Source organism: Marinimicrobium sp. C2-29 (assembly GCF_038419845.1).
In the GTDB taxonomy this organism is placed as follows: Bacteria; Pseudomonadota; Gammaproteobacteria; order Pseudomonadales; family Cellvibrionaceae; genus Marinimicrobium.
This window is the reverse complement of record NZ_JBCAQT010000016.1, coordinates 1-57,671: the sequence shown is the minus strand read 5'-3', so window position 1 is coordinate 57,671 and position 57,671 is coordinate 1. Positions and strand designations below refer to the sequence as shown.

Genomic DNA, 57,671 nt, shown 5'->3' with positions numbered 1-57,671 from the left:
GATGAGTCTGTTGCGCGGTATTGCCGATGATCTGCCGCTCAAGGAGTGGCTCCATGACCATATCTGGCCGGCCGAAGGTCAGTGGGTGAATGAGGACATGGTGCGCGACGGGACGGAGCTGGCGATGGCGGAGATGATCCGCAGCGGGACGACCTGTTTCAGTGATATGTACTTTTTCCCGGAGCAGGCGGCGCAGGCGGCTCAGCAGGCGCATATGCGGGCGCAGATCGCTTTTCCGATCCTGGACTTTGCCACAGCCTGGGGCAGTGGTCCGGAGGAGTATTTTCGCAAGGGCCTGGCGCTGCACGACGATTTCCGCGCCAGCAATCTGATTACGGTCGGTTTTGGGCCCCACTCGCCCTACACGATGTCCGACGAGCCGCTCAAGCGGGTGGCGACTCTGGCGCAGGAGCTGGACGCGCCCATTCATATCCATCTGCATGAAACCGCCAAGGAGGTGGCCGAGTCGCTGGAGCAGCACGGCAAGCGCCCGACTCAGCGGCTGGCGGACCTGGGGCTGCTCTCGCCGCTCACCCAGTGTGTGCACATGACGCAGGTGGATGACACGGATGTCGCGCTGTTGAGTGAGTCCGGTGCCCATGTGGTCCACTGCCCCGAGTCGAATCTGAAGCTCGCCAGCGGTTTCTGCCCGGTGCAGACGCTGCTGGATGCGGGGATCAATGTGGCGCTCGGGACCGATGGCGCGGCCAGCAACAATGATCTGGATCTGATGAGCGAGATGAAAACCGCCGCACTTCTGGCCAAGGCGGTCTCGGGCCGGGCCGAGGCCCTGGATGCCCACAGCGCTCTGCGCATGGCCACCCTGGGTGGCGCCCGGGCGCTGGGACTGGAAGACCAGATCGGCTCACTGGAGGTGGGCAAGGCGGCGGATATTACCGCCGTCGAATTGAGCGAACTTGCGGCCCAGCCCGTATACAATCCGGTGTCGCAGTTGGTCTATACCAACAGCGGCCACCGTGTCACTCACGTCTGGGTGGCCGGGCGCGCGGTGCTGCTGAGCCGGCAGTTGCAGACGCTGAATGAACGCGAACTGATCGGCAAGTCGCGCTGGTGGCGCCAGCAGATCAGCCAGTAGGGATCTAAACTGTGGAGCAACCAACCCGATGAGCAATGTTGATAACGCGGAAATAGCCAAGTTCGAGGCCCTGGCCAGTCGCTGGTGGGACCCGGACAGCGAGTTCAAGCCGCTTCATGAGATCAACCCGTTGCGCGCCAACTTTATTGATCAGCACTCCCCGGTCGCGGGCAAAACCGTGCTGGATGTGGGCTGTGGCGGCGGCATTCTGACCGAGGCGCTCGCCCAGCGCGGCGCGGTCGCCAGCGGCATCGACATGGGCGAGGCGCCCCTGGCGGTGGCCCGCCTGCATGCCCAGCAGAGTGGTCTGGACATCGACTACCGGCAGATCACCGCCGAGGACCTGGCTGAGCAGGAGCCCGGCCAGTACGACATCGTCACCTGCCTGGAGATGCTCGAGCATGTGCCCGACCCGGCCTCCATCGTCGCCGCCTGTGCCCGGCTGGTGCGCCCGGGGGGCCACGTTTACTTCTCCACCATCAATCGCAACCCCAAGTCCTATGTGTTTGCCATTCTGGGCGCCGAATATGTGCTCAAGCTATTGCCCAGAGGCACCCACGATTACCGCAAATTCATCCGCCCCTCGGAGCTGGGGCGCTGGCTGCGTGCTTCCGACCTGGAACTCAAGACCCTGACCGGTATGACCTACAACCCGCTGACCCGGCGCTACAAGCTCACGAGCGGGGACGTAAGCGTCAATTACCTATTGCATGCACAGCACGCCGGCTAGAGACGCACCCATGAAACGAGACATCCGCGCCCTGGTGTTCGACCTGGACGGCACCCTACTCGACACCGCTCCGGACTTTGTGGTGGTGGTGAACAAACTGCGGGCGGAATACGACCTCCCGCCCCTACCAGCCGAGACCATCCGCCGCAGTGTGTCCAACGGGGCTCGCGCTCTGGTGTGTCTGGCCTTCGACATCACCCCGGAGCACACCGATTTTCTGCCCCTGCGCGAGCGATTGCTGGAGATCTACAGTGACAATCTGGCGACCCACTCCCGGCTGTTTCCGGGCATTCAGGCCGTACTGGACCGACTGGAACAATGGGGCCTGCCCTGGGGCATCGCCACCAATAAACCGGCAACCTACACCCTGCCCCTGATGAAGGCCCTGGACCTGAAGCCGGCGCCGGAGAGCATCATCTGCCCCGACCATGTAGCGGAACGCAAACCCCATCCCGAGTCGCTCTATCTTGCGGCCAAACATCTCGGCTGCGAGCCCGAGCATATTCTTTACCTGGGCGATCATCAGCGCGATATCGAATGCGGCCAGCGGGCCGGCTCGGTGACCCTGGCGGCCGCCTATGGCTATATTGAAGAGGGGGATGATATCGATGCCTGGGGGGCGGACTTCCGTGTGGAGCATGCCTCGGAGATTCTGGGGATTGTCGAGAGTCTCAGAGAGTAGCGGAAGAGCATGGGACGTTTGCCTCGGTGGGCGGAGCCCACCCTACAGAAACTGGGGATTGTGGAAAGTCTCAGAGAGTAGCGGAAGAGATGGTAGGGTGGGGTTTCCCCACCGGGTTTTTGGTGGGCGGAACCCACCCTACGGAAATGTTTAACCGAATCGAGAGAAGAAGAGCCTTTTTATGGAATTACCGGATCAATACCAACCCGCCCCCAGTCTGCTGAAAGACAAGATTATTGTGGTGACCGGGGCTGGCGACGGGATTGGCCGGGTTGCCGCCAAAACCTTTGCCGAGCACCGCGCCACCGTGGTGTTGCTGGGGCGCACCCTGGCCAAGCTGGAAAAAGTCTACGACGAAATCGAGCAGGCCGGCGGCCCCCAGCCAGCCATCTACCCGATCAATTTCGAAGGCGCGGTGGAAAAAGACTACCGCGATCTGTCCGATGCCCTGAACGACGAGTTCGGTCGGGTGGACGGGCTGCTGCACAACGCCAGCGACCTGGGAGAGCGCACGCCCATTGCCAACTACGCGGCCGACGCCTGGCTGCGGGTCATGCATGTGAATGTCAACGCGCCCTTCATGCTCACCCAGGCACTGCTGCCGCTGCTCGAGCGCGCCGACCACGCCAGCATTGTGTTTACCAGCTCGGGCGTCGCGCAGAAAGGCCGGGCCTTCTGGGGCGCTTATGCCGCCTCCAAGGCCGCCCAGGATAATATGATGGAGACCCTGGCGGAAGAGCTGGAAGGTACCGGTCCCGTCAGGGCCAACAGTCTGAACCCCGGTGCCACCCGCACGCGCATGCGCGCCTCGGCCTACCCGGCGGAAAACCCCGCCAGCGTGCCGCCGCCCGAGGCGCATATGCCGCTGTATCTGTATTTGATGGGGGATGATTCGGTGGGGGTTAACGGGCAGGTGTTTTCGGCGTAGGGTGTTTTCGGCGTAGAGTGTTTTTCGGTGGGCGGAGCCCACCCTACGGGTCTACGGTTTTCGGTGGGGGGACCCCACCCTACCGGTGTTCCTGCATTGCCTGCAGCAGGGAGGCTTCGGCCCGGGAGAGGCCGCAGCGGCGGGAGACTTCTTCCACATCCATACCCATGCGAAAGAGTTGGTTGGCCTCGGTATAGGGCTGGTCTGAAGGGCCAGCGGCTGAATCGCTGAGGCCACCGCCCTGCTGCACCCGTTTTTCCATGGAGAGCAGGCGATTGCCCATACCGATGGCGGCGCTGTTGACCACCGCGAGCTCGCTCTCCAACCGCCGGTGACTGCTCTTCAGCTGGTCCACCTGACGGTGGCTCGCCCGCAGCGCCACCAGCGAAATCGCCAGCGCCAACACACTCAACAGGGCACAGCCCGCCAGGGCCAGGTGAATCCAGTTCATGCCGGGTTAAATCTCATCCAGCTCGGCCCACTCTTCATTGGTGAGCAGCTTGTTCAGGTCAATCAGAATCAACAGTTCGTCGTTTTTGTGGCAGACGCCCTGAATGAACTTGGCACTCTCTTCGTTACCCACATTGGGCGCGCTTTCGATCTCGGACTGGTTGAGATAGACCACCTCGGCGACACTGTCGACCATGATGCCGATCACGTGGTTGTCGGTTTCGATGATCACGATGCGGGTGTTATCGGTCACCTCCCCGGCGGGCAGACCAAACCGGTGGCGAGTGTCGATCACGGTCACCACGTTGCCGCGCAGGTTGATGATCCCCAGCACGTAGGAAGGCGCGCCGGGTACGGGGGCAATCTCGGAGTAGCGCAGCACTTCCTGAACCTGCATCACGTTGATGCCATAGGTCTCGCCGTCGAGCCGAAAGGTGACCCACTGCAATACCTGATCGTCAGTGTCTTTGTTGGGTTTGCCGCGAGTGTTGGTCGCCATACGTCAATTCCTCATTACAATCTGTTGCTTACTATAGCCGATTGGCCCGGTCTGCGCCTAACTGCTACCGAAAAACAGCCGGCTGACACAGGGTTCAGGCCCGGCGGCGCGTATCCGCTTCCATTAACAATTGTCCAACGCGCGGTATATCCAGCAGCGCGCACATGTGTTCTTTGACCGTGCCGGCCAGCCAGGGACGGCGGCTGCGCTCGGAGCGCCATTTGACGTCCTCCGGATCCAGGCTGATGGGCTGATTCACGGTATCCACCGCCAGCCCCCAGGGAACACCATCAATGGAGATCACGTACTGGGCGGTGCGCACAAAGCTTTCATCGTAGCGCTCGGGCATCACAAATTTGGCGGTATTCACGGTGCGTATTTTCCCCATGGAGGTGGGCAGCAGGCCCATGAACCAGTCCGCCTGGCCAAACAGCGGTGTCAGCTCATCGGTCATGGGGTGAATCTGCCCCAGGGCAATCAAAGGGACGGCCAGGGTCAGGCCCGAGACCTTGAACAGCAGGACATCAAAACGCTTCTGCGCCCAGGCGGGCCGACCGTTGTCGAGCCACTCCAGATCTTTGGCGCGAAACGCCATCGCCTCCGGCTCGGGCAGCTTTGCCTCAGGCTCTTCCAGTAGCGCCTCTGGTTCCTCGTACTCGGGCTCTTGCTTTGGCTCCGGCTCGGCCCGAGTGACCACTTCAATGGCCGTGTGCTCCTCCCTGACTTCCCGCCGCGTCACTTCGGGGGCAAACGACTGAACGTTGGGCCGGGTCCGGGTTTTGACCTCCGGCTCCACCACAACAGGGGCCGGAATGGGCTCCGCCGTCGACTCCCGCAAGGAGGCGCTGTAGAGCAACTTCTGCAGACGCTCGCGCTGCTCTTCAAGCGGATCGGCGTAGCGGTGCGGCTCCGGCTCTTCCGAACTGGTGAGCAGCTCGTCCAGATAGCTCTGCAGCACCGCCTGGGGCCGGTCCGGGTGCTGGCGGCTCACGCGACACCTCCCCGGGCCAGAACGCCGGGCTCTCTTTTCATGAGCCAGCGATAGAGCGAGCGGTAACTTTCCACCCCGCGACTCTCGGGTTCGAACAGATGGGGTGGCAGGCCCACGCGACTGGCATCGCGAAACTTGGTGTCGACCGGAATCATCCCCGGCCAGACGGTTTTCGGGTAGGTGTTGCGAATGGTGAGCAGACTGCTGACCGAGGCCTGGGTGCGTCGGTCAAACATCACCGGCACAATATGATATTCCAGTGGGCGCTTGCGTGACCGGCTCATCATCTCCAGCGTATGGACCATCCGTTCCAGTCCCTTCAGGGCCAGAAACTCGGTCTGCACCGGCATGATCAGCCGCTGAGCGGCGGCCAGGGCGTTGATCATCAGCACACCCAGCAGCGGGGGCGTATCCACCAGCACCAGGTCGTAGTCGTCGTACACTTGCGCCAGGGCCTTGGTCAGTACCAGTCCCATGCCCTCCTGCCCCACTGAATGACGCTCCAGCGTGGCCAGGGCCGTGGCCGAAGGCATGAGGTGCAGATTGTCACAGCCGGTTTCCAGAATGAGCTCGCGCACCCGTTCGGGCGAGAGATTTTTACGCTCCTCAAACAGGGTAAACACGCTTTTCTGGACGCTGTCGGGATCTTGACGAAAGTAGGAGCTCAGGGAGCCGTGCGGATCCAGATCCAACAGCAATACCCGTCGCCCCTGCTCGGCGGCCAGCCCGCCCAGGGCAACGGTGGTCGTGGTTTTACCCACGCCGCCTTTCTGGTTCGCTATACTCCAAACGCGCAAAGCTCAGGGCCCTCAGTTGTCCCAATGTGGCAATATTTTGGCGACGGTCGGTGTTGACCACGCATAAGGTAAACGATGAGCAACGATCGTGCCGCCCACTAGGGGCGCTCTCTGGGCAGATCGGGGTCGCTGCTGAACAGCAATCCACCCCCTTCGAGCTCAACCGCTTCAATACCCGACGACCCTGAAGAGTTTTCGGCACCAACGGCGGTTTCTTGAGAGCCCTCAGCGGTGGGCAATAAAGAGCCCTCAGCGCTGTTGGGTGAAGAGCCATCAGCGGGGGGCAATAAAGAGCCATCAGCGCGGTTTAGTGAAGAGCCATCAGCTGGGTTTAATAAAGAGCCATCAGCACCGGAAGCATTACTCTCCGCTGGTGCCGCCGGCAGCGGCAAGGCCTCACTGCTGCGCTCATCGAGCGCCGCGCTGGGCCGCTCGACCGCCTCACGCGCAATCATCAGGGTCACCCGCCGGTTCCGCGCCCGGCCTTCCGCCGTGGCATTGCTGGCGCTGGGTTGGTGCTCGCCATAGCCCACCGCCGACAGCCGCCTGGGCCCGACCCCCTCACTCTGCAGCAACTTGACGATGGCGCTGGCCCGGGCCGCCGACAGTTCCCAGTTACTGGGGTAGCGCTGGTTGCGGATGGGCTGATCGTCGGTATGGCCTTCCACCTGAACCGGATTGTCGTATTCCACCAGCAGACCCGCCATGTCCGCAAACAGGTTCTCCGCGCGTGGGCTCAGCTCCGCGCTGCCGGAGTCGAACAGGATACTGTCGCGTAGCTCGATCTGCAGCCAGTATTCATTGGCGTGCACCGCCAGAAGATCGTCTCCGACCAGCCCGGAGAAGCGCTCGGTGATGCGCTGCGCCAGATCGGTCAGCTCAGCCATGGCCGCCGATTCGCCGATTTCCGGCTCGGCGGTATCGCCCCGGTCGTCACCGCGGATATCAATGGCGGAGGTCGAGGGGGCGCGGGCGGGATCGCCGACCTGAATCGGGCGGAGTGCCCGGGCCGGTTCGAATGCTTCGGTCAGAGTGTTGGACAGCACCCGGTACTTGCTTTCGTTCACCTGAGAGACGGAGTACATGACCACAAAAAAGGCAAACAGAAGGGTAATGAAGTCGGCGTAAGAGACCAACCAGCGCTCGTGATTCACATGCAGTTCAGCAGGTCGGCGACGGGGCATAAAGTGACTCTACTTATACTTGTGATGCTACTTGTGAAGGTAGCCGTTGAGCTTCATCTCGATCGCGCGCGGATTCTCACCGTCGGCGATGGCGATAATACCTTCAATCATCAACTCCCGATACTGAGAGCGTTCGTTGATGCACATTTTCAGTTTGTTGGCGATGGGCAACAGGAACAGGTTGGCCAGCGCAACGCCGTAAATGGTGGCGACAAAGGCCACCGCAATCCCCGGACCCAATTGCTCCGGGTCTGCCAGGTTGCGCATGACATGGATCAACCCCATGACCGCGCCGATAATACCGATGGTCGGCGAGTAACCGCCCATGCTTTCATAAAACCGGACCGCGTCCTGATCGCGCTGCTCGCTCAGGATCAGCTCGTTCTCCATGACCCGCCGAATGACCTGGGGCTCACTGCCATCGACCATCAGTTGCAGGCCTTTGCGGGCAAAGGGGTCTTTTTCGCTGTCGGCTACCTGTTCCAGCCCGAGCAGCCCCTGCTTGCGCGCTGTCACGGACCAGGCCACCACCTGGTCGATGCCCCGGCGAAAAGCGTACACCGGTGGCCGGAAGATCCAGGGGAAAATCACCAGCGCCCGTTTCAGGTGCACCTTGGGCGTCTGCAACATGGCCGCGCCCAGAGTGCCACCAATCACAATCAGCGCCGCCGGGCCGTTGAGCAAAGAGGAGAGTGATCCACCCTCAATGAAGTTACCGCCGATCAGTGCCGCGAAGCCGATAATAACCCCGAGGATGCTCAGAATATCCATATCAACTCACCTCGCGCGCCAGACGCGGCCCGATGTCTTTGAGGCTGAGCACCTTGTCGGTCAGTCCCGCTTTGGCGACGGCCATGGGCATACCGTATATCACGCAGCTCTGCTCGTCCTGGGACCAGATGGTGGCGCCGGCGGTTTTGAGCATGCGCGCGCCCTCCCGGCCATCCGAGCCCATCCCGGTCAACACCACACCCAGCACCGCGTTACCATACTGTTTGGCGGCGGAGCCAAAAGTGATATCCAGAGAAGGCTTATAGGTCATACGTGCGTCGTCCACAATTCTGATGCTGCCGCCATTGCGACTGTCGAGCATCAACTGCCGCCCACCCGGAGCCAGCAGAGCGAGCCCCGGCTCGAGCGAATCGCCTTCCGCCGCTTCGCGCACGCGGATCTGACACTGGCGATCCAGACGTTCGGCAAAGGCGCGGGTGAAATTCTCCGGCATATGCTGGATCAATACGATGGGCAGTGGGAAGTTGGCCGGCAGGTTGACCAGTACTTCTGTCAGAGCCACGGGCCCGCCGGTAGAGGCACCAATGACCAACAGCTTCGGGCGAACCTGAGGCCCGGTCCGGCCTACAGGCTGGCGCTCACGCTCGCGACTCAACAGAGGCTCACGCGAACGGCTGTCAGCCGTTGTGGGGGCCGATGAAGGCCGGGCCACCGTGCTGGAGCGGGCACCCGCCGCCGAGGCCCGCGACTGGCGCCCCAGGGTCAAGAGTCGCTCGTGCAGTCTGTCGCGCAGTTGGTTGGCGTTGCGGGAGACCTCGCTGAAGTCTTTGGGCATGAAGTCGGTCGCACCGGCCGCCAGCGCATCCAGGGTAATGCGGGCGCCTTCATAGGTGAGCGAGGAGAACATCAGAATCGGCACCGGCCGCTCCGCCATGATGTGCTTCACGGCGGTAATACCATCCATCACCGGCATTTCAAAGTCCATGGTGATGAGATCAGGCCTGAGCGTGCGCGCCTGCTCAACGGCCTCGCGGCCGTTAGTGGCGGTGCCAACGACGGTCAGCTCCGGGTGTTGATCGATCATATCTTTCAGCCGCTGGCGAAAGAAACTCGAATCATCTACCACTAACACCCGCAATGGCATCGCTGGAAACTCCTGTGTTTGACTCTGTGGCCCGGTGACTCCGTAGCCGTGGGTTATCCGGTCAGACGCCACCCGCGTAGCGTTTGAGCAAACCGGGGACGTCCAGGATGAGCGCCATAGTACCATCTCCGGTAATCGTCGCCCCGGCCATTCCGGGCGTGCCCTGCAACATTTTTCCCAGAGGCTTGATCACCACTTCTTCCTGACCGATCAACTGGTCCACCACAAACCCCACTTTGCGCGTTCCGATGGCCACAATCACCACGTGGGCTTCGTGGCTTCGGTCTTCGCGAACGCCACTGATCAACCAGTCTTTGAGATAAAACACCGGAATCGCCCGATCCCGGATGGTGACGCACTCCTGGCCATCCACGGTGTGAGTTTTGCGCATATCCATATGAAATATTTCCTGAACGCTGGCCAGCGGCAAGGCAAAAGCCTGCTTGGCCAGCATCACCATCAGGGTGGGCATGATCGCCAGCGTCAGCGGTACTTTGATCTTCAGCCGGGTGCCCTCGCCCAGGGTCGACTGAATCTCAATGGTGCCGTTGAGCTGGCTGATTTTGGTTTTCACCACATCCATACCGACGCCGCGTCCGGAAACGTCGGAAATCTCGGTTTTGGTAGAGAAGCCCGGCGCGAAAATCAGGTTGAACGCCTCGGTGTCAGACAATCGCTGGGCACTATCGGCGTCCATGACGCCTTTGCTCACGGCAATCTGGCGCAGCTTGTCCGGGTCCATCCCCGCGCCGTCGTCGGTGATCGACAAGAGTATATGATCGCCTTCCTGCTCGGCCGCCAGGACCACAGTGCCCGCCCGGGGCTTGCCGGCGGCTTCGCGCGCATCGGGCAGCTCTATGCCGTGATCCACGGAGTTGCGCACCAGGTGCACCAGCGGATCGGACAGCGCCTCGACCAGGTTTTTGTCGAGGTCTGTGTCCTCCCCCACCATCTCCAGGCTCACTTCCTTTTTCAGGTTGCGGGCCAGATCGCGCACCACTCGTGGGAAACGACCAAACACCTTTTTGATGGGCTGCATCCGGGTTTTCATGACCGAGGATTGCAGGTCGGCCGTGACCACATCGAGGTTGGAGACGGCCTTGGCCAATGCCTCGTTCTGGATGTCATCGCCCAGGCGCACCAGCCGATTGCGCACCAGCACCAGCTCGCCCACCATGTTCATGATTTCGTCGAGCCGCTGGGTATCGACCCGGACCGTGGTGTCCGCCGCCGGCGCGGTAGCGCCTCCATCCTTTTCAGTGTTCTTCTTCTCCGGACCTTTCTTCTCTGGGCCCTTCTTCTCCGGACCTTTGCCTCCGGTTACGGGCGGTTTGGTGTTCGCGGGAGACTCGTTGCCACCTCCGCCACTGCTCGCTTTGGGCGAGCTTGCTGGTGCCGGTTCCGGTTTTTCAGCAGGCTCTTGTGGCTCGACCGCTGAGGCGGGCTCTGACTTGCCCGCCGGTTTGGCGCCCACGCTCGGGCCACGCCCCTGGCCGTGCAGTTCATCCAGTAGGGATTCGAACTCGTCATCGGAAATGACGTCATCGGTGTCACCACTGGCCGCTTTTTTGTTGCCGGACTCGGAAGAAGCCGTCGTCGCCGGTTTGGCTGCGCCCGCGCCGGGCCCCTTGCCCTTGCCGTGCAGCTCGTCCAGTAGCGCTTCGAACTCATCATCGTCAATTTCGTCGCTGCCCTGCCCCGCACCGGCATCGGCCGGTTTGTCATCCGGGGTCTTCTGGGAGCTTCCCGGGGCTTTGCCCTTGCCGTGAATTTCATCCAGCAGGGCTTCAAATTCGTCTTCTTCGATGGTGTCGTCGCTGGCCGATGAGGCAGGAGCCGGCTTGCCCGAGGCGGCCGGTTCGTCGGTAATGGCATCGAGCAGCTGCTCAAACTCATCGTCGGTGATGTCACCGCTGGCGGGAGGGGATTGTTCGCCGGTTCCCGGGTCCGGGTCGGCCTGGGCCTCAGAGTGACCGTCATTCGCGCCGGCGGGCTCGCCCTTGACCAGGCGCTCCAGGGTGAGAATCAGGTCGGGATCGGGGGGCGACATCGCCTCGCCCTGAGAAATGTCGGCAAATTGTTGATTGACGGTGTCGAGTGCTTCGAGCACCACGTCCATCAGCTCTGGCGTTACCTGGCGCTGGCCGTTGCGCAGCACATCAAACAGGTTCTCGGTCACATGGCAGCATTCGACCATGGGATCGAGCTGCAGAAAGCCGGCACCGCCCTTGACGGTATGAAAGCCGCGAAAGATCGCATTGAGCAAATCGGTGTCATCGGGGCGCTGCTCGAGATCGACCAGCTGCTCCGACAGTTTCTCCAGTATTTCCCCTGCTTCGACCAGGAAGTCCTGGAGAATTTCTTCGTCTTCACCGAAACCCATTCAGCGCTCCTAAAATACAAACAATGACAGGCGGCTAACGATCAAGCGCCAATATCAGCCACTAAAACCCGAGACTGGAGAGCAGGTCATCGACTTCGTCCTGGTTACTGACCACGTCGGCTTTTTCGCTGGCGTTGATCTGGGGTCCCTCGCCTGACTTGTTTCTGTTCTTGCGTTTCTCACTGCCGCCCTCTCCGGTATCGGCATCAAACTCAAAACCTGTAACGTCTTCCACCTGGGAGGCGATCCGTACCAGGCTCACCAGATCCTGCTCGACATCGTTGATCAGTCCGATCACCCGCTTGAGCACCTGTCCGGTCAGATCCTGAAAGCCCTGTTCAAGCACGATTTCCTGCATATTGCGGCCCAGCTGGTCGGTTCCGGTGACCATCTGGCCCAGAAACTCATCCATCCGGTGGTACAGGTCCCGGAACTCGTCCGGCGACATTTCGCGGCGCTTCAGCCGGGCCCACTCCTCACGCAGCGCTCCGGCCTCCTGACCCAGATTGGTCGCGATGGGCGCTGACTCATCCACCATGTCCATGGTTTTATCGGCCGCCTTCTGGGTCAGGTCGATGACATAGTTCAGGCGGTTGGAGGCGTCCCGTATTTCGGAGTTGGCAATATTGGGAGGTTCAGAGGTCAGGTCACCATCGACATTGAAATTGACGATGGCATCGTGCAGGCCACGGGTCAGTCGACCCACGGACTGAAAGATGTGTCGGTCACGCACTTCGGTCATGGCGTGAATCAGCTGGGATGCCTCTTCGTAGTGATCGCCCTGCAGTTTATCAACCAGGAGCTTGGCGCACTCTTTCAGTTCGGAGATGAACTCCTCGTTCTCATGCAGCTGGGATGGTGAAGCCATGGGAAAGCCTTATTATACCTGTAGCGCCGAGCGCCAATCAGTTGACGCGCTCGAAAATTTTCTCGATTTTTTCTTTCAGTGCGGCCGCGGTGAAGGGCTTGACCACGTAACCGTTGACGCCCGCCTTGGCCGCTTCGATTATCTGGTCGCGCTTGGCTTCAGCGGTCACCATCAGCACCGGGAGCGTATTGAGCTTCTCGTCTTCACGCACCGCCCTCAGCAGGTCAATGCCACTCATGCCGGGCATATTCCAGTCGGTAATCAGAAAGTCGAATTCGCCGCTGCGAAGCATGGGGAGCGCCGTAACGCCATCATCCGCCTCGTGAGTGTTGCTGAAACCCAGGTCTCTAAGCAGGTTTTTAATAATCCGTCGCATCGTCGAGAAATCGTCGACAATCAGGATTTTCATGTTTTTATCCAATGCAACCTCCATCTACTCTGGCGGGAGTCGGTTTAAGAGTTGAGTCTATGATAGCAGGGCCGAGCCTTGGACTCAGCAAGCAGCCGGGCAAATTACCCACAAATGCGCCCCAGGTCAATCTTCGCCGCGCCAGTCTGCCAGACGGGTGCGCAGGCGCAGAGCGGCCTGACTGTGAATCTGGCTGACACGCGACTCACTGACGCCCAGCACCTGCCCGATCTCCTTGAGGTTGAGCTCCTCGTCATAATAGAGCGCCAATACCAGTTTTTCCCGCTCCGGTAGTTGGGTTATCGCCTGCGCAAGCGAATGCTTTAGCGCCGAGCGCTGAATTCCTTCCAGGGGGCTGGCGTGGTCGCTACCGGTGCCGGCGGTGGAGATGCTGGTCTCGTCGTCCCCGAAGGCCTCTTCGTAACTGAACAGGCGGCTGGCACTGCTGTCGCGCAGCATGGCGAAATAGTCATTGATCTCGACCCCCAACTCGTCCGCCACCTCGGCATCCTGGGCGTCCCGACCGGTGCGGCTCTCCACCACCCCGATGGCTTCACTGATCCGGCGGGCATTGCGGTGCACCGAGCGTGGCGCCCAGTCGCCCCGGCGCATCTCATCGACAATCGCCCCGCGAATCCGGATACCGGCATAGGTTTCAAAGCTGGCGCCCCGCGAGGAGTCGTATTTCTGCGCGGCCTCCAGCAGACCGATCATCCCGGCCTGAATCAGATCATCCACCTGCACACAGGCGGGCATACGCAGCATCATGTGATGGGCGATCCGTTTCACCAGAGGGGCGTAATCTTCCACCCGAATCTGGCTGCCAATCTGTCTGGTTTTATCGTACATGGCTAATCCATCGGCTGCGGCCATTGTCAGTTACCTCCAAAGCCCGTTAACGGCCTTCGCTAGCGGCTGTTGGCGACCTGAAGCAGGCGCTCGACAAAAAATTCCAGACGGCCCGTAGGTGCGCTGGGCAGGGGCCATTGGTCCACCTCTCGCGCCAGCTCCCGGATGGCCTGAGACGCCTTGGCGTGAGGGGCAAACTCCAGCAACGATTTCTGTTTCTGCACGGCTTTGCGTACATTTTCATCAAACGGGATATGCCCGGAAAATTGAAGCGTAACATCCAGAAATCGCTCGCACACGCCATTGAGCTTGTTGAACATGGCCTGGCCCTCACGCGGCGTGCGGGTCATATTGGCCACCACCCGAAAGCGCTGCAGACCGTGATCGCGGTTGAGCACCTTGATCAGGGCGTAAGCATCGGTAATGGACGAGGGTTCATCACAGACCACCACCAGCACTTCGTTGGCCGCGCGCACAAAGCTGATGACGGTATCGGAAATACCGGCCGCCGTATCCACCACCAGCACATCCAGCTGATCACTCAGTTCGCTGAAAGCGTTGATCAGCCCGGCGTGCTCGCGCGGACCGAGCATGGTCATGCGCTGCACACCGGAGGCCGCCGGCACAATTTTCAGACCGGAGGGACCGGGCACCAGCACATCCACCAGGCTGTGGGTGCCCTCGAGCACGTCGGACAATGTGTGTTTGGCCTTCAGACCCAGCAGCACATCGACATTCGCCAGCCCCAGGTCGGCATCGAGCAGCACCACCCGGCGGCGCAGTTCCGCCAGGGCGATACTGAGATTGACGGAGATATTGCTCTTGCCGACTCCGCCTTTGCCACCGGAGACCGCGATGACTTGTACCGGACGCGCTTGACTCATGTGTGTTATTACTCCTCGAAATCCGCTGGCGGACTGTTAAAGACGGCGTTCAATACCGCCGGTCAGACCGCCCGGGATCGTGGCCGGACTGTCTTTTTGGCCGGTTGTTCAGGGTCGACGGATCGACGTTCACTGTGTGTCTGTTTGATCAGGGCCGCGGCTCGCGCCACCAGCTGATGCCCACGGGCAACGTCCAGATCGCGCGGGATATCCTGGCCGTGGGTAGTATAGACGATCGGCACCCCGCTCTGCATGACTACGCCCATGGCCTCACCCAGGCTCGCGCTCTCATCCAGTTTGGTCAGGATGCAACCGGCCAGCCCCGCGCCACTGTAGGCGTGCAGTGAAGCCTTGAGCATGGCTTCCTGACTGTTACAGGGCAACACCAGAAGATTTTCCACTTTGGGCTGAGATTCGAGCAGCGCCATCTGGGCGAGCAGGCGCGGATCGCCCTGACGGAAGCCCGCGGTATCAATCAAGACCAACGAGCAGCGACGCAGATTGTAGAGCACCGAGTCCAGGGATTGACGATCATCCACCACCTTGACGGTGATACCCAATATACGCGCCAGGGAACGCAACTGATCATGGCCGCCGATGCGATGGGTATCGAGCGTGACCAGTGCCACTTCGCTCGCCCCATGGGCCATCACATAGCGGGCGGCCAGTTTGCCGATGCTGGTGGTTTTGCCCGCACCAGTGGGGCCAACCAGTGCAAACACGCCACCCTTATCCACCCGATCGGCATTATCGACCGGCAGTTGCCGGGACAGTCGGGCCAGCGCATCGGACCAGCTGCGGGCCAGTGGCCCCTGACTGGTGGCGCCTTCCATCACGGCCTCCACAGCCGAGGCGGGCAGCCCCATACGGGCCAGGCGGCGCGAGATGCTGGCCAGTGCCGGCGGCTTGGGGGCATCGCGGCGCTCGCCCACCACCTGAGACAACTGCTCTTCGAGCAGCAGTCGCATTTCGGCCAGCTCTTCCTGCAACTCCCGAAGTTGAGGGCCCGAGCTGGGCGCTTCGCCACTGGCTGACGCGGCATAGGGGTTGCGGGTCGGTTGTTGGGCGGCCGGGCGCTGGGCGCGATCGCTCACTGTTTCATCGTGCAGCGGGTAGCGCTCGGCGGCCGACTGGAAACGCCGGACGTCAGAGACTCTGTCGTCGCTGCGTCTATCTTCACGGCGCGGCTCAGAATGATGCTGGACACTACCAGAGCCCGGGGCCCGGTCGGCACCCATGGCGGCGGCGACCCGGCCATGGCCGGCGGGAATGCCCGCGTTCACGGTCTGATTGGGTTTGAGGAATTCTTCGGCCGAGGCCTCGACGTCTCGCTGCAGCTGCTGGCGCTGACGGGCCTGTTCAATGGCCGCCGCCCGTTCTTTACCGGTTTGCGGTAGAGCCCTTCCCGCTTGCGGTATTGCCTGATCCGGTTCGGGGGCCGACATGGAGGGCTCAGGTTCGGGTGGCATCTCCGGCATGGCGGGAGTCGCCTTTGTAGTCAACAACTCCACCCCCTCTTTGGTCCGGTTACTGGACAGAATCACCGCATCGGGTCCCAGCTCCTGGCGAACCATTTCCAGGGCGCGTCGCATATCCGCCGCGAGAAATCGCTTTACCTGCATTGTCGTACTCCTCGTTTACTGCGCTGGTCGTTTACTGCGCAGGTCATTGACTACGCTGGGGTCTATACACTCAGCCGGGTCAGCTGGCCGGGCTAGCGGTTGTTTTTCTGGCCGGCACCGACGCTGGCCTCAATGGATATCTGTTTGTTCTCGGGCACTTCGGTGTAAGCCAACACATTCATGTCCGGGACACTGTTGCGGGCAAAACGCGCCAGCATGGATCTCAACGGCGCCGCCACCAGCAGAATCAGCGGTTTCCCCGCCACTTCCTGTTTTTGTGCCGCCTCTATCAGTGATTTCTGAAAGCGTTCGGCCAGACTGGGCTCGATAAAGGCACTGTCGTCGGCGCCAGATTTCTGTGCCTGCTGAACAGTGTTGAGCAATAACTGTTCCAACTCGGGATCCAGGGTGATCACCGGCATTTCCCGGTCGGAACCCACGATGTTCTGTACGATCTGGCGTGAAAGCGCCACCCGGGCCGCCGCGGTCAAAGCGGCGGGATCTTGACTCTTACTCGGGTTGGCCGCCAGGGCTTCGGCGATCGAGCGCATATCGCGAATCGGCACCCGCTCACGCAACAGGTTCTGCAGCACCTTCAGCAACACGTTCAGACTGACGGTGTTGGGCACCAGCTCTTCCACCAGCTTGGGAGAACTCTTGGCGAGCATGTCCAGCAGCTTCTGCACATCCTCATGACCCAGCAACTCCCAGGTGTGCTGTTGCAGAATCTGGTTAAGGTGGGTGGCCACCACCGTGCTGGCATCCACCACGGTGTAGCCCAGGGTCTGGGCCTTCTCTTTCTGGTTGGCATCGATCCAGACCGCATCCAGGCCAAAGGCCGGATCCTTGGTTTTGTTGCCTTCCAGTTCGCCGAATACCTGACCGGGATTGATCGCCATATCCCGGTCCGGGTAGACCTCGGCCTCGGCCACCGCGACGCCCATCAGGCTGATCCGGTAAGCGTTGGGCATCAGGTCCAGGTTGTCCCGGATATGCACCGAGGGAATCAGAAAACCCATTTCCTGGGACAGCTTCTTGCGCACCCCCTTGATCCGACCCAGCAGTTCACCGCCCTGCCCCCGATCGACCAGAGGAATAAGGCGATAACCCACTTCCAGCCCGATGATGTCCACCGGCTGGACGTCGTCCCAGTCGAGCTCGGCGGACTCTTTGGGTGCCGGCGGCAGAGACGCGGTCCCTCCCCCGGAGCCCCCCGCATCGATCGGCGGCTGACTGCCCCCACCGGGAGCCGAGCGGCTGGCCGGGGGCACATAGCCCTGATCCGCTTCCACCGCCTGGGGTTGCTGTTGACGCCAGTGAATGAAATACGCCAGCCCGCCGCAGAGAAAGCCCAGGCCCAGAAAGGCGACGTGCGGCATGCCCGGGATCGAGCCCATCAGAATCAGTACGCCCGAGGCAATGGCCAGTGCCTTGGGCGAGGCGAACATCTGCCCCATGATCTGCTCGCGCATGTCCTCGGAGCTGTTGACCCGGGTCACCAGAATGGCGGCGGAAGTGGACAGCAGCAGAGACGGAATCTGGGCGACCAGACCGTCGCCGATGGTCAGCAGAATGTAGAACTCAAGCGCCTGGGAAAAGGCCAGGTCGTGCTGGATCATGCCGATGCCCAACCCGCCGATGATGTTGATCACCAGAATCAGGATGCCGGCGATGGCATCGCCGCGCACAAACTTGCTGGCACCGTCCATGGCGCCGTAGAAGTCGGCCTCACTCGCCACGTCCTGGCGCCGGGTGCGTGCCTCGTCCTGGTCGATCAGGCCGGCATTCAGGTCGGCGTCAATGGCCATCTGTTTGCCCGGCATGGCATCCAGGGTAAACCGGGCACTCACCTCGGAGATGCGCCCGGCACCCTTGGTGACCACCACAAAGTTGATGATCATCAGAATCAGGAACACCACCAGACCGACCGCGTAGTTGCCCCCGATCACCACCTCGCCAAAGGCCTGGATCACCTTACCGGCGGCGTCGCCACCCTCGTGCCCATTGAGCAGCACCACGCGGGTGGAGGCCACATTCAGGGCCAACCGCAGCAGTGTGGCCACCAGCAGAATCGTCGGAAAAACGGCGAAATCCAGCGGCCGCATGGCGTAGACGCCCACCAGCAGCACGACGATCGACAGGGCGATATTGAAGGAAAAGAAAGCATCCAGCAGAAACGGCGGTACGGGCAGAATCATCATACCCAGCAACATCAGCAGCAACAGCGGCACACCCAGATTGTTCTGGCCCAGGCCGCGCAGCTGTTTGAAAGCGGCTCCGCGGTCGATATTGTTCAATTGGCTGAAGCTGGGTAAGGCCATGGATGGTCGCTTTTTTGACGGTTTTGGGTGCTAAAGTCGCGCTCTACCCTGCCATCGCAAAAAGCGTACCTGTTTTGCAAAAAATCGGGAAAACCGTCTATTTGTCAGCGCGTCAAGGCTGTACCCACTCTTCAGGGAGACAGTTATTCGCCACGCCTCAATCAAACTGCATATCGCGCGGAACCTTGATGTTGCGGGGGTAGCTGGGCCGCTCGCCGCGGCCGCGACGGTAGTTGCGGATCTGGAAAACATAGGCCAGGACCTGGGCAACGGCCATATAAAGGTCGGCGGGAATTTCCTGATCCAGATCGGTGGTGTGGTAAATGGCGCGCGCCAACACCGGTGACTCCATGATCTCGATTTTGTGGGCGCGGGCAATTTCCCGGATCTTCATGGCGGTCTGGTCGCCGCCCTTGGCCAGGAGGACGGGGGTGGCCATGTTGTCCGGATCGTATTTCAGGGCGACGGCGTAGTGCGTCGGGTTGGTGATCACCACATCCGCCTTGGGCACTTCGGACATCATCCGCCGCTGCGCCATTTCCCGCTGCAACTGGCGGATACGGCTCTTCACTTCCGGCTTGCCTTCGGTGTCTTTCGACTCGTCCTTCACCTCCTGCAGGGACATCTTCAATTTCTGCTGGTTGTCCCAGATCTGGAAGGGGATATCGATCATGGCGATCGCGATGGTGACAGCGGCCAGGGCCACGGCTCCGATCGCGCTCAACCAGACGGAATTCTTGATGGCGGTCACCGCTTCCTGATCCGACAGCCGGAGGATGTCCTGCTGCTGAATCGCCAGTAGCAGCACGGCGACACTCATGATCAACAGCACCTTGCCCAGTGCCTTGGCCAGCTCCATCAGCGCCTTGAGGGCAAACATGCGCTTGAGCCCCGCCAGTGGATCCATTCGGCTGGCTTTCGGGGCCATGGATTTGGCGCTGATCATCCAGCCCCCCAGAGCAATCGGGCCGGCAATGGAGGCCACAAACAGCAGCCCGAATACCGGCATGACGCTCATCATCCCGTGGTACAGCGAGGCGGTAAAGTGATGCACCATCGCTTCGGTATCAAAGATGACTTCGCGGCTCAGATCAAAGTTGTAGCTCGTCATGCCGGCCAGCTTGCTGGTCATGTAGGAGCCGAAAATGATCAGGCCAATGGTCCCCGCCAGCAGAATGAAGGTGGTGGTCAGCTCGCGCGAACGGGGAATCTGCCCCTCCTCGCGCGCTTTCTCCTGTTTTCGCGCCGTGGGGTCTTCTGTTTTTTCCTGACTGCTGTCGTTGTCTTCAGCCATTACTGAACCCCGATTATCCGACGCAGCGACACAAACCCTTCCTGCATGGTGACTTCAAACACCGGCAGAAAAGCCCCCAGAGAAAACCACATGACCAGCAGGCCGAACATCAACGTCATGGGAAAGCCCACAGTAAACACGTTCATCTGCGGCGCCGAGCGGTTCATGGCACCAAAGGCCATATTGATGATCATCACCGCCGTAAAGATGGGCAGCGCGATCACCAGCCCGAGACTGAATATCCAGGTGCCCATGCTGGCAATGGCCCAGAAGCTCCCCACCGGCAACCCGCCCGTCCCGATGGGCAGCGTCTCATAGCTGCGCACGAGCAGTTCGATCGCCATCAGATGGCCGTTGTAGCTGAGGAACAACAGCGTCGAGAGCAGCAGATAAAATTGTGACAGCACCGAGGTCGACACACCGGTCGAGGGATCATTCATGGCCGCAAAGCCCAGGCCCATTTTCATGGCCACCATTTCACCGGCCATCACAAAGACATGCAGTACGATCTGAAGCATGAAGCCCATGGCGACGCCAATCAGCAGCTCCTGCGCCACCACGACCATGGCCTGGATCGAGACCAGATCAATGTCCGGCATGGCCGGCAACAGGGGCGCAACCAGGATGGTCAGAAAGAACGCCAACACCACCCGCACCCGGGGCGTGACCGTTTGCGCCCCGATGACCGGCATGGCCAGGAACAGACCGCCGATGCGCAGCATCGGCCAGAGATACTGGCCGATAAACTGCATCAGTTGCTGCTCGCTCAACACCAGCTCGTTCATGGCCCTGTGCTCCCACACCCGCGCTTCATCATCCGGTCAACCAATCAGATTGGGAACATTGGTGTACAGGCGATTGAACAGATCCATGAATTCGCGCAGCAGCCAGGGGCCGGCAATCATCACCGAGGCCAGGGTGACCAGAAGACGCGGCAGAAAACTCAGCGTCTGCTCGTTGATCTGGGTGGCGGCCTGAAACATGCTGACGATCAGACCCACCAGCAGGCCGGGGCCCACGATCACCACCAGCATCAGAACTACAAGAAACAGGGCATCGGCAAACAGGTCCATTACCACTTCGGGGGTCATAGCGTCAGACTCCAAAGCTCGCGGCGAGGGTGCCAATCAGCATCGCCCAGCCGTCGACCAGCACAAACAGCATGATTTTGAATGGCAGGGAAATGATCAGGGGCGAGAGCATCATCATACCCATGGCCATCAGCACACTGGCGACCACCAGGTCGATCACCAGAAAAGGAATGAAGATGATGAACCCGATCTGGAACGCCGTTTTCAGCTCGCTGGTCACAAAGGCCGGTACCAGAATGCTGAAGGGAGTGTCTTCCGGGGTCTGGATCGGGCCATTGTCGGCGATCCCGACAAACAGTTCGATATCCGACTCGCGGGTCTGGGCCAGCATGAACGAGTGGAAGGGTTCGGCGGTGCGGGCCACCGCTTCCTGGGCGTTGATCTCCTCGTTGATGTAAGGCTGCAGCGCGTCTTCATTGATGACGCTCAGCACCGGTTGCATGATGAACAGGGTGAGAAACAGCGAGAGACCGATCAGAATCTGGTTGGAGGGCGACTGCTGCAGCCCCAATGCCTGCCGCAGAATCGCAAACACGATGATGATCCGGGTAAAGGAGGTCATCATCAACAGGACGGCCGGCAAAAACGTCAACGCAGTCATCACCGCCAGAATCTGCAGGGTGACCGTATAGTCTTCCGAGCCGTCCGGATTGGTGGTGACAGTCATTGCCGGCAGGCCGGGGATGGCCGGCAGCGATCCGCCGATCGCCTGCTCGGCCGGATTCTGTTGATTCTGCTGGCTCTGCGGGTCCTCCTGGGCCGATGGACTGGCCGCCGAAAACAGCAGAACCAGCATCAACAGTGATGGCCAGACGACGCGGCGGGTGAAAAATTGAAAGTGTCTCATCGCCGCCATCATCGCCCGCCGGAATTTTTGTGTTGCATGATGGCCATCAATTTCTGTTTGAAGTCCGCCGGGTGGGCGGTATCGCTGGTGTCAATCACGGGCGTTTCAAACACATGCAGCGTTCGGATCTGCTGCGGCGTAGCGCCCAACAGCAGTTGCTGGCCCCCGACGTCGACCACCAGCAGCCGCTCGCGGGTGCCCAGCGGCAGGGTCGCGACAATTTTCATGTCGCCCCGCTGCCCGAAACCGCCCTGCCCGAAGCGGCGCAGCAGCCAGGCCAGCGCAAAAATCAGCGCCAGGATCAACAGCAGGCTCAAGGCGACATTGAGCAGCTGGGAGGCCGCGCCGACCCGCTCGGGCTCGCTGGCCTCCGGCGCCGATTCCGACTGCGCCCAGGCGAACAGGGGCAGGGTCAGCAGAACGACAGAAAAACGGGTGAGCGCCGTGAGCATGATGGAATCCTAGCGCAGCTTTTTGATACGTTCGGACGGACTGATCACGTCCGTCATGCGGATACCGAACTTCTCGTTCACCACCACCACTTCGCCGTGGGCGATCAGGGTGCCGTTCACCAGTACGTCGAGTGGCTCGCCCGCCAGACGATCCAGTTCAATCACCGAACCCTGGTTCAGTTGCAGCAGGTTGCGAATACTGATGGAGGTGCGCCCCACTTCCATGGAAATGGACACCGGAATATCCAGAATTACATCCAGATCCGGGTTGGTGTTGGGCTCTTCGTCCTCGGTCAGCTCGTCCAGCGGGACGCGATCGGCATCAGAGCGCTGGTCATAGTCGGCCGAGTCATCACCGCTGTCGTCATCGTCGGACTGCTCGGCCATGGCCGCTTCCCACTCCGCCGCCATGGCGTCCTGATCTTCGTTGTTCTCAGGGGTATCATTCTCGCTCGCCACGGGAGCCTCCTTCATTGGCCGTAATATTGTAGGCACTGCTGTGATCAATCAGACCCTTGACCTTGAACGCCAGATTGCCGCGAATCTGGCCCAGGCGGGTGCGGAACATGGGAACGCCGTTGGCGGTCACCACGTGGTGTTCGGGAAACTCAACCGGAATCACATCGCCGGGCTTGAGGTTGATGATGTCTCTGAGGGTAATCTCGCGCTGGACGATGTCGCACTCGAGCTCGACATGGGCCGCCAGCACATCTTCACGCAACGCCTTCACCCAGCGCTCATCCACATCGTCGCTGTCGCTCTGCAGGCCGGAATCGAGCACCTCACGGATGGGTTCGATCATCGAGTAGGGAACGGTAATGTGCATATCACCGCCGCCCCCGTCGAGCTCCACGTGGAAGGTGCTGACCACCACCACTTCACTCGGGCTGACGATGTTGGCCAGCGACGGGTTCACCTCGGAATTCATGTACTCGAAGGTGATGGGCATGACCGCTTTCCAGGCTTCCCCCAGATCGACAAACACCTGATCCAGCACCATCTGCACCACGCGCAGTTCGGTGGGGGTAAATTCCCGCCCTTCGATCTTGGCGTGACGGCCGTCGCCACCAAAAAAGTTGTCCACCAGTTTGAACACCAGGCGGGCATCCAGAATGATCAGAGCGTTGCCGCGAAGTGGGCGGAATTTCACCATGTTCAGACTGGTGGGCACATAGAGTGTATGCACGTACTCGCCAAACTTCTGGATCTGGATACCACCTACCGAGACGTCCGCCGTGCGCCGGAGCATATTGAACATGCTGATCCGGGTGTAGCGGGCGAAGCGCTCGTTGATCATTTCCAGCGTGGGCATCCGCCCGCGCACGATCCGGTCCTGGCTGGTCAGGTCATAGGATTTGACCGGTTCCAGCTCGAGATCGTCATCGGTATCGACATCGCCATCGTCTACCCCGTGGAGCAGCGCGTCGATTTCATCCTGTGAGAGTAAGTCTTGCACTCGCGCCTACCTTAGTCGTCTACTGCATCACAAAGCTGGTGAATAGTACCTGTTCCACACCGGGCTCGCCGGTTTCTTCTTCCAGGATCTGACGGACCTGCCGCACGGCATCCTGACGCAGTAGCTCCCGCCCTTCGGGGGTCTGCAGATCTTCAAATTCCTGCCCGGAAAACAGCATGATCAGGTCATTGCGGATCCGGGGCATGTGCCGTTCAATGGCCTTGGCCACATCGTTGTCGCGGAACATCAGGTTGACCTCGGCCTGCAGGAATCGCTGGCGACCGCGCACGTTGTAGTTGATCACGAACTTTTCTTTCAGCGGATAATAGATGGCCCTTTCGGGTTCCGGCTCGACTTCTTCCACCGGAGCTTCCTCTCCGGCAACCGGAGTGGCCTCTTCGGCCCCCAGCATATGAAGCAAGCCAACGGTGGTGCCCACCGAGATCGCCACCAGCAAAATCGCCAACAGTCCCAACAGTAGCCAGCGTTTGCGCTTCGCCTTGCGCTCGACAGCCGCCTGTTCTTCTTCGGTCAGTTCGCGCTCTTCTTCTTCCGCCATGTCAAAAGTCCGTCACTCACGTGATTAAGTAGGGTTGAGCAATAGGCGTGCCAAAGCGGCACCGCCTGTTGGCGGATACTTTGGCACAGGGTCGTGACGGGGGCAAGCGAGGAGTGTGGTGGGTGGGCTCCGCCCACCAGCTCAGGCGTAGTGGTCGACCAGATATTGAGACACCAGAGTTTCGGTGACCACACCGGCGTCGGGTTCGTCACCGGCGCCGGCCTGCTGACCGCCGCGGCCGGAGCCATTCCCTTCGCCATCACCTGTCTGGCCCCGGTCGGACTGGTCAGAGACGTTCACATCCACCAGGTCCAGCCCCTGATCGGCAAACATCTCACGCAGGCGCGCGGCGCTCTGATCGAGCGCTTCGCGCACGGCGGGCTGGGCGCTGGTAAAGGTCACACTGATCTGGTCCTGATGGCTACTGACCCGCACCTGCATGGGCCCGAGATCGGGCGGGTCCAGACGCAACTCGGCGGTGGAAATATTCTGCGCCGCCTGCCATAGCACCCGCTGGCCCACGGCCTGACTCCACTGCGCCTGCCCCACGGGCACGCGCACCTCAGACTGAACCGTGAACTGACGCTCGCCGGGCTGCACCGGGGCCTGGCGGGCGGCATCCAGATTCGCCAGAGAACTGGCGGCCGTGGTGTTCTGTACCAGCTCAATGGGCCGTGCACCGGGGTTCTCGCCCCGCCCCGCCGCCTGCAGCAGTTTGGCAAACGCTTCTTTCCCGGCCGACAGCTCCGAATCCTTGCCGCCCAGCAGTTTCTCCAGCATGTCATCCGGTTCGGCTGTCTGTATCCCTCCGGTCAGTAATGATGAGCTGGAGTCGAGCGACGAACCTCCCACTTTGAACTGGCTCCCCGATTCTGTCGCCCGACCGCCCGTTTCTTTCGCCAGCTGACTCAGGTAGGCGGCACCGCTGCCACCGAGCACATCCTTCAGGTTTTTACCCTCGGGAAAGCGCTGGGCCAGCGCCGGAATTTCGGCGAGGGGAATGGCCTGGAGCAGATTCGCAATATCGGCCACCGGTGCGCCCTCCTCCAGCGCCATCATCAGCTCCTTCAGTGCCGCCTCGGCGTCCTCGCTCAACTGTCCCGATCCGAGTTGCGCATGAAGGTCTTTCAGCAGACTGGCCACATCATCGCCCAGAGCCTGCAGGTCGCCCTCAGACAACTGAGCCAACAGCTCTTCGGCGGTCGGAGTTGATTCCTGCGCCTCGCCCGAGGTGCCCGATTGCTCCGCCCGATCGGTTTTGCCCGCCGAGGCGGAAGCTGCCCGAGCGGGTTGATCGTCCACTCTGGACCGGTCCGTCGACGCTGTAGTCTCGGATTTCTTACTTTCAGCCCGGTCGGCCTGCTTCCGGTCGGCGCTCGCTTTGGCATCAACGCGCGCCTGGTTCTGCTCCCGAGCGGCGTCGCGCCGCTGCGCCAGTTCCGAGCGCTCGGAGGCCCGGTTCTGCCCCGGATTGTCCGATCGCAGTGGCGGCTCCTGCCGCGCGGGCCTTTGATTCTGTGCGGACCTATCATTCCGCGCCGGGCCCTCATTCCGCGGAGGGCCTTCATTCCGCAGAGGGCTCTCATTCCGCAGAGGGCTCTCGAGCAGGCGGCGAAAGTCTTCCCCTCCCTGCCGGGCCGAGGGGTTGCGGGGAGCGTCCCCTCGCGGGGCCGGGGACAGTAAGCTGGAAATGGAATTGTGACCGGGCATGCGCGGCGTCTCCGAAAGCATCGGCGGCAAGTGTTTGCCGCCGGGGGTCGTTTGAGTGAACTCTACGGGGACTATTGCAAGCTTGATGCCAATTGCAGGCTTGATGCCAAGCGCAAGCATAGTGCCAACGCAGGCTTTGCTGCCAAACGGGCCAGGGGGCCGGTTGTCTTACTCGGTGAGGGTATTGAGGATACTTTTGAGTTGTGAGAATTCCTGCTGGATGTTCACCAGCTCGTGCTCCAGCCCGTCGAGCTTCCCTTCGCGTCCGCCGTCTTCCATCACCTGACAGAGCTCAGCCAGGCGCACGGCACCCAGGTTATTGCAGCTGCCTTTGAAGCTGTGAGCCTGACGGCGCACACTCTCCTGATCACGTGTGGCGAGCGCCTTCTGCAGATTGCGGATGCGCTCCTCGGAATCATTGACGAAGGTGTTGATCAGCTCGGGAAACTGGCCTTCCATGACTTCCTGCAGCGTCTGCAGAATCTCCCGATCCAGATGGGCGGCCGACGCCGGCTCCGCTGCCTGGGTGTGATCCGGCTTTTCGCCTGTTCGGTGGTCTTCAGAGCTCATGAGGTATACCTCTTATTGCGCCCAATCAAACGTCGATCCGCCAGGAGAAGACAGCTTCGACTTCATTGCCTTCCCCCATATAGCGGACAGCATCGCACAGTTTTTCCACCAGCGCGAGGCCCCGGCCACTGTAGCCCGATTGCTCCAGACCGTGACGCGTCGTGTCCTGATCCGGCTGGAACCCCGGCCCGCTGTCCTCCACCCGCACCCGCAGGCAACCCCCATCATCATCGGTGCTGTGGTGGAGGTGGATTCTGACGTAACCCTTGTCCACGGCATCCAGACGTGCTTGGCGCAGTTCGTAGTACTGGGCAAAGCCCTCGGGGGTGTTTTTCAGAGCCGAATCCAGCCCGAGCACACCGTGCTCCAGGGCGTTGGAATACAATTCGGAAAAAATGGTGTACAGCTTGCCGCTGTGCTGACGCAGGCCCGGCACTTCCACCAGGATGTTCAACAGCAGCGGCATGGGGTCAAACGCCCGGAAGCTGGAGGGCTGAATATCAAAATTCATGCTCCATTCCGACAGGCTGGAACGGCTGCGCCGCTCGGCCTCGGCCGCAAAGGCATTGACCCGCTCGGGCTGATCCATCAGTAGCTCGACCAGCGAGAGGTCGTCATTGCGCTCGCCCTTGCCGATAAACTCCTGGACCCGATCAAGTATCTCATCGAACAGCTGCTGCGGATCTTCGTTGTCGAGAAAGACCTGCTTCAGGCGCTCATCCCCGAACATCTCGCCCTCGGGATTGCGCGCCTCGTGAATGCCATCGGACCAGAGATAGAGGCGATCGCCCCAGTTGAGCGTCAGGGTCTGCAGATCGTCCCGAAAGTCTTTGTTGGACAGCACGCCCAGCGGCAGATGGGTGGAACTGATCGGCTCCGGTGGATCCCCCCCGGCCCGGCGGATGTAACCCTCCGGCAGCCCGCCGTTCCAGACCCGGATCCGCTGGCGCTGAAAATTGATATCCACCATGGTCGCGCAGCAGAAAATTCCCACCGGCAGAATCGATTTGAGCTTACCGTTTATCTCCCGGAGGATGTCGGTCATGGTGAAGCCCTTGTGCACCATGCCGTAGAAGGTGGAGGCGAGCGGAATGGCACCCACCGCCGCCGGCAGACCGTGGCCGGTAAAATCCCCCAGCAACACCATCATGCTGCCCGAGGGGCGCATGCCGGCGACCAGAATATCGCCATTGAACACGGCCAGGGAGGACAGGAAGTACTTGACGTTGTTGGAGTCCAGACAGCCGCTGTGGGCAATGTTGTCAAACACCTGTTTGGCCACCGTCTGCTCCTGCAGGAGGTGCTCGTGGTGGCGGCCGATCTGGTCGCGCTGATCGAGAATGGTGCTGTGCATGGCGCGCATGCGATTGAAGGATTTGATCTTGGCCTGGAGGATCACCCGGTTGTAGGGTTTTGACAGAAAATCGTCGCCACCGGCATCCAGGCACTGCACCAGCGAGTCGGTATCGGTCAGGGAGGTGAGAAATATGATGGGGACCAGCGACTCACCGGCCAGAGCCTTGATCCGCCGCGCGGCGCCAAACCCGTCGAGGTTGGGCATCAGCGCGTCCAGCAGCACCAGGTCGGGACGCTCCCGCTCAAAGGCCTCAACCGCCTCGCGACCATCCCGCGCACTGATGACCCGGTGGCCGTCGCGGGCGACGATGGTTTCCAGTATCTGCCGATCGGTCGCCGAGTCGTCGGCCACCAGGATTGTCAGTGGGTTGTCGTCGTTCATGGGCGGCGCCTCCCTTCGGCACAGAGTGCTGTCCAGCCGCGGTAACTGCTATTGGATATCGAACAGTTGTTCGAAGTTGGAGATGGTCAGTATCTTTTTGACGTCGGGGCTGCAGTTGCGGATTTCGATCCGGGAGCTGTCGCCGCCGGCATGATCGCGCAGCAGCAACAACATGCCCAGCGCGGAGCTGTCGAGGTAGGTGGTTTCCTGCATGTCGACGCGGTAGCGTTCGGGGGGCTTGGCGAGGCTTTCGTAGGAGCCCCGAAAGTCCTGGTGCGAGCTGAAGTCAAAGCGTCCCTGGATGTAGATGGTCAGCAGTGACCCGTCGTTGGATAGGGTGGAGGTGATCGCCATAGCAGCTATATGTCCTTTCCAGTCTGTTGTTATCGGCCTGGCTCCAAGCATAGCTGATAAAACCGGGTTTCCATAGTCCTTGGGGTCTTCGTTCTGGAAAACCTTTGGAGGTTACATCACGTCCGGCCCGCTCAGGGGTAGGGTCTTCCCGGACACGGCGTAAACCCATCCCTGGGGCCTCTCCACCGACATCCTGTCGGTGACGGTCCGGGAAGACCCTACCCCAGATCGGTCCTCCGCACTTCGTAGAACGCACCGTGCGTCCCTGTAGGGCGGATAAGCGTCAAGCGCATCCGCCACAGAGCAGTATGGAGAGACCGATTCTACAAGGCTCGTAGGCCCGATTTGGGGTGGACGTGAATTAAACCCCAACGCCCAAAAGTACTAGTAGCTCCCCTGATCCCGGGAAAACCGCTGGGCGGCGAGGTCGTCGAGTTCGCGTTGGAGTTTTTGCTCGAGGACGCTGTTCTCCTCCTGAGCCAGGCGGGTGACCAGGTCCTCCAGAGAGCGGCGACGGTGGTACTTTTGTTGCCACTCCTCGCGGCGCTGCTCCATGCCCTGCTGAACCTGGGCCAGACGCTGCTGCTGACCCTCCAGCGCCTGCCCCAGACGCTGGAGAAACCCGCTGTAGCTCATCAGCATCTCGGGCTGAACGTTATGGCGCAGCCGGTGGTAATCCTCCACGTACTGATTGCGATAATCCTCCAGCTGCCCCAGCTGCGCCTGCTCGTTCTCCAGCAGCGCCCGTTGCTCGCCCAGGCGCGCGGCGGCGGCCTGCTCCTCGCGCTCGGCCAGCATCACCACCACGCGCAGACGTTCGGAGCGACGCTCGGCCATGGTTTAGCGGCGCCTCGCGGCGCTGTGTTGGGCGGCGAGTGGCCCCTGGCGGCTACCGGCTTTGGGCCGCGCACCGGGATTCTGGGTGCCACCGGGACTCTGATTACCACCGGGCTTTTGTCCGCCCGGCTGCAGGGTGCTCTTCAGGTGCGCGATGCTCTCATCCAGATGAACCGACTGATTCAGCCCCTGCTGGATGAAGGCGCGCAGGTGCGGGTAGCGTTCGATGGCCTGATCGGTTTCCGGGTCGGCGCCGGGGCTGTAGGCGCCAATGTTGATCAGATCGCGGTTCTGCTGGTAGCGGGACAACAGCTGCTTGAAGCGCTGCATGAGTTTGACGTGGTCCTCGTCGACGATGTTCGCCATGGCGCGGCTGATCGAGCCTTCCACATCAATGGCCGGATAGATGCCCTCCTCGGCCAGACGGCGCGAGAGTACGATGTGACCGTCGAGAATCGCGCGGGCGGCATCGGCAATGGGATCCTGGAGGTCATCCCCCTCGGACAGGACCGTATAGAAGGCGGTGATCGACCCCTCCCCTTCCGCCGCGTTGCCGGCGCGCTCCACCAGTTGCGGGATTTTGGCAAACACCGAGGGCGGGTAGCCTTTGGTGGCCGGCGGCTCGCCGATGGCCAGGGAAATTTCCCGTTGGGCCTGGGCAAAACGGGTGAGCGAATCCATCAACAGGAGCACGTTCTTGCCCTGGTCCCGATAGTGCTCGGCGATACGGCTTGCTAACTGCGCGGCGCGTAGGCGCATCAGGGGCGCGTCGTCCGCCGGCGAGGCGACCACCACGGCGCGTGCCATGCCCTCGGGACCCAGAATATGATCGATGAACTCTTTCACTTCCCGACCGCGCTCGCCCACCAGACCCACGATCACAATATCGGCGGTGGTGTACTTGGTCATCATCCCCATCAGCACACTTTTACCCACACCGCTGCCGGCGAACAGGCCCAGACGCTGGCCCCGGCCCACGGTAATCAGGGCGTTGATGGCGCGGATGCCCACATCCAGGGGTTCGCTGATGGGGTGACGATTGAGGGGGTTGATATCGTGAGGATCGAAATCGAGAAAATCCTCTCCCCGCAGTGGCCCCTGACCGTCGAGCGGATGACCCAGGCCATTGACCACGCGGCCCAGCAGCTGCGGGCCGATGCGCATGCCCTGATGGCTGGAAACGGGAATCACCCGGGCGCCGGGCTGCAGGCCCTCGACCCGTTTGACCGGCATCAGATAGATGATGTCGCCGGCGAAGCCCACCACTTCCGCCTCAATACTGCGGCCGTCGCGGTTGATGACCCGGCACTGCCGGCCCACCGAGACATTGAGGCCCACCGCCTCGAGGGTCATGCCCACAGAGCGGGTCAGCCGCCCCTCGGCTTCCGGGTGCGGGCCAGAGGGCACGCCGGTGGGGGCGTAACCGCGCAGCCGCTCAGTCAGGCTGTGGCGCTTATCGGTCACCGGAGGGTGCCCCTTCATCGGCGGAATCGGGTGTCTGACCTGGCGCTTCGCCGCTGTGCTTTGCGTCAGGGGCTTCAGGCGCATCAGAGGCAAACCGGTCGTGATCAAAGTCAGGCTCGTCCAGAGCGGACTCATCCTCGCTCTCTTCATTGACCAGCTGCCGGTTCACAAAGGCTTCCAGCTGTTGCTTGAGACGATGTTCAACGGAAAAATCCACCTGACTGGTCTGGGTCTCGACCCGGCAGCCACCCGGCAAGAGCGTCTCATCGCCCCGGAACTGCCAGTCCAGCTCCCGCTCCTCGGCATAGGCTTCCACCAGTACCAGGTCATCCGGGTTGAGAAACAGACGCAGGTTGCCCGCGCCGGCCGGCAAGGCGGCAACAGCCGCGCGCACCTGCTCGAGCACCTGGCTGGAATCGGTCAACAACTCACGCTGAACCAGACTTTTGGTGAGGGTACAGACGGTGTCGAGCAACAATTTTTCCAGCGCATCGTCCTGCTCTTCCAGTGGGTCGAGTAGCGACTGGACCAGGTGTTGAAAACGCTGCTGTTCGGCGGCAAGTTTTTGGCGCATTTCCTCCCAGCCCTGCTTTTCTCCCGCCTCGTAACCTTCCGCCTGCCCCTGTTCGAAGCCGGCCTGGTAACCCTGCTCGCGCCCCTCTTTCTCGGCGGCATCGACAATGCGCTGCATTTCATCGGCACTCATACCCGAGCCGGTGCCGGTGTAATTCACATCTTCCACCCGCTCGCCCTGACGTTTGCGTTGCGTTTCCGCCTGCTCGCGGGCCTCGCGCTCGGCCGAGGGCAATACCCGGTCGCGCTCGCCATGAATGGGCGGCAGCACCCAGGTTTTGTAATCCTGGAGCTCTTCGGCGGGTATGCGATTGACGAGTTTCTTCTGGGTCATGCGATGCCGGTTCCCAAGGTGTCAAGATGACAGGAGATATCAGAGTGACAGCCGTGGCGCTACACCATTTTCTCGCCACTGCTGCTCAGAACAATCTCGCCGGCATCGGCCATGCGACGAGCAATGGTAAGAATTTCTTTCTGCGCGACTTCCACTTCCGACAGCCGGACCGGTCCTTTGACTTCCAGGTCGTCGCGCAGCAGCTCGCCCGCGCGCTTGGACATGTTGCTGAAAATCTTGTCCTGCAACTCGCCGTCCGCGCCCTTGAGCGCGACGATGAGAACCTCGGAAGAGACTTCGCGCAACAGCATCTGGATGCCGCGATCGTCCACTTCTTTGAGGTTGTCGAAGACGAACATCAGATCCTGGATCTGGTTGCCCATCTCCTCGTCCAGCTCCTTGATCGAATCCATCAGATCGGCCTCGATGCCGCCATCGAGATGGTTCATGATTTCTGCGGCGGTTTTGTAGCCACCCACGGCGGTGGTCTGGGAGGCGGAGTTGCCGGTAAACTGTTTTTCCAGAATGTCGTTCAGCTCGTGCAGCGCGCTCGGCTGCACGGTGTCGAGGGACGCCACCCGCATCATGATGTCGGTGCGCATTTTTTCACTCAGATAGCCGAGTACTTCCGCCGCCTGATCCGGGTCCAGGTAAGAGACCACAATCGCCTGAATCTGCGGGTGCTCATTGCGGATCACATCGGCTACCGAGCGCGGCTCCATCCACTTGAGGGTATCCAGGCCCGAGGTGTTGCCCCCGAGCAGGATGCGCTCGATCAGGCCGCCGGCCTTGTCTTCACCCAGGGCGGTAACCAGCATGTTGCGGATATAGCTGTCGGAGTCGGCCCCCAGACCGGTGAGGTTGCGCACCTCGTCCAGAAAACCCGACAGGACCGCGCGCACATCGCTCTGCTGGACGCTTTTGAGCTGCGACATGGCCGAGCCGATCCGCTGGACCTCTTTGGGGCCCATGTGCCGCAGCACCTCGGCCGCATCGGCCTCACCCAGAGACATCAACAGCACCGCCGCCTGATCCACATGGTTCAGGTTGGAGCTGGGCTTATCATTCTTTGCGGGCGTTTTCTCTGCCACGGGGCTCTCCAATAAGGTTCGCTGAGGACTCTCCAAAAAGGTTCGCTGAGGGCTTGCCATAAAGGCCCGCCAAGGGCTTTACCCTCAATCGTCTCGGTTAATCCAGCCTTTCACCACTTGCGCCACGCGGCCGGGGTCATCGGCGACCAGCCCCTTGACGGCATTAAGCTGCTGTTCGTAACTCTCTTCCGGCCCCGGTAACCCGAGGGCGCCGCCGGTCAGCGTCACCGCCTCATCCGACAAGCCATCATACCCACCGAGCCCGGACTGTTCCAGCGCGGCGAGCTCGCGTGCCTCCTCTTCTTCAGAGGCCTTGCCGCCAGTGCGCGCCAGGCTCTTGAGCACCGGGCGCAGCAGGCCAAAAATCAGCAGCACAATCACCAGAATGCCCGCGCCCTGTTTAATATAGGTCAGGAGCCAGTCCTGCTGCCACCAGGGTGTCTCCGGCACGGTATAGTCGGCGATATCCCGTTGGCGAAACGCCGAGTTCAGCACGTTGACACTGTCGCCCCGGGCGGCGGAATAACCGACCGCATCGCGTACCAGAATTTCCAGACGCTCGAGCTCCGCCGGAGTCCAGGCGACCCGCTCCTCATTACCCTCGGCCGTGGTCTGGACCTTGTCGTCCACAACCACTGCGACCGACAACCTATCGATGGTGCCCTGCTGATAGCGGGTGTAGCTGATGGTCCGATCCAGCTCGTAGTTGCGGGTAGCTCGTTCGCGCACTTCCCGGGGGGAACTCTCGTCCACCGGCTCACCGGTTTCCGGGTCAATCATTTCCGGGGCCTCGGCCGTTCCCGGCGGCTGATTGGTCAGCGCGCCGGGGATGCCGCCCTGCTCCCGGCCGGTACGGACTTCGTTGGAAATCTGTTCACTGCGGATCGCCGCCATATCGGGGTTGAAGGTCTCCGCGGCCTGTTCAGTGGCGGTGAAATCAATGTCGGCACTCACCTCGGCGCGAAAATTTTCGCTGCCGACCACGGGCTCCAGAATCCGGTTAATCCGCTCGGAAATCTGGGTCTCCACCCGACGGTTGTACTCGCGCTGACGATCGGCCAGCAACAGTTCATTGTTCTCTTCCTTGGCGGAGAGCATTTCGCCCGTCTGATCGACAATGGTGATGGAGTCCGGGTCAAGCTCCGAGATGCTGGAGGCGACCAGGTTGGTGATCGCCTTGACCTGGGCGTTGTCCATGGAGCGCCCGGGGTACACGTCCACAAAGACCGAAGCGCGGGGTTCGCGCACGTCGCGGACAAACACCGAGCGCTTGGGAATGGCCAGGTGGACCCGCGCGCTGCGCACGCTGTTCATGCTGGTGATGGTGCGGGCCAGCTCGCCTTCGATGGCCCGGTGGTAGCGGGTGCTCTCGATAAACTGGCTGGTGCCCAGGGGCTGATCCTGGTCCATCAGTTCAAAGCCGGTGCTGTCGTCTTTGGGAATGCCAGCCTGCGCCAGCCGGATGCGGGCCGTGTGCATGTCATCGGCCGCGACCAGCAGGCTCCCGGTGGAGGGGTCGATCCGGAACGGAATCTGGCTCTGCTCCAGGATAGTGACCGCCTCGGTCGAGTTCATCGGATCCATGTTGGCAAACAGGGGACGGTATTCCTCGCCCTGGGTCCAGAGCACTACGGCAAACCCGATGGCGACGCTGGCGGCCAGCCCGATCATCAGCCCGGCCTGGCGCACCAGGTTCAGGTTACTGAAACCCTCGACCAGGTCGCTGCCGGTGCGCTTGCGGCCGCCGCTGTCGCTGCCGCCGTCAAAAGTGTCGCTGGTTGCCGAATCTGCCATGACTGATTCACTCGTTCTGCTTGTCGGTTATTGTTCCGGGCAATCCGGACCTTAGATGGGCATGTTCATGATGTCGCGATAGGCTTCTACCAGCTTGTTACGCACTTGCAGGGTGGCCTGAAAGGCGACGCTGGACTTCTGGGAGGCGATCATCACATCGGTGATGTCCACACCCGGCTCGCCCCGCTCGTAGGCGGCGGACAGTTCACCGGAGGCTTTCTGGGTCTCGTTCACTTTATTGACGGCCTGCTCCATGACTTCACCGAAGCCGGGCACATCGCGGCCGCCTTCGGGTCGCAGACCATTTTCTCGCCCCACTGCATTGGCGGGATTGACGTCACCGGGCGCAAGGCCCTGGGGCTTCTGGAAGGCCTGGGTCTGGGACTTGAGGGAGCGCATTTCCACCAGCAGGCGGTTGATGTCCACGCGATCGGTCATGAGGTCTCTCCGGTGCGACAAGAAATTGGCGATTTACCCGTGCAGGGGTGTTGCGTAGAGTTACTGCACGAAATGGGCCAATTTTTGCCGCCCGGCAAGATTTGAGCGTTGGCAGGAACGGGACGCCGCCTTCAGGCCTTACCCTGGGGGAGGGTTATTGATTTCCCAGCGCGCGGTGAACCCGCTCAATCAGGGTTTTCCGGTTATAGGGCTTGACCATGAAGCTGTTGGCACCGGCTGCCATGCTGTCCTGAACCACATTTTTGGTATTGATCCCCGAAATGACCAGTACCGGGGTTTTGGCAAAAATGCGGGTCTTGCGCAGGCGACGCAGCAGCTCCAGGCCGCTGATGCCCGGCATTTCAATATCGATCAGAATCAACGTCGGACGAAGGTGGCGCAGATGTTCCATCGCCTCCTGACCATTGGCGGCGTGGACCGGCTCAAACCCCTCTTCACGCAAGATGCGCGCCTGTACCTTGCGCTGGAAGTCGTTGTCTTCCACGATCAGCACCGGGCCGCGATCAGTGCCCGCGTCGGTTTCGGGACTTGCGAACACCCCGCCCTGCAAATGCGGGAACAATTCTGACCGGACCCGTTCATGCCACTGCTCGAGCCAGGGCAAAACCGCCTCGGCCGCCATGGGCCGGGAAATAAAGTAGCCCTGGGCCTTGTGGCAGGCATGCTGGCGCAGGTAATCCCAGTCCTCGCGGTTCTCAACGCCTTCGGCGGTAATCTCCAGGTCCAGCTCCCGCGCCAGGTTGAGGGCCGAGTCGAACATCACCGAAATCCGCCGATCGGAACAGGCGCCGTGCACAAAGCTGCGATCGAGCTTGAACTGATCGAAAGGAATATCCCTTACCTGGGCCAGAGACGCGTGACCGGTGCCAAAATCATCCACCGCCAGACGAAACCCTTTCAGCCGCAGGCGGATGAGATTGTCCAGCGTGATGTGGGGCCGACGCATGGGCCGACTCTCGGTGACCTCCAGCAACAGATCCCAGGGTTGCAGGCCGGCGTCCGCCACCGCCTTGGTGATCCAGTCGGCGAATGCCAGTTTGTCCAGATTTTCCATGGACAGGTTGATCGCCATGGGGCAGTGCAGACCCTGGTCGCGCCACAGGGTGAACTGTTTGCAGGCCATTGCCACCACCGCACGGGTGAGATCATCAATCAGGTCTTCGTCTTCGGCCAGGGTAATAAAACTGTCGGGCATCAGCAGCCCCAGCTCCGGGTGCTGCCAGCGAACCAGCACTTCGAGCCCGGCCAGCTCCCCTTCTGCCAGGGTAATGATGGGCTGATAATGGTTGAACAGCTCGCCCTGTTCGATCGCGCGCCGAAGGTCATCGGCGCCGAGACGCTCATGCTCCTCGGGCGTTTCCACCAGCGGCTTTTTGACCAGCGTCGTCAACAACGCATCCAATGCCTTCGCGTCCAAAGGTTTAGTCAGACAGCCCAATACCGGAATATTGTGCGCGGCCACCAGATTCTGCGCGCTGCGCAGCAGGCGCTCGTCTTCGCCGCTGATCAGGATCAGCTGCCCCGGAAAGTTGCGCTCCACCAGGTACCGAACAAATTCGATGCCATCCATACCCGGCATTTTCAGGTCCAGGATGATGACATCCGGCGGCTGCTTGAGTTTATCCAGCATGCCGAGTGCGGCTTCGCCGCTATCGACCTCTTTCATTCGCTGGTAGCCCAGTGTGGTTAACAGCCGATTGACGATTCTTCGCATGAACTCGTCGTCATCGACGGTCATGATTTTCACATTCGCTCGATTCATGAGTGGCTCTGTTCATGGGTGGACTGGAGCGCCGCTTGAGTCCGGCCCCATTCCTCGTTAAAGACTCCAATTAAAGCTTGGACACTCGACTCGGTATTCCCGTTCTGTTGCGGGTGTGATTGTTTTACCGACTCCATGGCGGATCTGGCGGCCTGTTCCAGGTCCTGGCAACTCTCTCCCAACGCCGCAGCTCCCATTGACCGCGCGGAGGACTTCAGCGAGTGTGCCGCCTCGGACACCTCGTGCCAATCACGCATTTCAGCCGCTCGGTGAAGGCGTTGCACCAATTCGCGGGAAGAGGACTCAAAGCTCTGGATAAACTCCTGCACGACAGCCTCGTCCTCTCCCACGAGGTTGCGCAGAACCTGCAAATCAAGCGGGGCGTCTGGCTCCGGAGCGGGCTCCGTATGGATCGGCTCCGCCGCTCCGGGCTCCCTGCCCTGTTGGTCTCCTTCGTGGAGCCCGGTCGGACACCAATGTGTCAGCACCGCCTGTAGCGCCTCCAGTCCAATGGGTTTGATCAGACAATCGTTGATGCCCGATGCCTGGGTGCGCTCGTCGTCCCGGATCATGGCATTGGCCGAGAGCGCAATCACCGGAACCGGACTTGTGCCCCATTCGTCTTTTCCATGCTGTCGGGACTGTTCCCGCGCACGCACCTCCCGGGCCAATTCAAAACCATCCATTTCCGGCATATGCAGATCGGTGAGGATGCCCGCATAATGCTCGGGGTTCTGCTCCCAGTGTTTCAGCGCTTCCCGACCGTTCTCGGCCAGGTCCGCCACGTACCCCAACATGGCAAGCTGGCGCATGATCACTTTGCGGTTGGTCTCATTATCCTCGGCCACGAGGATCAGCGTACCCTGAGCCAGCGCCTCCTCTCGTGCCAGTGGAACCGGCGCCTGCGCCCCCCGCGCGCGCGCCATATCGACTTCCCCCGGCCCCGCCCGACCGAGCGCCAGATCGGCGCAGCGCAGAAACTGAAGCTGCGACAGACTGTTGGCATCCACCCGAAACACGGTTTCGCCGTCATGGCGAACGCTGCGCCGACGGCCCCGGCCCAGTACCAGCCACCGCACGCCGGTCTGTCGCGGCGGTGGGATTCGGGCCATAAGCTCGGCGGCACAGGGGTTATCGTAACCACTGTCCAGCACCGCCAGCCAGGGCTGGCTGGTTTCGGCCCGGGACTCTATCCATTCGGCTGCCGGGTAAACTCGTGCGCCGGCAGCCTCCAGATACATTCCGAATCCCTCAATCAAGTTGTGCTCTTCGCGAATGCGCTCCCCGTCCTGCGGACCGTCGAAGAGCACGGCGGTGTAACCCGCCAGATTCGGGGTCAAATCGCTCCCGACCCGGCTGTCCGCCCTGGGCAACGTCAACCTGACGCGAAACTCGGTGCCGTTGCCCGGTTCGCTGGCGACTTTGATATCACCGCCCATGAGGTCCACCAGGTTGTAACTGATGCTCAGGCCCAGTCCCGTCCCGCCGTACACCCGCGTGGTCGAGACATCGGCCTGGACAAACGGGCTGAACAACCGGGACAGGGTTTCGCTTTTCATCCCGATACCGTTGTCCAGCACCCGCCACTCGATGGTTACGTCGCGCTCACTGTCACCGGGCTTCGGTCCCAGAACAAACGCCTGCACCTTGACCATTCCCCGGCGCTCCTGGCGGGCGGAGAATTTGATCGCATTACTGAGCAGGTTGAGCAGTACCTGCCGGACCCGAAGTTCATCCCCGACCACGAAGGTCGGTAACGCCGTGTCGGTAAACAGCGTCAATTCCACATCCTGATTACAGGCCATGCGATCGAGCAGCAGGCAGACGCTGCGCATCACGGCGGTGGGAGAAAATGGCTGATGCGAGAGCTCCAGCTTACCCGCTTCGATTTTGGAAAAATCGAGAATGTCATCGACAATTTCCAGCAACGACTGGGCCGACTCACGCACGATGTCCACCATTTCCACCTGGTCATTTTCAAGGCTGGTTTCGTGCAACACATCGGCCATGCCCACAATGCCGTTGATGGGGGTGCGAATCTCGTGACTCATGGAGGCCAGAAAGGCCGACTTGGTTTCGCTGGCTTTCTCGGCCAACTCACGGGAGTTTTCCAGCTCGCGCATTCGAGCCCGTTCGCGCTCGGCTCGCTTGCGCTCGGTAATGTCGAGAAAGTAAACCGACAGGCCTTCACGGGAGGGATAGGCATTGACCGATACCCACATCGTCAGCGGCTCATAATAGGCTTCAAACGCCACCTTTTCACCCCGGGAGACAGCCTCGCGAAAATGCGATTCAAAGACCGTCCCCAGGGTTTCGGGGAAGCTCTCCCACACAACACTGTGCAACAGCTCACCCCGACTGCGCCTGAGCAGACGCTCCGCTTCGTGATTCACATAGGTAAACCGCCACTCTTTATCGAGTGTATAGAAAGCATCGGTGATACTCTCCAGAGTCACCATCAGGCGCTCGGCCAGGCTCTGCGCCTTCTCCTCACTGAGCTTGCGCTCGTGAATATTGGTGGCGTTGCCATACCACTTGACCACGTCACCGGCACGATCTCTCACCGGCGTCGCCTGCAATGAATGCCAGCGCATCTGGCCATCAAAACGCCGCAGCAGAAACTCAATGTGAAACCGGGTCCCGTTGGCCAGCGCCCGGTTCCAGGCGTCCCGGTAAACGGCCCGACTGTCCGGGTCAATCGCCTGCTGCCAACGATCATCGAGAAACACATCCTCTTTTCTCGCGCCCAGAAAACCCTCGAGTGCGCGGTTGCCATAATCCAGTCGTCCGTCCGGATCGGCCGTCCAGATCAGGTTGGGCATGGCATCAGCGAAGTCGCGAAATCGTTGCAGGCCCTGGGAAAGCAGGTTGGAAGCGTGTTTGCGATCGGTAATATCCTGAATCGAGCCTTCCAGGCCGACCACCCGCCCCTGATCGTCCAATACCGGATGGCCCAGGGTGCGAATCCAGACAAAGCGTCCCGAGGCGCTGATCAACTGCGCTTCAACATCATAGGCGCGCTTGTGTTCAATACACTCGTCTACCGCTTTGGAAATTCTTCGAAGAGACTGGGGTGGATAAAAACGGTAGGCTTCATCGAGCGATATCGTGCTGCCCGGTGCCACATCGCAAATGGCGCAGGCCTCGTCGCTGAGCACCATCTCGTTCTGCGTCAGATCCAGCGACCAGCCCCCGAGACGGGCCATACGGTTGGCGATATTGAGCTGACGCTCGCGCTGGGTGAGTTGTTCGACCAGTGCTTTGCGCTCGGTCACATCGACCGCGAGCCCGGCGAGTCGAACCACCTGCCCATTTTCATCGCGAATGGGATAGGCCCGGTCGTGCACCCAGCGTCGGCTGCCATCGGGGCGTTCGACCCGATATTCCACATCGTAGCCCCCCTCCCGCTGAAAAGGCCGCTTGGCACTGACGCGGTCCCGATCCTCGGCGACGATCGCCGTGTACCACAACTCGGGGTCTTGATAGAGAGAGTCACAGGAATGCCCCCACACTGACTCAAACGCAGGCGACACATAAAGCAGGGTGCGGGTCCGGGCGTCCACAAGCCAGAAGACTTCTTCGACGTAATCGGTCAGCTGTTGCAGGCGCCCGCCTTCCAGGTCCAGTTGATTTTCCAGACGGGTTCGTTTGCGATCGACGAGGGCCCCGAAAATCAGCACCGCAAAGAGCAACAGCAATAACGCGCCCTCGGTGACAAAGCCCCACACATCACTGGAAGAGGAATAGGCGGCAGCCTCGGACAGTTCGTGGAAGTAAAAGCCGAGCAGAAGCAGACCCAGGGTCAAAAGCCCCCAGTACACACACATGGTCAATCGACGGAATCGGGATAACCGCTCGAAAGTTTTTCCGGTTTGTGTTCTCATCAGTTATCTCATGCCCATCCATGCCGGACCGCTCTCTATGACTGACAGTGTAACCCAAAGTCATCACTTCGCCAGCCACTATGGCGCACCAATCTACCGGCGTGTCTCAATTCTGGTTCTTATCACGGTATTTGTCGCCGACTTATTGACACCTCTGGGCTTTGCTCACGGCACGCTCTACATATTCGCTATAATTCTGGCGGTCCCTTATGGCAATCAACATTGGTTATTACGAGTGGGACTGGTATCGGCCCTGCTATGCAGTCTTGGCGTATTATTGGCCCCAATGCCGGAACAAGCTTCGTTGACCCTGGTCATCAGCAACCGCCTGATCTCACTCGCGGCCATCGGTCTCGGGATCACCTTTGCGCTCTATTACCTGAACCTGAGAAAGCGACATGATCGGCTTCAGAAAGACCTCCATACCGGCCAGCAACAACTGCAGCGCTACCGTCAGTGGCTTGATCTGACTGCGCGGCACAACCCGATCGGCCTCTGGTGGTACGACACCGTGCGGGACCGGCTGCACTGGTCCGAATCGACGACGCGGCTGCACGGAATGCCCCTGGAGCATACGCCCCTGATGTCCGAAGCCATCAATTTTTATCCGGCGCCCCATGACCAGACCATCCGTGAGTGTTTTTCCCGCTGCCGGGACAACGGCGAAGCCTACGACAGGGAGTTGCCGATGGTCACGGCCGATGGCCGGCAGCTGTCTGTGCGCACCACCGGAGAAGCACAGTACGATAAAGCAGGCCATATTGTTGCCGTGGTGGGCACGATCCAGGACCTCACCCAACTCCGGGCCACAACCATACAACTGAACGAGAGCCAACGACGCCTGCAGCATTTTCTCGATGCTATTCCCGTCACCGTATGGACGGCCAACCCCGACGGAGCCGTTGATTATTTAAGCCGCACCATCATCGAATTCAGCGGTGTCCCCAAGGAGCAGATTTCGGAACCGGGTTACTGGCTCACCCTGGTCCACCGTGACGACCAGGATCGCTGTGCGGAAACCTGGATGAAATCCGTGGAAACCGGTACGCCCTACCAGATTCATTTTCGTTTCCGCCGCTATGACGGCGAGTACATCTGGCATCTGGTGTCCGCCAACCCGGTTCGGGACAGCGAGGGCCGGATCATCAAGTGGTACGGCAGCGCCGTCGAGTTGCCGACAGATTATTAGTGCTGGCGACTAAGCAATACCGTCAACCGGAAACCCCGCCTCGCGCAGGCGGGCCATTTTGTAGCGCAACGTTCTCGGACTGATCCCCAGGCGCTCGGCGGTTTTTTTGCGACTGCCCCGCTCGCGATTCAGGGTGTTGACTATGATTTCGTATTCGTGCCGCTTGAGATCGCTGCCCAGTGCGGGCGAGCCCGACTCTTTGAGGCTGCTTTGTTCGGCCGGTGCTGTCTCCGGTATCGAATCGGCTCTATCGTGCTCGTTGGACGCCTCAGCGGTTTGATTGTCGGGTGCCGTGCGCGGCGTCTCAAAAAGACTCGGTTTCTCGCTGAAACCCGACTCGATTTCCAGCCCCAGATCGGCCGACTCGATGACTTCACCCGGCTGCAGAATCAGCGCCCGCTGCATCACGTTATCCAGCTCCCGGACATTCCCCGGCCAGCCGTACTGCTCCAACGTCACGCGCGCTGATTCGGACAGCTGTACCCAGCCCCGGCGTTGTTTCTGCGCGTGGTTTTTCAACAGCTGTTCGGCCAGCGGAACAATGTCTTCGCGCCGATCGCGCAGCGGGGCCCATTGCAGAGGCAATACACTCAACCGGTAGTAGAGGTCCTCACGGAACTTGCCCTGCATCACCTGCTCGCGCATATCCCGGTTGGAGGTGGCGATGACGCGCACATCCAGCGTGATGGTTTTGCGCCCACCCAGACGCTCCACTTCCCGTTCCTGTAACACCCGAAGGAGTTTGGCCTGGAGGCTCACATCCATTTCGGAAATTTCATCCAGCAGTAGCGTTCCGCCATTGGCCTGCTCGAACTTGCCCGGGGCACTGCTGTGCGCACCCGTGTAGGCCCCCTTTTCGTGACCAAACAGCATGGCTTCAAGCATATGCTCGGGAATGGCCGCGCAGTTGATGGCCACAAACGGTTGGTCGTGACGGGGAGAATGATTGTGAATGTAGCGCGCCAACACTTCTTTGCCGGTACCGGACTCGCCCACAATCAGCACCGTGGATTCCGACTGTGCCACCCGCTGGGCCAACTGCAGCAGTTTGACACTGGAGGGGGCCTGGGCGACCGGCGCATCGCTATGGGCGCTCCCCGCTCCCAGATGGCGCTCCAGGGTTTCAACCAGCAGTTGCGGCTCGAAGGGCTTGACCAGATAATCCACCGCGCCCTGCTTGATGGCTTCCACCGACTGGCTGACGCTGGCATAGGCGGTGATCAGCATCATGGGGATCTGCGGGTACCGCTGCTTGACGGTCTGCAACAACTCCTGCCCGCTGATCCCGCCCATATTCACATCGGACACAATCATCTGGATATCACTGTCGCTCGCCAACTGCTCCAGGGCCTGCTCGCCACTGGCCGATTCCAGGGCGTCGTAGTCCGCCAATTGCAGGGTGTCGCACAGGGCTTCGCGCAGATCAGCGTCATCTTCCACCACCAATATTCTGGCCTTGCTCTGACCGCTGTTTTGCTGCATTAATGCTTGAGCCATGAGTGATTCTCCGGGATTGAGATTATTGTGTCAGGGGCAAGAGCACGATCGCCTGAGTGCCCTGCTTCGGGGGGGATTGCAGATCAAAGGCACCGCCGTGGGCGCGGGCCACCGCCTGCACCACGGCCAGCCCCAACCCCGTGCCCTGGGATTTGGTGGTCACAAACAGATCGCGCACCCGGGGCATCAACTCCGGATCAATGCCGGGGCCATCATCCGCCAGGGTAATACTGAGCCAGGCCTGGCCCTTCAATGACTGATATTTGAAAGAAACAGACAGGGAGGCACCCTTCCCCACCGCCTGAATGCTGTTGTTGGCCAGGTTGAGCAGCGCCCCGATCAGGGCCTCGCGATTGCAGCGCAAAGGCACATGGCCACAGTCATTGGACCAGTCGCAATTAGATGCCGAGGTGCTGAGCGGCACTTCCATGGCCTCGGCCAGCGCCTGCTCCAACTCCGCTACCGTGACGTAATCGTTCAGGGGCAGCTCGCCTTTGACAAACAGCAGCATGTCCTGCACCTGCCGCTCGATGTGATTGAGCCGGTTGGACAACTTGCCGGCAAACTCCTCACGCCGCCCCTCCTGCAGTTGCGGGTTGCGCAGATGCCCGGCGTACAGCATGGCGGTAGAGAGCGGTGTGCGGATCTGGTGGGCCAGCGCGGACATCATCTTGCCCAGCGCGGACAGTCGCTCGTGCCGGCTGAGCTCGCTCTGCAGGCGGCGGGTTTCGGTCTGGTCAGTAAGCAGAATGATCTGACCGTCGGCGCCCAGATTGCGCGTGGCAATGCTGATGCGCCGGCCGTCGTGCAGTGAGACTTCGTGGCCGTCGTCCCGGCGCGGCAAAAACGCCCGGGCAATCACCACCCGCCACAATTCCCCTTCGAGCGGCTCACCCAGCAGATCAATGGCCGTGGGATTACACTCGGTCACCCGACCGCTGGAGTCGAGCACCACCACACCGCCGGGCAGAAAATTGATCAGGTTTTCCAGACGGTTGGCGAGCTGTTCCTTTTCCGCCAGCTCTTCCACCCGCTGATCACTGACACTGGTCAGCTCCTGATTCAGCTCGGCCACCCGGTTTTCCAGCATCTGGTAGGAATCCACCAGCTGCTGGGACAGATCACCAAACAGGTCGAACGCCTCTTTGAGCTGCTTCGCCCGGCCGTCATCGACACCGTCGGCCGTTACCTCTTCGAGATGTTCATCACGCGGATGCAGTGATACCACCGAGGCGCTTTTTGCCTTGACGGCGTGCTTGCGCGACTTGCTGTCTGATGATGCGCCCTCCGCCATGGGAGCACTCCTTCCTGTCTGTTAACGTAAAACCGGCACAAGGCCAATGACTACAGAGGTCCACTGCAAAGGCAATGCCAACGATGAAACCCTTTATTTTTCAGACAGTTAAGAGACTAACCCCATCCCGCACAGTCAATTAATTGGCGAACCGTAGGGTGGGCTCCGCCCACCAACATACAATGTCACCACGCCCAAAAGGTGGGCAAAGCCCACCCTACGGGTCGGTATGGCACGAAGCCTGATGGTCTAACCCCTTTCCGGGACCGTCGAAGGGAGGGACCCCGCCGACGAGCTTACAGGGATGTATTTACAGACAATTGCTCCTGCATTGTCTGCATACACGCCATCCTTGGCGATAACAGCGTGTTCCGGAAAGGGGTTAGACCATCAGGCGACCAGGTTAGAACACCTACACCTGTGAAACCGAAACCGCTGGCGCCCGGCAACCGACCCTGTTAAACTCCGCGCTCCGGTGTCCTTCGGTCGGCACCGCACCTCTCTGATACCTATCATTGGCTCACCCAGACCGTACCCACACAAGCTGGGAAGGGAGCGGGCCACGGGAATACACTTAATGACATTTGCTGAACTCGGCCTTCGAGCCGAATTGCTGCGCGCCCTTGATGACGCCGGCTACACCGAACCTACCGCCATCCAGGCCCAGGCCATCCCCACCGTACTCAAAGGCACCGACCTGCTCGCAGGCGCCCAGACCGGTACCGGTAAAACCGCCGGCTTTACCCTGCCGCTGCTCGAGCGACTCAGCCAGAAAGAGCTGCCGGCGAAGGGCTATCGCCCGGTGCGGGCCCTGATTCTGACCCCGACACGGGAACTGGCCGCCCAGGTGCACGAAAGCGTGCGTACCTATGGCAAACACCTGGATCTGCGCTCCACCGTCGTCTTTGGCGGCGTGAGCATCAACCCGCAGATGATGACGCTGCGCAAAGGCGTGGACATTCTGGTGGCCACTCCCGGTCGCCTGCTTGACCTGGTGCAACAGAACGCACTGAAGCTGGATCGCATCGAAACCCTGATTCTGGACGAAGCCGATCGCATGCTGGACATGGGCTTCATTCACGACATCAAAAAAGTACTGAAACTGGTGCCGGCGAAAAAGCAGACCCTGCTGTTCTCCGCCACCTTTTCAGACGAAATCAAGGCGCTGGCCGACAAGCTGCTGAACAGCCCCGAGCTGATTGAAGTGGCCAAGCGCAACACCACCGCCGAGCGCATTACCCAGCGCGTTCACCCGGTGGACCGCGGACGCAAGCGCGAACTGCTCTCTTACCTGATCGGTGACGGCGACTGGCGCCAGGTGCTGGTATTCACCCGCACCAAGCACGGCGCTAACCGCCTGACCGAGCAATTGCAGCAGGACGGAATTTCCGCCGCCGCAATTCATGGCAACAAGAGTCAGGGCGCGCGCACCAAAGCGCTGAGCGATTTCAAAAGCGGCAAGGTCCGCACGCTGGTCGCCACCGACATCGCCGCGCGCGGTATCGATATCGATCAACTGCCCTATGTGGTGAATTACGAGCTGCCCAATGTGCCGGAAGATTATGTCCACCGCATTGGTCGCACCGGTCGCGCGGAGCGCGAAGGTGTGGCGGTTTCATTGGTGTGTGTGGATGAGCACAATTTCATGCGCGGCATTGAGCGGCTGATCAAGTCAGACGTGGAGAAGGTGGTGATTCCCGGTTTTGAGCCGGACCCGAGCATTCGCCCGGAGCCGATCAAGATGGGCGGTCAGAAGCCAGCCGGTCGCGGCAAGCCAGGCGGTCGTTCCAACAGCCGCCCGGGCAATAGCCGCCCCGGTGGCAATAACCGCCGCACGGAGCAACCCAGAGCCCGCTCACGTAGAGCGTAGGGTAGGCTCGGCCGCCTCATTGTTGGTGGGCGGAGCCCACCCTACGGGTTGGCGGTAATTCCGCTAACTCACGCGTAGGGTGGGCTCCGCCCACCGATTATTGTAGGGCTCCGCCCACCAACAAAAAAACCGGCGATCCCTCGCCGGTTTTTTTGTACCCAAAACTCGGGTCAATCAACGCTGCAGATCATACTTCCGCATCTTCTCCACCAACGTCGTCCGCCTGACGCTCAGCCGATCCGCCGCCCGCGCGACCACCCCGCCGCAATCATTCAACGCCTGCTGGATCAACTCCCGCTCCAGATTGCTGATGTACTCGCGTAAATCAATGCCCTGTTCCGGCAACAGCGGAGTGTCGGTCATACTGATATAGCCGGCCTGGCCGTTGATCGCCGGCTCTTCGGCATTGAAACCAAAGTCTTCCTCGGCCACTTCCACGTGTCGGTACTTGGGCGGTAAATCCTGCACGCCTACCACACCGTAGGGTTGCATGATGGCCATGCGCTCGACCAGGTTGGCCAGCTCGCGTACGTTGCCGCTCCAGGGGTGACGGCAGAGTGAGAGAATGGCCGCTGAATTGAAGCGGATGGAGCCGCGCTCTTCGCTTTCCAGGCGGGCGATCAGTTCGTTGATCAGCAACGGCACGTCTTCGCCCCGCTCCTTGAGCGCCGGCAGCTCGATCGGAAACACATTCAGGCGATAGAAGAGATCCTCGCGAAAGCGGTCTTCGGCAATCATCGTTTCCAGGTCCCGATGGGTGGCGGCGATGATGCGCACATCGGCGTTGAGGGTCTTGTTGCTGCCCACCCGCTCGTAGGTGCGTTCCTGGAGTACGCGCAGGATTTTCACCTGCATATTGAGCGGCATGTCGCCGATCTCGTCCAGGAACAGGGTGCCGCCTTCGGCCAGTTCAAAACGGCCGGCCCGGGCGCTGATGGCACCGGTGAAGGCGCCCTTCTCGTGCCCGAACAGCTCGCTCTCGAGCAGTTCGGCCGGTATCGCGCCGCAGTTCACCGGCACAAAGGGCCCGTCGCGACGGGGCGAGTTGTAGTGCAGGTTGCGCGCCACCACCTCTTTACCGGTACCGGATTCACCGGTGATCAACACCGACACCTCTTTATCCGCCACCTGGGACATCATTTCACGCACGTCCTGAATTTCCCGGCTGGTTCCCACCAGGCTACGGAACAGGTGCACGGGGCGGCGCGTGGGCTGGCGGCGGCTGGCCTGTTGCGCCTGCCGGTACAACTGGGCGCGATGCAGGGTGTCGAGCAATTGATTGTAGGCCGGGGGCACGCTCATGATGGCAATCACCATGCGCGCCAGCTCGGGGGCCGAGGCTTCCGGCAGGGGCTGATCGTCGAGTAACACCACCGGCAGGTCATCCTGCCGATCGCGAATCTCTTTCAGTTGTTTTTCCAGGCTTACAGACTCAGGGGCCTCACCCAGGAACAGAGCCATCGCGCCGCGATCTTCATCATCCTGACCGCGTTTGGGCTGATTTTCATGCCAGCCGTCCCAGCCGCTTTCGGTGACTGTCTTCCCCAGAAACTCCAGTATGACCGCCAGCTCCCGGCGCCTTTGGCTATTATCATCCACCACCCACACATGTGTGTTTCGCCACATACCCCAAGGCCCCTAAAAATCATTATCTTCATTTGGATTTGTTGTCATTCGGCACGCGCGGATCTTCCCTGCATGAAAGCCACACTGCCACCCACTAATAGACGACCCCCCACCGGGAGTCAAATAAACGTCGTTTTAATGCTCAATGTCAGGTTTTGCGGGAGCCCCCAAGTCGCCCCCTCAAAAGTGTGATGCAGGTCACAGGGGAATGGATTTTGGCAGGATTTGGCGCCTGCGGCAATGCCGAAAACGCCAAAATGACGGAAAAATGACGGATTAGATGACAGACTCAAGGGAGAAAATTTGACGGAGAAATTACAACGCCATCTTCAGGACTTCGCGGTGACAGCGGTCAATCAGGTTGGCGTACACGCCCTTGAGCTCGCTCAAGGCACGGACCAGGGCAGCGCCATCCTGCTGGTTGGCGTCGATCACCCGCTCCACCAGGCCAGCACAGGCGCGGTCCAGCTCCCGCACCCGGGACCAGTCTTCACGGCGCAGGGCACCCACCAGCTCGCGCTGCAACTCGCGCACCTGGGCAACGCCCGCATCCCCCCGGTAGTCGGGACCAGGGACTGATACCAGCGCCATCTCAACGGACCTCGGAGGCAACGCCGTCCCAGGCAGACTTCAGTTCGCCCAAGAGGCGACCGCATTCGTCCAGTCGTTCCACACTGTTCTTATAATTGGCTTCGGTCAAGGCACGAATGATGTAGTCATACAGCTCGTTAAGCTCATCCGCAAGTTCGCCGTCCTCCTTTTTGTCCTTCAGGCTGCCCTGCAGACCATCGACAATATTAATGGCCTTCTGAATCAGCTCACCTTTTCGGGCAATCTGGTTATGCTGCATGGCGCCCTTGGCCTGGGCAATGCGCTCGAGCGCACCCTCAAACAGCATTTGAATCAAGCGGTGGGGAGAAGCGTCCACTGCTCCGGACTGCACTTTCATGGAAGAGTAATTTTGAGCCGCGCGAGCGTAAGCGTTCATACCGGATCCCCGTTTTATGTCATCATCATTTTCGGTGGCATTTACCATCGAACTAACCTTTATTACGGCGGTTGATGGGGAAACTTTAGCTGCTTGTCAGTGAATTATTTTGATATCGCTGTCGGACTTCTCTACTTAGCTGCTTTTCGCGGTGAAAGGAAGGCGATCATTGATGCCGTCCAGAAAGTCGCCGGTATTATTCAGGCTGCGCACGATCTGCTCCATGATAAGAAACTGCGATTCCTGGCGCGCCCGGAATGCTTCCGTGCGCCGGTCCAGTTGATCTCTATCATCTTCGATCTCATCAAGGTCGGACCTCAGGTTCGCTTCACGCTCCGCGATCAAGCCGGAGTTACTGCGCATATAGCCATCAATCGTACCGGCCAGATTCGCGCCAAGTCCCCTTGAGAAGGTGATCGTACCGCCGGTCGCCCCCTGAGCCACCAACATACTCAAGCCTTCGGCGGGCGAACCAATGGCGCCACGCAATACCTGTCCAAAGCCAAAGGCCTCCTCACCATTAATGGTACCGGCCACATCGACCCCCGCCGTTCCCTTCTTGACAGTAATGCCCATATCGCCCATATCGGCCCCAACCGCGGTAAACTCTACCTGGCTGTTTTTACCGTAGGCATTGGACTCAAACTTCAGCGCGCCCCCTTCATACGTCACACGTACCTTGGCGTTATTTTCTTTTAAAGTGCTATCGAGGTTGATCAATGTTTGTAGTTCATTGGCCAGCTCTTCGCCCGAAGCATAGGTCTTGCCTTCCGGCAGGCTGATCGGGGCCGCTTCCTTGCCATCGACTTTTACAGTGAAGCTGTAGTCTTTGCCGGTGGTATCCAAACCGGCGACCGCTGCGGGATCCGCCGCCAACACGCCTCGGCTAGCATCCTGGGTAATGTCTACCTCATAGCTTCCCGCCTGGGTGCGATTCCCAAAGGCCGTGGCGTCAATCCGGGCGTTGGTGGACTCCAGGTTAGGCACAAACAGGTTTCGGATTTCTTCGAAATTATTGTCCATAGCCGCACGGAAGTCGGTCGCCTTACCGTTCTCTACAATTTCCAGGGTACCGTCGAGCTTCGTGCGAATACCCATATTCGCCAGAGAGCTGAAGCCCCCTTCAATCCCCGGAACCGCCGCTCCCAACTGCCCACGGATAGTCCGCAGCATGTTCGCCGCCAAAGGGTCCGAGTTGAGGCTACCCTGCCCCTCTTCACCCGAGTCGTTGTCCAGTAAGAATTGCATCTCTTTGTAAAGGCTGTTGTAAGCCTCGACAAAACCACGAATGGCTTCTTCTGCCTGACCTCGGTCTTCAGACACATTAATGCTGATCTCTTCATTGATATCGCTGTTAAAGATATCAAATTCGACACCATCAATCACATCATCAATGGTGTTGTTTTCCCGGGTAACCTGCAGACCATTTACTCGCAGGATGGCATCCTGCCCTTTCTGCTGTTCGGTAAAACCTTTGTTCGCTTCATTGAAGTTAAAGTTCGCCAAGCCAGCGGTGGCGCCCTCTGCGGCCGTAATTTCCAATTCTTTGGTAGCGCCAGTGGGCCCAGTCAGCAGCAGTTGATAGCTGCCCTCCTGGCCGACAATACTGGCCTGCACACCGACATCGGCCTTGTTGATTGCATCCCGCAATCCCGCCAGACTGTTATTGCTTTCATCAATTTCAATGGCCGCGCCTTCGGAGTTCGGGTCTACCGTAAAACCACTCAAATCATCCGCCCAGTCGCCGAAACGAAGGGTCAAGGTTCCCGTGCCGATGGCCGAATCCAGACTTGCATAAGGAGCCGAGCTCAGTGACTGTGACTGCGCCACCTGCTCTATTTTGATCCGGTAATTACCGGGAACCGCGTCCGGCTTCAGCTCATTGACCGCCATCAGGCTGGTGTCGGAAATCGACGCCGACTTGGCATTGAAAGTGTCGGGATTTGAAAGTACCCCCAACACACCTTCAAACTCATCCACGGCACTGCGCATCAGCCCCAAGCCGGAGATCTGCGCTTCCAGCTTTTCTTCACGCCGGTTCAGCCGTTGCTCCTCCGGGGCTCGCTCCAGCTCTACCAACTGGTTGACCAGGTTGCGGGTATCGATGCCCGAACCGCCCCCCAACTGGTTGATAATATTGCTGCTGATGTCATTCACTGCCATAGCACGTCGCCTTTTGCCGAATATTCGCTGCCTATCATAGGTATCGGCCGCTTTTGCATAAACTTTAACCGGGTTGCAGGGTATTTGTCCCATCACCGGAATACAGGACCCCAGAATCGAAAAAGGGGTGCCATTGGCACCCCTCATCGTCTACCTAGCTGATTGTTTCTCGCTAAGCCTGCTCACTGAAAAAGTGTACCGGCTCATTGGCATCCAATCTTCGTGCCAATTTCAGGAAAATTTCATCCGGGATTTGCCGAATGACCTCTTCCGTCTGCCGATCGAGTACTTTGACAATGGTTTCGCCAGAGGCTTCATCAATACTGAAGCGCAAGTCCCGCTGAGTGCTCTGAATATACTCATTCATTTGAGCGACAGCGTCCGTGACCCTCTTCGACATAATGTCGGCCGAGGTGGGCTGGTCTTTCGTGGGCTCTAACGAAACAGAGGGCGGCAACATCTTGCCCCCCTCCTCTGCCGCTTGACGGGATGAATCAGGTGAAGCCTGCCGGGCAGCCCGATCGGTGTAACCTTCAGGCTGCTTATAGCTGCTAACTGTCGTCACTTCACTCATATCACTACCCTCTCAAGGGCTCCACCGGCGAACCGGTGGAGTGGTTCAGACTACCGATTACTGAAGCAGCTGCAGAACCTGCTGCGGACGGGCGTTGGCCTGGGCCAACATCGCCTGAGAAGCCTGCTGCAGAACCTGAGCCTTACTCAGCGCGGCGGTTTCTGCCGCAAAGTCCGCATCCAGAATCCGCGAACGGGCCGCTGAGGTCTTCTCGCTGATGTTGGACAGGTTGGACACGGTGAAGTCCAGGCGGTTGTTGGCCGCACCCAGATCGGCGCGCACTTCACCAATGGTACCAATCGCGGTATCAATGGCGTCGATGGCTGATTGGGCCCCGGACTGAGTCGCGATGCTGATGTTGCTAATCGCTGAGCCGGTCTGGGCGGTGCTAGCTTCAGTGTTCAGATTGGTCAAACCAGTTGCTGTAGTACCGTTGCCGGTCACCTCTATACTGATCGACTGGTCATTCGCTGAATCCAGCGCGATTCTAGGGTCAACAACGAATGTATCATTTGCGCCATCGGCTGTATTTAGCGCGTTCTGATCAAAGGTAATTCCCAAAGCTGCCGCCGACTCAAGCCCGTTGGCTGAACCCATGCTCAGTGTCATGGTCGAGTTGGATTTAAACTGCAACTGGCCATTGTCGTCTATACTGGCACGCACCCCAGTAGAGGCTTGCTGAGCATTAATATCACTCAATACTTGTTCTATGTCGGTCAAGTCGCTAAGGGTAACCGAGGTACTGTTGATGCTCAGGCTGCCAGTGCTGACTGCGCTCGCTGCAACCGTGGTAGGAGCCGCTGTAATACCGGAATCTGCAGCAAAGCTAGTGGTTCCCCCATCCAAAGTAATGGCGCTTTCTGAAAACAGATTCAGCTCGCCCGCTGAATCCACATAAGCTGTTACGCCAGTGCTCGCATTCTGGGCATTGATATCTGACGCAACTTCAGCCCAAGTATCACCAGCTGTCAACGTCACATCAAAACCATTTACTGACAATGCGCCCCCGGTAACGAGCGTAGACGAGGTTTGACTGCCCGTGATTTGGGTTGCAGAAACGCTTCCATCAAAGCTAAAAGATTGTTCCGCAACTATCGACGCCGTTACTCCTGTCTCGTCGCTGACGGCGTTGATGTTTTCAACTTTGGTCGCAAGATTGTCAGCATCCGTTGCGCTGATTGATGTACCATTAATAACCAGTGCACCCGCTTCCAAAGCGGTACCTTGAGCGACACTACCCAAAGAAGTACCCAACACTTCGCCAGCGCCGGAAACAGTGTTGAAACCCAAGGCACCGAGATCAGCATCTTCACCACTGGCGCCCTTGGAGACGGTAATGGCGCTGCCGTCATCAGATGTCAGTGCAATGCTACCCGCTTGCGTTGCTTCAGCTGGCACAGCAGTATTAAACCCGGTAGCAGCCAGCACTTCTGCATCAGTTGCGGTGCCGGCAGCCACTGTGATACTACCACCAGTATCGTTACTCAAAGACAGCTTGCCATCTTCACCAAAAGAGGCGCTAACAGCACCCCCGGTTTTTTCATTAATCAGGGCCTCTAGCTCGGAGCGACTGGTGGTAGCAATACCTGGACCGCCGATGGTGTATACGGTAGGATCCGACCCGTCAGTAGAACCCACGGAAATGGTAAAAGTATCTCCAGCAGCCAACACGCCCGTACCAGCGGCGCCAGACTCGAACACGTTGAAGCCGGAAGCGGAAACACCTTCGATATTGTCATTAATGTCTTTGATCAGATCATTTAGCGGTTCGCTGCTAAAGTCATGCGCACCAAGCGCCTGATCGTTAATCAAAACATCTCCCTCACCAATCGAAAGGGAGGTCGAAACGGCCCCACCCGACAAATCAGAACTAGTTGAACCCAGTCCCAGAGAGCTGGAGTCCATAGACTGTACTTTCAACTCAATGGTCTGATTAGACTGATCGCCCACCTGCAGTGCCACCGAGCCCAAGCTGCCATCCAGCAGTTTCTGGCCGTTAAAAGAGGTAGTTTCTGAAATACGGTCGATTTCTTCCACCATCTGCTGAACTTCCGCGTCCAGAGTCTGGCGGTCGGAGTCGGTGTAAATACCGTTGGCAGACTGAACCGACAGTTCCCGCATCCGCTGCAGAATGTTGGTCACTTCCTGCAGGGCGCCTTCGGCGGTTTGAATCATCGATACGCCATCGTTGGCGTTACGGATGGCCTGATCCAGGCCGCGAACCTGTGATGTCATGCGGTTGGAAATTGCCAGGCCGGCGGCGTCATCTTTCGCGGAGTTAATGCGCTGACCGGATGACAGGCGTTCGGTAGCCTGGTCCAGAGCATTGCCTGAGCTCATCAGCTGACGCTGGGCGTTCAGTGAAGCGACGTTGGTATTGATTACTAGAGCCATGATGGATCTCCTAAGCTTTGATTGTGTTCACAGGCTTTACCAGCCGTGGATCATGTCGGACAGTGAAGCCCGGAACATTTGGTCACCAGGTCTTCTGTAAAGGTTATCGACGAGAACCGGGGGAGCTTTAGAAGAAATTGAGTCAATTTGCGGGATTGGCGGTTGATTTTTTGAAATATCAGTAAAAACAAGTGGTTACGGGACAGTTGGCGCGCAAATTATTTTCCCGAAAAGGGGACGGAGGGATTTTATTTTGATCGATTTGTGCGTTATTTGATCAATTTGGTGGTGGGCGGGGCCGGCCGTACGCGGCGTCGAAGGTAGGGTGGGGTTTCCCCACCTTGGTTTTTCGGTGGGCGGAGCCCACCCTACGGGTTGAGGGTGAGCTCCGAATGGGTGCCCTACCCTTGGCTTATACCTGAAAGCGCTGGGTCATTTCCTGGATTTGCTGGGCCAGGCGCGCCAATTCTTCGCTGGAGCGGGAGGTTTCCTCCGCGCCGGATGACGACTGATCGGCGATGTCGCTGATGCGCTGGACGCTGTGACTGATCTGTTCCGCCACGGAGCTCTGCTGGGTGGCGGCCGATGCCGTCTGGGTGTTCATGTCGGCAATGTCGCCGACGGCTGTGGAGATACGGCGCAGCGCCTTGGCGGCTTCCTCTCCCCGCTCCACGGTGCTTTCTGCACTTTCGCGGTTGTCCTCCATGGAGGACACCGCCTCATCGACCCGACTTTGTAGCTCGGAGATGATCTGCTCAATTTCGGTGGTGGAATCCTGGGTGCGCATGGCCAGGGTGCGCACCTCGGACGCCACCACTGCGAAACCTCGACCCTGATCGCCCGCGCGGGCGGCTTCAATGGCGGCGTTGAGGGCCAGAAGGTTGGTTTGCTCGGCGATGTTTTTGATCACATCGAGCACGGTGGTGGCGGTGTTGCTGTTGTGTTTGACCTGATCCACGATCTCGGCGGACTGGCGGATATCTCCCGCCAGGGTAAGAATGGAATCCTGGCTGGCGCGCACCAGCTTCTCGCACTCGGTGCTGCCCTCATCGGCGTCCTGTGCGGCGGTGGACGCGCGCTCCGCATTGTTGGCCACCTCCTGAATGCTGGCGCTCATCTCGGTCATGGCCGAAGCCGTCTGGTCCACTTCCTGCTTCTGTTCGTGGACACCTTCAGAGGTCTGCACGGTCACGGTGGACAGCTCTTCGGCCGCTGAGGAGATCTCCTGGGCACTGTTCTGCAGATTCACCACCATTTGCTGCAGGCCGTCCACCATGGACTTCATGGCGTTCAGAACGGTGCCGACCTCGTCATTGCCACCGGCGGGCACAGTGACGGTCAGGTTGCCGTCCGCCACCTCGCGCGCAATACGGGCGGCCCGAACCAGCGGTGGAACGATCATACGGGTAATCACGAACGCGGCGGCTACGCCAATAACCAGGGCAAACAGGGGCAGCGAAATAGCGCTGGCCTGGGTGCGGGTGACAATATTCTGCATTTGCGTGCGCTGATCGAGTCGGGCGGCTTCCGCAGAGTCAATTGCCTCCCGAGCCGACTTCAACATCGCTTGTTCTGCCCGAAAACCGTCCGACTGGAGGCCAACAAAGCGGTTAAAGCTCTTTTTGTAGGACTGAATCTCAGACTCGACTGTATCGAGCAGGCGGCCCTGGGCTTCAGTCAGGAACTCGCGATCAACCTGCGCCAGCTCCCGGGCGGCGCCCTCAACCGATGCGTTTACCTGGTCTATATAATCGTCATCCTGAAAGCTCATCAGGTTTTTTTCATCCCGCCGGGCTTCCATCATAAGTCGTGAGGCGACATTGGCATTCTCGGAAATAACCAGATTGCTTCTGAGGCGAGGATAGCTGCCTTCATTCTGGATAAGCACCTCAACATCGTCCGCCAACTGCTGGCGAAGGTCGTCCAGGGAGGCCAGAGCTGCCTGGGCTCTATCCCGCATGTCAGTCACGACGGACCGGCGCGCCTGCGCCGACTCCGCATAGCGCTCGAATGCACTGCGGTACTCTGTCACCTCCTTGATCAAACTCTCCATCAATCGAATGTTCTGAGGATCATCAAAACCGGTTTCTTTCAGATGTTGTGCTTGTTCAAGGGTTTGTTCAACCTGACTCTCAAACTCTTGAATTTCGGCATCGTCATCCCGTTGAATGAAGTTCTTTTCGGCAATTCGTGCCTCTTGCAACTGCTTTACCATTCGATTGGCGTCATCGGCTTTATCGACCCGCTCAACGGTCTGGGTCAGGCCCAGGTATGAGAAAAGGCTGATGATGACTGTCAACAAAAGCACCAGGCCGAAACCAATCGTGAGCTTCCAGCTAACGGATAAATTTTTCAGGTTGAATATCGACTGCGAGTTCATGGCCCTGCCCTATTACAAAAACACTTTTTCTACTTATCGACCGACTTGCTCAATCTTTAGCGCCAGGCGACAACGAATTCCTGCACATTAATTCGCGCGGAGGTTAGTTGATTTTGATGCCAACATCAAGCGATCGGGTTGCGGCGATCAATAGGGGTATTAAGTCCATTGTGGTGGGCGGAGTAAAAAGGGGGCGGAGGGAATTTACTTTGATCAATTCGGGTAATTTTTACCCAGGAGTTGGTGGGCGGAGCCCCCCCTACGGGGTCGGCCATGTCGGGCGGTGGGCGGGGCCGGCCGTACGGGGCGTCGAAGGTAGGGTGGGGTTTCCCCACCATGGTTTTCGGTGGGCGGAGCTGTAGTGGTCAACTAATTCCGGACAATAATTTAGATGGATTTTCCGCTTTTGCCGGCGGTACCCCATCGTTGTACTGATGGGGCCGACGCCAGTTGTAATAGTCCATCAAGTAATAGCTGATGTCTCTTGTCGCTTCGGCTTTCGAACGGTAACCCAGTGAGGGTATCCACTCTGACTTCAGGCTGCGGAACACGCGCTCCATCGGAGCGTTGTCCCAACAGTTGCCACGCCGACTCATGCTCTGCTTCATCCGATAACGCCACAGACGCTGCCGGAACAGCTGGCTGGCGTACTGGCAACCTTGGTCTGAGTGAAACATCACCCCCTCCGGCTGGCCTCGTTGCTCGTAGGCCAATTCAAGGGCCCTTGCCGCCAGCTCGGCGTCGGGTCTGGTAGACAAGGACCAGCCAATCACCCGACGGCGGTACAGGTCCATCACTACGGCCAGGTAATGCCAGCGACTGTCGACCCAGATGTAGGTAATATCTCCACACCACACT

At 60.0% G+C, this 57,671-nt stretch carries 50 protein-coding genes (1 of these 50 running past the window's edge); 6 read left to right on the top strand and 44 right to left on the bottom strand.

The features are described 5' to 3' along the window. The 4 genes from AAE484_RS15165 to AAE484_RS15150 form a co-directional block, all read left to right on the top strand. Window positions 1-1,096, top strand: the 3' portion of a protein-coding gene (locus tag AAE484_RS15165; RefSeq protein WP_341939268.1) for a TRZ/ATZ family hydrolase. Its footprint begins 227 nt before the window's first position; the window shows 1,096 of its 1,323 coding nt (coding positions 228-1,323); the start codon falls outside the window, past its left edge; it ends in the stop codon at window positions 1,094-1,096. Between the two features lie 28 nt (window positions 1,097-1,124). After that, the gene (gene ubiG, locus AAE484_RS15160; protein ID WP_341939267.1) at window positions 1,125-1,826 is read left to right on the top strand and encodes a bifunctional 2-polyprenyl-6-hydroxyphenol methylase/3-demethylubiquinol 3-O-methyltransferase UbiG; all 702 of its coding nucleotides are present in this window, start codon (window positions 1,125-1,127) and stop codon (window positions 1,824-1,826) included. A gap of 10 nt (window positions 1,827-1,836) precedes the next feature. Further along, window positions 1,837-2,508 (top strand): HAD-IA family hydrolase, encoded by a 672-nt coding sequence (locus AAE484_RS15155; protein ID WP_341939266.1) that lies wholly within the window; start codon window positions 1,837-1,839, stop codon window positions 2,506-2,508. A gap of 181 nt (window positions 2,509-2,689) precedes the next feature. After that, entirely contained in the window at window positions 2,690-3,436 is a 747-nt protein-coding gene (locus AAE484_RS15150) for a YciK family oxidoreductase (RefSeq protein ID WP_341939265.1), read from the top strand. Between the two features lie 79 nt (window positions 3,437-3,515). Here AAE484_RS15150 and AAE484_RS15145 read toward each other — a convergent pair whose 3' ends face one another. From AAE484_RS15145 to AAE484_RS14980, 34 genes are all read right to left on the bottom strand, one after another. Further along, entirely contained in the window at window positions 3,516-3,887 is a 372-nt protein-coding gene (locus AAE484_RS15145) for a DUF2802 domain-containing protein (protein WP_341939264.1), read from the bottom strand. A 6-nt stretch (window positions 3,888-3,893) separates the two neighbouring features. Beyond that, on the bottom strand, window positions 3,894-4,385 hold the full coding sequence (locus AAE484_RS15140; RefSeq protein ID WP_341939263.1) for a chemotaxis protein CheW: 492 nt from the start codon (window positions 4,383-4,385) through the stop codon (window positions 3,894-3,896). 94 nt (window positions 4,386-4,479) lie between these two features. Continuing rightward, on the bottom strand, window positions 4,480-5,376 hold the full coding sequence (locus AAE484_RS15135) for a chemotaxis protein CheW (protein ID WP_341939262.1): 897 nt from the start codon (window positions 5,374-5,376) through the stop codon (window positions 4,480-4,482). Beyond that, window positions 5,373-6,173, bottom strand: coding sequence for a ParA family protein (locus AAE484_RS15130; protein ID WP_341939261.1), 801 nt, complete (start codon window positions 6,171-6,173; stop codon window positions 5,373-5,375). Before AAE484_RS15130 ends, AAE484_RS15135 begins: the two co-directional genes overlap by 4 nt. 98 nt (window positions 6,174-6,271) lie before the next feature. Continuing rightward, entirely contained in the window at window positions 6,272-7,357 is a 1,086-nt protein-coding gene (motD, locus tag AAE484_RS15125) for a flagellar motor protein MotD (RefSeq protein WP_341939260.1), read from the bottom strand. A 27-nt stretch (window positions 7,358-7,384) separates the two neighbouring features. Beyond that, complete coding sequence (locus AAE484_RS15120) at window positions 7,385-8,128, bottom strand: flagellar motor protein (protein ID WP_341939259.1); 744 nt, start codon at window positions 8,126-8,128, stop codon at window positions 7,385-7,387. 1 nt (window position 8,129) lies between these two features. Then, window positions 8,130-9,233, bottom strand: a complete 1,104-nt coding sequence (locus tag AAE484_RS15115; protein WP_341939258.1) for a protein-glutamate methylesterase/protein-glutamine glutaminase — start codon at window positions 9,231-9,233, stop codon at window positions 8,130-8,132. A 61-nt stretch (window positions 9,234-9,294) separates the two neighbouring features. Beyond that, window positions 9,295-11,616, bottom strand: coding sequence for a chemotaxis protein CheA (locus tag AAE484_RS15110; protein ID WP_341939257.1), 2,322 nt, complete (start codon window positions 11,614-11,616; stop codon window positions 9,295-9,297). 61 nt (window positions 11,617-11,677) lie between these two features. Next, window positions 11,678-12,484, bottom strand: a complete 807-nt coding sequence (locus tag AAE484_RS15105; protein WP_341939256.1) for a protein phosphatase CheZ — start codon at window positions 12,482-12,484, stop codon at window positions 11,678-11,680. Between the two features lie 37 nt (window positions 12,485-12,521). Further along, window positions 12,522-12,905, bottom strand: a complete 384-nt coding sequence (gene cheY, locus AAE484_RS15100; RefSeq protein ID WP_341939255.1) for a chemotaxis response regulator CheY — start codon at window positions 12,903-12,905, stop codon at window positions 12,522-12,524. Between the two features lie 114 nt (window positions 12,906-13,019). Next, window positions 13,020-13,766, bottom strand: a complete 747-nt coding sequence (locus tag AAE484_RS15095) for an RNA polymerase sigma factor FliA (RefSeq protein WP_445928862.1) — start codon at window positions 13,764-13,766, stop codon at window positions 13,020-13,022. A gap of 35 nt (window positions 13,767-13,801) precedes the next feature. Then, window positions 13,802-14,626 carry a MinD/ParA family protein gene (locus AAE484_RS15090; protein WP_341939254.1) on the bottom strand — a complete coding sequence of 275 codons (825 nt, stop codon included), beginning with the start codon at window positions 14,624-14,626 and terminating at the stop codon, window positions 13,802-13,804. Window positions 14,627-14,688: 62 nt separating this feature from the next. After that, the gene (gene flhF / locus AAE484_RS15085) at window positions 14,689-16,248 is read right to left on the bottom strand and encodes a flagellar biosynthesis protein FlhF (protein ID WP_341939253.1); all 1,560 of its coding nucleotides are present in this window, start codon (window positions 16,246-16,248) and stop codon (window positions 14,689-14,691) included. Window positions 16,249-16,340: 92 nt separating this feature from the next. Beyond that, window positions 16,341-18,569, bottom strand: coding sequence for a flagellar biosynthesis protein FlhA (gene flhA / locus AAE484_RS15080; protein WP_341939252.1), 2,229 nt, complete (start codon window positions 18,567-18,569; stop codon window positions 16,341-16,343). Window positions 18,570-18,726: 157 nt separating this feature from the next. Then, the gene (gene flhB / locus AAE484_RS15075) at window positions 18,727-19,863 is read right to left on the bottom strand and encodes a flagellar biosynthesis protein FlhB (protein ID WP_341939251.1); all 1,137 of its coding nucleotides are present in this window, start codon (window positions 19,861-19,863) and stop codon (window positions 18,727-18,729) included. Next, window positions 19,863-20,648, bottom strand: a complete 786-nt coding sequence (gene fliR, locus AAE484_RS15070) for a flagellar biosynthetic protein FliR (RefSeq protein ID WP_341939250.1) — start codon at window positions 20,646-20,648, stop codon at window positions 19,863-19,865. The genes flhB and fliR overlap by 1 nt, the downstream gene beginning before the upstream one ends. A 36-nt stretch (window positions 20,649-20,684) precedes the next feature. Then, the gene (gene fliQ / locus AAE484_RS15065) at window positions 20,685-20,954 is read right to left on the bottom strand and encodes a flagellar biosynthesis protein FliQ (protein ID WP_341939248.1); all 270 of its coding nucleotides are present in this window, start codon (window positions 20,952-20,954) and stop codon (window positions 20,685-20,687) included. A 4-nt stretch (window positions 20,955-20,958) separates the two neighbouring features. Then, window positions 20,959-21,801 (bottom strand): flagellar type III secretion system pore protein FliP, encoded by an 843-nt coding sequence (fliP, locus tag AAE484_RS15060; RefSeq protein ID WP_341939247.1) that lies wholly within the window; start codon window positions 21,799-21,801, stop codon window positions 20,959-20,961. 8 nt (window positions 21,802-21,809) lie between these two features. Then, entirely contained in the window at window positions 21,810-22,253 is a 444-nt protein-coding gene (gene fliO, locus AAE484_RS15055) for a flagellar biosynthetic protein FliO (protein WP_341939246.1), read from the bottom strand. Between the two features lie 9 nt (window positions 22,254-22,262). Beyond that, window positions 22,263-22,664 carry a flagellar motor switch protein FliN gene (fliN, locus tag AAE484_RS15050; RefSeq protein ID WP_445928863.1) on the bottom strand — a complete coding sequence of 134 codons (402 nt, stop codon included), beginning with the start codon at window positions 22,662-22,664 and terminating at the stop codon, window positions 22,263-22,265. A 31-nt stretch (window positions 22,665-22,695) separates the two neighbouring features. Next, window positions 22,696-23,709: a flagellar motor switch protein FliM gene (fliM, locus tag AAE484_RS15045; protein WP_341939244.1), complete on the bottom strand. Its 1,014-nt coding sequence runs from the start codon at window positions 23,707-23,709 to the stop codon at window positions 22,696-22,698. Between the two features lie 19 nt (window positions 23,710-23,728). Beyond that, window positions 23,729-24,268: a flagellar basal body-associated FliL family protein gene (locus AAE484_RS15040; protein ID WP_341939243.1), complete on the bottom strand. Its 540-nt coding sequence runs from the start codon at window positions 24,266-24,268 to the stop codon at window positions 23,729-23,731. A gap of 141 nt (window positions 24,269-24,409) precedes the next feature. Beyond that, entirely contained in the window at window positions 24,410-25,978 is a 1,569-nt protein-coding gene (locus AAE484_RS15035; protein WP_341939242.1) for a flagellar hook-length control protein FliK, read from the bottom strand. A gap of 168 nt (window positions 25,979-26,146) precedes the next feature. Next, the gene (locus tag AAE484_RS15030; protein ID WP_341939241.1) at window positions 26,147-26,548 is read right to left on the bottom strand and encodes an Hpt domain-containing protein; all 402 of its coding nucleotides are present in this window, start codon (window positions 26,546-26,548) and stop codon (window positions 26,147-26,149) included. A gap of 25 nt (window positions 26,549-26,573) precedes the next feature. Further along, the gene (locus AAE484_RS15025; protein ID WP_341939240.1) at window positions 26,574-28,286 is read right to left on the bottom strand and encodes an ATP-binding SpoIIE family protein phosphatase; all 1,713 of its coding nucleotides are present in this window, start codon (window positions 28,284-28,286) and stop codon (window positions 26,574-26,576) included. 48 nt (window positions 28,287-28,334) lie between these two features. After that, window positions 28,335-28,640, bottom strand: a complete 306-nt coding sequence (locus AAE484_RS15020; RefSeq protein WP_341939239.1) for an STAS domain-containing protein — start codon at window positions 28,638-28,640, stop codon at window positions 28,335-28,337. A 384-nt stretch (window positions 28,641-29,024) separates the two neighbouring features. Beyond that, window positions 29,025-29,477: a flagellar export protein FliJ gene (gene fliJ, locus AAE484_RS15015; RefSeq protein ID WP_341939238.1), complete on the bottom strand. Its 453-nt coding sequence runs from the start codon at window positions 29,475-29,477 to the stop codon at window positions 29,025-29,027. A gap of 3 nt (window positions 29,478-29,480) precedes the next feature. Then, entirely contained in the window at window positions 29,481-30,959 is a 1,479-nt protein-coding gene (gene fliI, locus AAE484_RS15010) for a flagellar protein export ATPase FliI (protein WP_341939311.1), read from the bottom strand. Next, a complete protein-coding gene (locus AAE484_RS15005; protein ID WP_341939237.1) occupies window positions 30,931-31,848 on the bottom strand; it encodes a flagellar assembly protein FliH in 918 nt (305 codons plus the stop codon). The genes fliI and AAE484_RS15005 overlap by 29 nt, the downstream gene beginning before the upstream one ends. Window positions 31,849-31,907: 59 nt before the next feature. Further along, window positions 31,908-32,939, bottom strand: a complete 1,032-nt coding sequence (fliG, locus tag AAE484_RS15000; protein WP_341939236.1) for a flagellar motor switch protein FliG — start codon at window positions 32,937-32,939, stop codon at window positions 31,908-31,910. An 84-nt stretch (window positions 32,940-33,023) separates the two neighbouring features. Beyond that, window positions 33,024-34,733 (bottom strand): flagellar basal-body MS-ring/collar protein FliF, encoded by a 1,710-nt coding sequence (gene fliF / locus AAE484_RS14995; RefSeq protein ID WP_341939235.1) that lies wholly within the window; start codon window positions 34,731-34,733, stop codon window positions 33,024-33,026. A gap of 51 nt (window positions 34,734-34,784) precedes the next feature. Continuing rightward, on the bottom strand, window positions 34,785-35,171 hold the full coding sequence (gene fliE / locus AAE484_RS14990; RefSeq protein WP_341939234.1) for a flagellar hook-basal body complex protein FliE: 387 nt from the start codon (window positions 35,169-35,171) through the stop codon (window positions 34,785-34,787). Between the two features lie 154 nt (window positions 35,172-35,325). Next, window positions 35,326-36,954, bottom strand: coding sequence for an EAL domain-containing protein (locus AAE484_RS14985; protein WP_341939233.1), 1,629 nt, complete (start codon window positions 36,952-36,954; stop codon window positions 35,326-35,328). Then, the gene (locus AAE484_RS14980; protein ID WP_341939232.1) at window positions 36,951-40,838 is read right to left on the bottom strand and encodes a PAS domain-containing hybrid sensor histidine kinase/response regulator; all 3,888 of its coding nucleotides are present in this window, start codon (window positions 40,836-40,838) and stop codon (window positions 36,951-36,953) included. The genes AAE484_RS14985 and AAE484_RS14980 overlap by 4 nt, the downstream gene beginning before the upstream one ends. 286 nt (window positions 40,839-41,124) lie before the next feature. Here AAE484_RS14980 and AAE484_RS14975 point away from each other — a divergent pair, with 286 nt between their 5' ends. Then, a complete protein-coding gene (locus tag AAE484_RS14975; protein ID WP_341939231.1) occupies window positions 41,125-42,027 on the top strand; it encodes a PAS domain-containing protein in 903 nt (300 codons plus the stop codon). A 9-nt stretch (window positions 42,028-42,036) separates the two neighbouring features. On the opposite strand, the gene AAE484_RS14970 is transcribed toward AAE484_RS14975, so the two are convergent. After that, entirely contained in the window at window positions 42,037-43,524 is a 1,488-nt protein-coding gene (locus AAE484_RS14970; RefSeq protein ID WP_341939230.1) for a sigma-54-dependent transcriptional regulator, read from the bottom strand. 22 nt (window positions 43,525-43,546) lie between these two features. Further along, entirely contained in the window at window positions 43,547-44,818 is a 1,272-nt protein-coding gene (locus AAE484_RS14965) for a sensor histidine kinase (RefSeq protein ID WP_341939229.1), read from the bottom strand. A 577-nt stretch (window positions 44,819-45,395) separates the two neighbouring features. Here AAE484_RS14965 and AAE484_RS14960 point away from each other — a divergent pair. Next, window positions 45,396-46,688, top strand: a complete 1,293-nt coding sequence (locus AAE484_RS14960) for a DEAD/DEAH box helicase (protein WP_341939228.1) — start codon at window positions 45,396-45,398, stop codon at window positions 46,686-46,688. Window positions 46,689-46,862: 174 nt separating this feature from the next. On the opposite strand, the gene AAE484_RS14955 is transcribed toward AAE484_RS14960, so the two are convergent. The 8 genes from AAE484_RS14955 to AAE484_RS14920 form a co-directional block, all read right to left on the bottom strand. Beyond that, entirely contained in the window at window positions 46,863-48,314 is a 1,452-nt protein-coding gene (locus AAE484_RS14955; protein WP_341939227.1) for a sigma-54 dependent transcriptional regulator, read from the bottom strand. 315 nt (window positions 48,315-48,629) lie between these two features. Then, window positions 48,630-48,905 (bottom strand): hypothetical protein, encoded by a 276-nt coding sequence (locus AAE484_RS14950; RefSeq protein WP_341939226.1) that lies wholly within the window; start codon window positions 48,903-48,905, stop codon window positions 48,630-48,632. A 1-nt stretch (window position 48,906) separates the two neighbouring features. After that, the gene (fliS, locus tag AAE484_RS14945; protein WP_341939225.1) at window positions 48,907-49,302 is read right to left on the bottom strand and encodes a flagellar export chaperone FliS; all 396 of its coding nucleotides are present in this window, start codon (window positions 49,300-49,302) and stop codon (window positions 48,907-48,909) included. Window positions 49,303-49,437: 135 nt separating this feature from the next. Continuing rightward, the gene (fliD, locus tag AAE484_RS14940) at window positions 49,438-51,558 is read right to left on the bottom strand and encodes a flagellar filament capping protein FliD (protein ID WP_341939310.1); all 2,121 of its coding nucleotides are present in this window, start codon (window positions 51,556-51,558) and stop codon (window positions 49,438-49,440) included. Window positions 51,559-51,637: 79 nt separating this feature from the next. After that, on the bottom strand, window positions 51,638-52,039 hold the full coding sequence (locus AAE484_RS14935; protein ID WP_341939224.1) for a flagellar protein FlaG: 402 nt from the start codon (window positions 52,037-52,039) through the stop codon (window positions 51,638-51,640). A 57-nt stretch (window positions 52,040-52,096) separates the two neighbouring features. Then, entirely contained in the window at window positions 52,097-54,433 is a 2,337-nt protein-coding gene (locus AAE484_RS14930; RefSeq protein WP_341939223.1) for a flagellin N-terminal helical domain-containing protein, read from the bottom strand. A gap of 412 nt (window positions 54,434-54,845) precedes the next feature. Then, the gene (locus AAE484_RS14925; RefSeq protein WP_341939222.1) at window positions 54,846-56,813 is read right to left on the bottom strand and encodes a HAMP domain-containing methyl-accepting chemotaxis protein; all 1,968 of its coding nucleotides are present in this window, start codon (window positions 56,811-56,813) and stop codon (window positions 54,846-54,848) included. A 365-nt stretch (window positions 56,814-57,178) separates the two neighbouring features. Continuing rightward, window positions 57,179-57,671, bottom strand: a 493-nt coding sequence (locus AAE484_RS14920; protein WP_341939221.1) for an IS3 family transposase, incomplete at its 5' end; no start/stop codon positions are given.

Excerpts from the sequence above, each read along its gene's own strand:
- AAE484_RS14975 (WP_341939231.1), top strand. The coding sequence starts at position 41,125 with ATGCCGGAACAAGCTTCGTTGACCCTGGTCATCAGCAACCGCCTGATC.
- fliE (WP_341939234.1), bottom strand. The coding sequence starts at position 35,171 with ATGACCGATCGCGTGGACATCAACCGCCTGCTGGTGGAAATGCGCTCC.
- fliD (WP_341939310.1), bottom strand. The coding sequence starts at position 51,558 with ATGGGACAAATACCCTGCAACCCGGTTAAAGTTTATGCAAAAGCGGCC.
- motD (WP_341939260.1), bottom strand. The coding sequence starts at position 7,357 with ATGCCCCGTCGCCGACCTGCTGAACTGCATGTGAATCACGAGCGCTGG.
- AAE484_RS14965 (WP_341939229.1), bottom strand. The coding sequence starts at position 44,818 with ATGGCGGAGGGCGCATCATCAGACAGCAAGTCGCGCAAGCACGCCGTC.
- AAE484_RS15145 (WP_341939264.1), bottom strand. The coding sequence starts at position 3,887 with ATGAACTGGATTCACCTGGCCCTGGCGGGCTGTGCCCTGTTGAGTGTG.
- AAE484_RS15090 (WP_341939254.1), bottom strand. The coding sequence starts at position 14,626 with ATGAGTCAAGCGCGTCCGGTACAAGTCATCGCGGTCTCCGGTGGCAAA.
- AAE484_RS15020 (WP_341939239.1), bottom strand. The coding sequence starts at position 28,640 with ATGGCGATCACCTCCACCCTATCCAACGACGGGTCACTGCTGACCATC.
- fliI (WP_341939311.1), bottom strand. The coding sequence starts at position 30,959 with ATGAAGGGGCACCCTCCGGTGACCGATAAGCGCCACAGCCTGACTGAG.
- AAE484_RS14960 (WP_341939228.1), top strand. The coding sequence starts at position 45,396 with ATGACATTTGCTGAACTCGGCCTTCGAGCCGAATTGCTGCGCGCCCTT.
- AAE484_RS15005 (WP_341939237.1), bottom strand. The coding sequence starts at position 31,848 with ATGACCCAGAAGAAACTCGTCAATCGCATACCCGCCGAAGAGCTCCAG.
- AAE484_RS15150 (WP_341939265.1), top strand. The coding sequence starts at position 2,690 with ATGGAATTACCGGATCAATACCAACCCGCCCCCAGTCTGCTGAAAGAC.
- AAE484_RS14930 (WP_341939223.1), bottom strand. The coding sequence starts at position 54,433 with ATGGCTCTAGTAATCAATACCAACGTCGCTTCACTGAACGCCCAGCGT.
- AAE484_RS15095 (WP_445928862.1), bottom strand. The coding sequence starts at position 13,766 with ATGGCCGCAGCCGATGGATTAGCCATGTACGATAAAACCAGACAGATT.
- AAE484_RS14955 (WP_341939227.1), bottom strand. The coding sequence starts at position 48,314 with ATGTGGCGAAACACACATGTGTGGGTGGTGGATGATAATAGCCAAAGG.
- AAE484_RS14925 (WP_341939222.1), bottom strand. The coding sequence starts at position 56,813 with ATGAACTCGCAGTCGATATTCAACCTGAAAAATTTATCCGTTAGCTGG.
- AAE484_RS15040 (WP_341939243.1), bottom strand. The coding sequence starts at position 24,268 with ATGGCGGAAGAAGAAGAGCGCGAACTGACCGAAGAAGAACAGGCGGCT.
- AAE484_RS15140 (WP_341939263.1), bottom strand. The coding sequence starts at position 4,385 with ATGGCGACCAACACTCGCGGCAAACCCAACAAAGACACTGACGATCAG.
- AAE484_RS15030 (WP_341939241.1), bottom strand. The coding sequence starts at position 26,548 with ATGAGCTCTGAAGACCACCGAACAGGCGAAAAGCCGGATCACACCCAG.
- AAE484_RS15110 (WP_341939257.1), bottom strand. The coding sequence starts at position 11,616 with ATGGGTTTCGGTGAAGACGAAGAAATTCTCCAGGACTTCCTGGTCGAA.
- fliS (WP_341939225.1), bottom strand. The coding sequence starts at position 49,302 with ATGAACGCTTACGCTCGCGCGGCTCAAAATTACTCTTCCATGAAAGTG.
- AAE484_RS14980 (WP_341939232.1), bottom strand. The coding sequence starts at position 40,838 with ATGAGAACACAAACCGGAAAAACTTTCGAGCGGTTATCCCGATTCCGT.
- AAE484_RS14970 (WP_341939230.1), bottom strand. The coding sequence starts at position 43,524 with ATGGCTCAAGCATTAATGCAGCAAAACAGCGGTCAGAGCAAGGCCAGA.
- AAE484_RS15155 (WP_341939266.1), top strand. The coding sequence starts at position 1,837 with ATGAAACGAGACATCCGCGCCCTGGTGTTCGACCTGGACGGCACCCTA.
- ubiG (WP_341939267.1), top strand. The coding sequence starts at position 1,125 with ATGAGCAATGTTGATAACGCGGAAATAGCCAAGTTCGAGGCCCTGGCC.
- AAE484_RS15105 (WP_341939256.1), bottom strand. The coding sequence starts at position 12,484 with ATGGCTTCACCATCCCAGCTGCATGAGAACGAGGAGTTCATCTCCGAA.
- flhA (WP_341939252.1), bottom strand. The coding sequence starts at position 18,569 with ATGGCCTTACCCAGCTTCAGCCAATTGAACAATATCGACCGCGGAGCC.
- flhB (WP_341939251.1), bottom strand. The coding sequence starts at position 19,863 with ATGGCTGAAGACAACGACAGCAGTCAGGAAAAAACAGAAGACCCCACG.
- AAE484_RS15025 (WP_341939240.1), bottom strand. The coding sequence starts at position 28,286 with ATGAACGACGACAACCCACTGACAATCCTGGTGGCCGACGACTCGGCG.
- fliR (WP_341939250.1), bottom strand. The coding sequence starts at position 20,648 with ATGAACGAGCTGGTGTTGAGCGAGCAGCAACTGATGCAGTTTATCGGC.
- fliJ (WP_341939238.1), bottom strand. The coding sequence starts at position 29,477 with ATGGCCGAGCGTCGCTCCGAACGTCTGCGCGTGGTGGTGATGCTGGCC.
- AAE484_RS14985 (WP_341939233.1), bottom strand. The coding sequence starts at position 36,954 with ATGAATCGAGCGAATGTGAAAATCATGACCGTCGATGACGACGAGTTC.
- fliO (WP_341939246.1), bottom strand. The coding sequence starts at position 22,253 with ATGCTCACGGCGCTCACCCGTTTTTCTGTCGTTCTGCTGACCCTGCCC.
- AAE484_RS14935 (WP_341939224.1), bottom strand. The coding sequence starts at position 52,039 with ATGAGTGAAGTGACGACAGTTAGCAGCTATAAGCAGCCTGAAGGTTAC.
- fliQ (WP_341939248.1), bottom strand. The coding sequence starts at position 20,954 with ATGACCCCCGAAGTGGTAATGGACCTGTTTGCCGATGCCCTGTTTCTT.
- fliF (WP_341939235.1), bottom strand. The coding sequence starts at position 34,733 with ATGGCAGATTCGGCAACCAGCGACACTTTTGACGGCGGCAGCGACAGC.
- AAE484_RS14950 (WP_341939226.1), bottom strand. The coding sequence starts at position 48,905 with ATGGCGCTGGTATCAGTCCCTGGTCCCGACTACCGGGGGGATGCGGGC.
- AAE484_RS15035 (WP_341939242.1), bottom strand. The coding sequence starts at position 25,978 with ATGCCCGGTCACAATTCCATTTCCAGCTTACTGTCCCCGGCCCCGCGA.
- AAE484_RS15120 (WP_341939259.1), bottom strand. The coding sequence starts at position 8,128 with ATGGATATTCTGAGCATCCTCGGGGTTATTATCGGCTTCGCGGCACTG.
- fliN (WP_445928863.1), bottom strand. The coding sequence starts at position 22,664 with ATGGCGGCGGAGTGGGAAGCGGCCATGGCCGAGCAGTCCGACGATGAC.
- flhF (WP_341939253.1), bottom strand. The coding sequence starts at position 16,248 with ATGCAGGTAAAGCGATTTCTCGCGGCGGATATGCGACGCGCCCTGGAA.
- AAE484_RS15115 (WP_341939258.1), bottom strand. The coding sequence starts at position 9,233 with ATGCCATTGCGGGTGTTAGTGGTAGATGATTCGAGTTTCTTTCGCCAG.
- fliP (WP_341939247.1), bottom strand. The coding sequence starts at position 21,801 with ATGAGACACTTTCAATTTTTCACCCGCCGCGTCGTCTGGCCATCACTG.